Here is a 53,785-nt window from a genome sequence, read left to right on the forward strand (position 1 = left end):
CGGGCCATGGACCGACGCTTACAACCTCACCCGACCCCACGCCGGCATCGCCGGCCTCACGCCCTCGGCCAGGGTGAACAACCTTCTTGGAAACGACACCTAGGCCGCCGTCGCCTCGAAGCCGGCCCTTAGCGCCGCCTCATCCAGGTTGCGGCCGATGAACACGAGGCGCGAATAGCGGTCGGCGCCGTCGCGCCACGGGCCCTGGAAGTCGCCCTCCAGGATCATGTGCACCGCCTGGAACACCAGGCGGCGGTGCTCGCCGGCCACGTCCAATATGCCCTTGGCCCGCAGGATGTCGGGGCCCTGCGTCTGCAGCACCTCGTTCAGCCAGGCGGTGACCTTGTTGGCGTCGAGCGGCCTGTGGCTGGTCAGCGAGATGCCGCGGATGCCGCTCGCCTCGACATCGTGGCCCCCATGATCGTGATGATGGTGGTGGTGGCCCTCGTGGTCATGATCGTGGTCGCAGTCGTCGTCGTGGACGTGCCCCGGCTCGCCGTGCGCCGGGTTGAGGAAGTCCGGCTGGATCTCCTCGATCCGCGCCAGGTCGAAGGAGCCGCGGCCCAGCACCAGGTCCAGCGGCACATCGGAGCGCTCGGCCCGATGGATCGGCGCCAGAGGATTGAGCCTGCGGATCATCCGCTCGACCTCGGCCAGCTCCGCGGCGCTCACCAGGTCGGTCTTGTTGAGGATGATCTGGTCGGCGAAGGCCACCTGCTCGGCGGCTTCCCGGGAATCTGCGAGGCGCAGCGGCAGGTGCTTGGCGTCGACCACGGTGGTGACGCTGTCGAGCTGGGTCTTGGCGCGGACGTCCTCGTCGACGAAGAAGGTCTGGGCGACCGGGCCCGGATCGGCCAGGCCCGTGGTCTCCACGATGATGGCGTCAAAGCCGCCCTTTCCACTGGCGGATTGGCGCTTCATCAGGCCCGCGACCACCCGGATCAGGTCGCCGCGCACCGTGCAGCAGACGCAGCCGTTGTTCATCTCGAAGACCTCTTCGTCGGCGCCGACGATCAGGTCGTTGTCGATGCCGACCTCGCCGAACTCGTTGACGATCACGGCGTAGCGCTTGCCGTGGTCCTCGGAGAGGATGCGGTTCAGGAGGGTCGTCTTGCCCGCGCCCAGATAGCCAGTGAGCACGGTGACGGGGGTCTTGTCGGACGATTTGCGGAGCTGGGTGTCGGTCATGGCGCCTCATTTAGGGGCGGGGCGTGGATTTCTGAAGTGGTGTTCGTTCGGGTAAGTGTTATAGAGTAACATTAGATGACCGCCACCGACCCCACCTGCGCCCACGCCATGCTCGACGATCCGCGCAGTACGCGCAGCTATCTGGGCGCCGACCACCGGCGAAACGAGCGGCGGACCTGGATCGTCACCGTCATCTGCATCCTGACCCTGATCGCCCAGGTGGCGGGCGGGCTGGTGTTCCGCTCCATGGCCTTGACCGCCAGCGGCCTGCACATGGCGGCGCATGTGGCGGCGCTGGCGACAGCGGCGGCGGCCTATGCGCTCGCCCGCCGGCATGCGGCCAGCCCGCGCTTCGCCTTCGGCACCGGCAAGATCGGCTACCTAGCCGGGTTCGCCAACGCCATGGTGCTGGGCGTCACCGCCATACTGATCGCGGTGGAGAGCATCCAGCGGCTGTTCAAGCCGGAGACCGTCGACTACGCCTCAGCCCTGCCGCTGGCGGCGGCCGGCCTGGTGGTGACCCTGCTCTGCGTCTGGCTGCTGAAGCCCACCGAACACGGCCGCCACGACCTGAACATCTCCGCCGCCCACCTGCACCTCTCCGCCGACGCCATGGTGGGCGTGCTCGCGGTGGGCGGCCTCTTGGCCGGCCAGCGGCTCGGCTGGACCTGGGCGGACCCGGTGGCAGGCCTGGCGGGGGCGGCCCTGGTCGCCCAGTTCGCCGTCCGCCTCATCCGCCGCGCGGCGGCGACGCTGCTGGACATGAACCCCTCGCCGGAGCTCACCGCCGAGGTCCGCGCCCGGCTGGAGGCGGAGGGCGAGCAGGTGGTCGACCTGCATCTCTGGACGCTCGGCCCGGGCTGCCACGCCGCCGTGGCCATCGTGCGCGCGGCGCATCCCCAGCCGCCGCAGGCCTACCACGCCCGCCTGCAGGGCCTGGCCGGCCTCAGCCATGTGACGGTCGAGGTGCAGGGCGACGCGGCCGCCCAATCCGTCTAGTCTCCAGGCTGATGAGCAGCTTGCTTCCGCAGACATGGCGCTGGGTGCGTTCGCGGCCCCGCCTGACCCTGGCTCTGGCCGCGTTCCTGGCCGCCGGGACCTTTGCCGGCGGCTGGTGGGGCGCCGTGCGGATGACCCCGCAGCAGGTCGCCTACACCAGGGGTCCGCCCGCGCCGGCGGACCATCGCCCCGCGCCGCCCGCGCCCGCCGACCTGCAGGCGACGCTGGAACGCATCGCCGCCGGCTATGGCGAGCCGGTGGGCATCGCCGTCAGCGACGTCAGCGCCGGCTGGATGGCCGAGGTGGGGGGCGAGGAGACCTATCCGCAGCAGAGCGTCTCCAAGCTCTGGGTCGCGCTGGCGGTGCTGCAGGCGGTAGACGACCGGCGCCTGTCCCTCGACCAGACGGTGGTGATGCACCAGGAGGACCGCTCGGTCTTCTACCAGCCGCTCGCCTCGCGCATCCGCGGCGCGGGCCTGGAGATCAGCCTCGCCGACCTCATGCGCCACGCCCTGATCGAGAGCGACAACGCCGCCAACGACATGCTGATCCGCGAAGTGGGCGGCCCGGGCGTGGTGGCCCACGCGATCGCGCAGAAGCACCTGGCCGGCCTGGCGCTGGGCGGCACGGAGCGGGATGTCCAGACCAAGACCGCGGGCCTGGTGTGGCGGCCGGAGTACGGCCAGACCTGGATCTTCAAGCAGGCCCGCGCGCAGCTGCCGGACGACGTGCGCGACCAGGCGCTCGCCACCTACCTGGCCAATCCGCCGGACGGCGCGACGCCGGTGGGTATCGCGACAGCGCTCTCGGCCCTGAAGCGCGGCGAGCTGCTCAGCCGCTCGTCCACCGACTTCATGCTGGAGCTGATGGGCGAGGCGCGCACCGGGGTCCTGCGCCTGCACGCGGGCCTGGAGCCGGGCTGGAGCCTGGCGCACAAGACCGGCACCGGCCCCGACTGGCGCGGCGCCTCGGTGGGCATCAACGACGTGGGCCTGCTGACGGCGCCCGACGGGCGCACCTATGCAGTGGCGGTGATGGTCCGCCAGACCAAGCAGCCCCCTTCGGCGCGGCACCGGCTGATGGCCGGGGTGGCGCGGGCGGTGGAGAGCTACTGGGCGGTGTCAGCCCACGGCGGCGCGCTCGGCGGCGGCGAGGCCCCGCAGGTGGCCGGTTAGCCCGGCTCCTTCTCCACGTGGCCCTTCACCAGCTTCAGGTGGATGTGCTGGCCCGTGAGGTCCTTGGCGTCGATGCCCTTCATCGGATCTTCCGGGAAGGTCTGGCAGAAGCTCATCGGCAGGGTCGGCGGCTGGGACTGCTTGAGGCAGACCTTCTCGCCCTTGGTGGTCCAGGTGCCCGCCAGCGCATTGCCGCGGCGGCTGAGGCCGGTCCACTTGCCGTCCGGCGCCAGCCAGATCTTCTGGGAGCGGCCGTCCGGATAGACCGAGAACACCGTATTGCCGAAGGCGGCGGCGACGGGGCCGCTCGCGGACGGCGCGTCGGCGGCCTCGGCCGCGGAGGCCAACGGCGAGAGGATGAGGAGCAGGGGAAGCAGATGTGGAATGCGAGTCATGCGGGCCCTAACGCATAGGCCGTCATTCGGTCCCAACCTTCGGCGGCGGTCCATCTGACGGCGATCAGTGTGGCAGTGCGGGTTCGCGGATTCCGCCCTCGATGCGGGCGTCGTCCCCCCGCCAGGCGTGAACCTCGTGGCAGACCGGGCAGCGGAAGGACCGCGGCTCGACGACGGCGGCCAGGTCGAAATCCTGGGTGCGGTGACCGGTGGGGACGTCGGCCCCGGTTGACGGGCAGCTGATGATGATCCTGGGCATGTAAGCTCAACGGATTCAGCCTGCTAAGGTTGCTTCTCTGTTGAAACAGATCAAAAGCCCGGCGGCGGCCGGTAGCCGCCGAAGGCCTGGGCCACGAGGCCGGCGAAGGCGATGGTCGTGCGGTCCTCCAGATAGGGCCCGATCGCCTGGAGGCCGAAGGGCAGGCCGGCGCGGGTCTGTCCGACCGGCATCGCCGTGGACGGCAGGTTACCCAGGGTCGCCAGACCCGCCCAGGCGGCGGGTGCGAAATAGGGGGTTTCGACGCCGTTGATCGTCAGGACCCTTTTGCCCAGGTCCGGCTCGTCGTCGTGCGGGAACGCGGGCGTTCCATGGACCGGCGCCAGCACCACGTCGAAGTCCTCGAACAGCCGCGACCACTGACGGCGGTTCTGGGCCTGGGCGTCCAGCAGCGCCATCCACGCGTGCGCCGAGATGGTCTGGGCGCCCGGCTGGCCGCGGCTCATCGCCGGCATAAGTATCCCCATGTAGGTCTCCTGCACCTTGGCGAGATCGGGCAGCAGGCCGCTGGCGCGCGCGACCTTGGCGCCCAGGCCTTCCAAGCGGGTGGCGAGGCCTTCGAGGCCGGCGCGGATCTCGTCGTCAAGCGGGGTCAGCGGATGGTCGTCGACAAGCAGAATCCGATAGTCTGCGAGCGTGGCGTGGCGCGGCGGCGGCAAAGCCAGGCGATAGCCGACCGCCTCGCCCTCGTCCGGCCCTGCCAGGACATCCATCGCCAGCCCCAGGTCGGCGGCGCTGCGGGCCAGGGGGCCCATCACCAGCAGCGGCACGCCCGCGCCGTCGGGAACGTATGGCGGCCCATTCCCGCGCATGGGCACGAGATTGTAGCTCGGCTTGTGGCCGTAGACGCCGCAGAAGTGCGCCGGCATGCGGATCGAGCCGCCGATGTCCGAGCCGAACTCCATAGGGACCATGCCGGCCGCCAGCGCGGCCGCCGATCCGCCCGACGATCCGCCCGGCGTGCGCTCCAGGTCCCAGGGGTTGCGGGTGCGGCCATAGATCGGATTGCTGCTCTGATAGTCGGAGAGCCAAGGCGGAACGTTGGTCTTGCCCAGGATGATCGCGCCCGCGGTCTTCAGCCGGCTGATGCTCACGGAATCGGTCGGTGCGATGAAGCCCTTGAAGGGTTCGAACCCCCAGGTGGTCGGCAGGCCCGCGACGTGGTGGCTCTCCTTCACCGTCATCGGCAGGCCGAGCAGCGGGCGCCGCTCGCCGCGGGAGAGCGCCACATCGGCGGCCCGGGCGGCCTCGCGGGCGCGGTCGAAGTCGCGGACGACCACGGCGTTGATCTCGCCGTCGCGGGCCTCGATGCGGGCGATGGCGGCGTCGGCGAGCTCCAGCGCGCCGATTTCGCGGGCGGCCAGCGCCCGGACCAGTTCGCCAGCCGACGCGTCGAGGGCGTCGCGGCTCAGGATTTCGGACATGGGATCGGCTCCATGCAGTGGGAGCCAAGCTTCACCACCCGGATGGGCGGGTGTCTACCGCGCTCAGGTGCTGGAGATGCGGTGGGCGCTGTCCACCGACCAGATCTTCTCGATGTTGTAGAAGGTGCGCACTTCGGGCCGGAACAGGTGGACAATGACGTCACCGGTGTCGATCAGCACCCAGTCGCAGTGCGGCAGGCCCTCGACCCGGGCGCGGCCGTAGCCCTGCTCCTTCAGCGCGCGCAGCAGGTGGTCGGCCATGGCGCCTACGTGCCGGTGCGAGCGGCCGGACGCCACCACCAGACCGTCGGCGACGGCGGACTTGCCCTTGAGATCGATGAACACGACATCCTGCGCCTTGTCGTCGTCGAGACGGGCCAGGATCAGGTCCTCAAGCGCAGCGATGCGCGCCGAGGGGTCTTCGGAAGGCGCGAGGCCTTCCTGCGCACGGGGCGCAGCTTCACGGGACAGCGGGTTGCTCCTTCGATATCCGCAGCAGGAGGCACCCTAGCACGCCTGGGGCCTTCGGTCAGCCGGCCTCGCGCGGGGCGGCCTGGCGGGCGCGGGTGGTGCGTTCGCGCAGCGCCGTGGAGCTCTGGAAGTTGAGCGGCCCGCGCAGGAAGGTCCAGGCCGGGGGCTTGCGGTCCGGCAGGGTGGCGGCGGCCTGCGAGGGGATGCGGAAGCGGGCGAAGCGCCGCGCAGCGGGCGAGAAGCGGCTCTTGAGCGCGATCCAAGGCCGCGAGACCACGGCCACCGGCACCTCACGCATGATCTGGGTCCAGCCGCGCCAGCGGTGGAAGCTGGCCAGGCTGTCGGCGCCCATCACCCAGACGAATTTCACGCCGGGAAAGCGGGCCTTCAGGGCGCGCACCGTGTCGATGGTGTAGGCGCTGCCCAGCCGGTCCTCGACGTCGGTGACGATCATGTGCCGGCCGTGGGCCAGGTTCTGGGCGCCGGCGATCCGCTGGGCCAGGTCGGCGGTCTCGTGGCGGGCCTTCAGCGGGTTCTGCGGCGAGACCAGCCAGATCACCCGGTCGAGGTTCAGCCGCCGCCGCGCGGTCTCCGCCACATGGGCGTGGCCCTCGTGCGCCGGATTGAACGAGCCGCCGTAGAGGCCGACGCGCATGCCGGGCTCCAGATGGAATCCGGGCCTGAGCGCGGCGGGGCGGCCGCCCTCAGGGACGCGTCTGGCCGGTCCCGCGGACCACATACTTATAGGTCGTGAGCTGTTCGGCGCCGACCGGCCCGCGGGCGTGCAGGCGGTCGGTGGCGATGCCGATCTCGGCGCCGAAGCCGAACTCCGCGCCGTCGGCGAACTGGGTGGAGGCGTTGATCAGCACGATGGCGGAATCCACCAGGGCGGCGAACCGCTCGGCCGCCGCGCCGTCCTCGGCCACGATGGCGTCGGTGTGAGCCGAGCCGTGGGCGGCGATGTGGGCCGCCGCGCCATCGACGCCATCGACGATCGCCACCGAGATGATCGGCGCCAGGTATTCGGTGGACCAGTCCTCGTCCGTCGCCTCGGCCATGCCGGGGACGAGGCTGCGCGCCCTGGCGTCGCCCCGCAACGCGCAGCCGGCCTCGCGCAGGGCGTCGGCCACCGGCGGCAGCAGGCGCTGGGCGTCGGCGGAGTCGACCAGCAGGGTCTCGGCCGCCCCGCAGACCGAGACGCGGCGCATCTTGGCGTTGACGGCGATGGCGATGGCCTTCTCGAGGTCGGCGCTCGCGTGCAGGAAGACGTGGTTGATCCCCTCCAGGTGGCCCAGCACCGGAGCGCGGGCCTCGGCCTGGACGCGGGCCACCAGGCTCTTGCCGCCGCGCGGGATGATCAGGTCGACGGTCCCGTCCAGGCCGCCGAGGATCAGGCCCACAGCGGCGCGGTCGGTGGTCTTCACCGCCTGGACGCAGGCCTCCGGCAGGCCCGCCGCCGCCAGGCCCTCGGCCACCGCCGCCTGGATGGCGAGATTGGAGGCCAGGCACTCCGAGCCGCCGCGCAGGATGGCGGCGTTGCCGGAGCGGACGCACAGGGCCGCGGCGTCGGCGGTCACGTTGGGGCGGCTCTCGTAGATGATGGCGATCACCCCGATGGGCGTGCGCACGCGGGCGATGTCCAGGCCGTTGGGCCGGTCCCAGCGGTCCAGCTCCGCGCCCAGCGGATCGCGGATCGCGGCCACGGTCTCGACGCCCTCAGCCATCGCCTCGATGCGGGCGGCGTCCAGCCGCAGGCGGTCGATCATGGCCTCGGCCATTCCGGCGGCCTCGGCGCCGGCGACGTCGCGGGCGTTGGCGGCCAGGATGTCGGCGGCATGCGCGCGGATCGCGGCGGCCATGGCGGCGATGGCGCGGGTGCGCGTGGCGGCGTCGGCCAGGCGCAGGGCCACGGCGGCCGCCTTGCCGCTGCGTCCCATCGCGCTCATCTGCGCCGGCAAGCTCGCGCCCGCATCGTCCATCGCCCAAGGGCCCATATGCTCAATCTGAGCCTTACCTAGCCGGATTGTGACAGGAAGGGCTAGGACGGATCGTTCGTGGCGCCCAGCCTGCGGCTCCGCTATCCCTCGGCCATGGACGCCTTTCCCGCCTTCTTCCCGCTCTCCGGCAAGACCGTGGCCGTGGCGGGCGTGGGCGCGGGCGCCGAGGCCAAGGCGCGGCTGTTCGAAGGCTCGCCGGCCAAGGTGCGCCGGCTGGAGGGCCAGGCGGCCCTGATGCCGGAGTCCTACGCCGGCGCGATCCTGGCCTTCGTCGCCTCCGAGGACGCGGCGTTCGCCGAGGCCGCGGCGAGTGCGGCGCGGGCGGCGGGCGTGCCGGTGAACGCCGTCGACCGCCCAGCGCTCTGCGACTTCACCACGCCGGCGCTGATCGACCGGGGCGAGGTGGTGGCGGCCATCGGCACCGGCGGCGCCTCGCCCATGCTGGCGACCCTCCTGCGCCACGACATCGAGGCCCGCGTGCCGGAAGGCGCGGGCCAGGTCGCCGCCCTGTTCGCGTCCATGCAGGACGAGGTGCGCGCCGCCCTGCCGGAGCCGCACCGCCGGCGCGCCTTCCTGCGCGCGGCCCTGGGCGGTCCCGTGGCGGAGGCCGCCATGCGTGGCGACAAGGCGCTGGCGCAGCGGCTGCTGCGCGAGGCCCTGGCCCGGGACGAGCCGGGCGCGGGGCGGGTGCAGTTCATCGACGCGCGGGGGCCGGCGGACCTGCTCACCCTGCGCGCGGCCCGCGCGCTGGCGGCGGCGGACGTGCTGGTCTGCGACGAGGCCGCCCACGCCGACGTCCTGGCGCTGGCCCGCCGCGACGCCGAGCGCAGCGGCCCGCAGAGCGCCGATCATCTCGGCCAGCTCACCGCCCAGGGCCTGCGCGTGGCGCGCCTGGTCACGGGCACGGGCTGGCGCAGCGAACAGGCGGCGCTCGAGGCCGCGGGTATCGAGACCGACGTCCTGCCCATCGCGGGCTGACGCCAACCAAAGGGGGACGAGCATGCGGATCATCACCATCGCCGCCGTCGCAAGCGGCCTCGCGCTCGCCGCGTCCGGCGCGCTCGCCGCGCCGCAAAGCGACGCGGAGATCCAGGCCCGCGTGGCCCGGGTCCTGAAGGCCACGCCGCTGATCGACGGCCACAACGACTTCCCCTGGGAGGTGCGCGACCGCTTCGCCCAGAAGACCGGCGTCTTCGACATGAAGTCCGACCTCAGCCACCAGCCGCCCGTGCCCGGCGGCGAGGGCACAGGCGGGCTGATGACCGACATCCCGCGCCTGCACGCCGGCGGGGTCGGCGGCCAGTTCTGGTCGGTCTACATCCCGGTCGCCATCACCGGCCCGGCGGCGGTGCAGACCACCATCGAGCAGATCGACATCGTCAAGCGCCTGGCGGCCCGCTACCCGGCCGATCTCGGCATGGCCTACACCGCCGACGACATCGTGCGCCTGCACAAGGAGGGCCGCATCGCCTCGCTGATCGGCGTCGAGGGCGGCCACCAGATCGATGATTCCATGGCGGTGCTGCGCGCCTATTACGCCCTGGGCGCGCGCTACATGACGCTCGCCCACTTCACCGACAATCATTTCGCCGACAGCGCCACCGACGATCCGCTGCACCACGGGCTTTCGCCCTACGGCAAGGCGGTGGTGGGCGAGATGAACCGCCTGGGGATGCTGGTCGATCTCAGCCACGTTTCGGCCGAGACCATGCGCGATGCGCTGGCGGTCAGCCAGGCGCCGGTGATCTTCTCGCACTCCGGCGCCCGCGCGATCAGCGACCATCCGCGCAACGTGCCCGACGACGTCCTGGCCCTGGTGGCCAAGAACCACGGGGTGGTGATGGCCAACTTCGCCACCGGCTATGTCTCCGACGCGCGGCGGCGCTGGAACGCCGATCAGGCGGCGGAGACCGCGCGGGAGGCCAGCCTCTTCACCGGCCAGCCCGACCGGCGCAAGGCGGCCATGGCGGAGTGGGCGGCGGCGCATCCCAAGCCGCGCGTGACCCTGGCCCAGGTCGCCGACCACATCGAGCAGATCCGCAAGGCCTGCGGGATCGATTGCGTGGGGCTGGGCTCGGACTTCGACGGCATCCCCGACACGCCGGAGGGCCTGGAGGGCGTCGACAAGTACCCCGCCCTGTTGGCCGAACTCGCCCGCCGGGGCTGGTCGGACGAGGACCTCGGCAAGCTCGCCGGCGGCAACCTGCTGCGGGTGCTGCGCGACACCGAGTCGACGGCCAGGCGCCTGCAGGCGAGCGAGCAGCCGTCCGAGGCGACGATCGCGGAACTGGACGGACCGGCGAAGCCCTAGCGGTCCAGTGGGCGGCCCAGGGTCTCGGGGACCAGGAACAGGCAGGTCACCACCGAGGCCAGGGTGAAGGCGAAGGGGTACCAGAGGCCGGAATAGATGTTGCCCACCGAGGCGACGATGGCGAAGGCGGTGAAGGGCACGAAGCCGCCGACCCAGCCGGTGCCGATGTGGTAGGGCAAGGACAGCGCCGTATAGCGGATCCGCGTCGGGAACAGCTCCACCAGGAAGGCGGCGATCGGCCCGAAGAGGGCGGTGGACGCGATGGTGAAGACCAGCATCACCGCGAACGCCAGGGGCAGGTTCATGCGCTTGGGATCGGCCTTGGCGGGATAGCCGGAGCGGGCGAGGCCGTCCTTGATCTTCTCCTCGACGCTGGCCTTGATGGCCTTGGCCACGTCCTTGGGCAGGCCGCGCGCGTCGAGGGACGGGACGGTCGCCATGCCGACCCGCACGAGGGCCGGCGCGCCGGGCGCCGCCGCCTCGTTGACGTAGGAGACGCCGGCGTTGGCCAGCACGCTCTTGGCGATGTCGCAGGACGAGGTGAAGGACGCCTTGCCGACAGGGTCGAACTGCAGGGAGCAGTCGGCGGGATCGGCGATCACCGTGACCGGAGTCTTCGCTTGCGCCTCGGACAGGGCCGGGTTCAGCGCGTCGGCCAGGACGTGGAAGCCCGGGAAATAGGCCACCAGCATCAGGGTCATGCCGCTCAGCATCACCGCCTTGCGGCCCCACTTGTCGGAGAGCCAGCCGAACAGGACGTAGAGCGGCGCGCTGACCGCCACCACGACCATCATCAGGCCGTTGATGGTCGCCGGATCGACCTTCAGGAACTTCTCCATGAAGGTCTGGGCGTAGAAGAAGGTGGTGTACCAGACGGCCCCTTGGGCGAACATCACGGCCACCAGGGCCAGCAGCACCAGCTTCAGGTTCGGCCACTTGCCGAAGGCGTCGAGGAAGGGCGTCTTGGAGATCGAGCCTTCCTCCTTCACCGCCATGAAGGTCGGGCTCTCTTCCAGCCGCATGCGCATGAAGATCGAGACCGCCAGCAGGCCGGCGGAAAACAGGAAGGGGATGCGCCAACCCCAGGCGTCGAAGGCGGCGGGTCCGACGGCCTTGCCGAGCAGGGTGCGGGTGGTGAGGATCACCAGCAGCGCCGCGAAGAGGCCGATGGCCGCCGAGGTCTGCACCCAGCTGGTCGAACGCCCGCGGGCGTTCGACGGCGCGTGCTCGGCCACATAGATCGCCGCCCCACCGTACTCGCCGCCGAGGGCAAAGCCCTGGACGATGCGCATCAGCAGCAGGAGGATCGGCGCGGCGACCCCCGCCGTGGCGAAGCTGGGTAAGAGCCCGATGGCCACGGTCGAGCCGCCCATCAGGGTCACGGTGATCAGGAAGGCGCCCTTGCGGCCCACCCGGTCGCCGATGCGCCCGAACACCAGCGCCCCCAGCGGCCGGAAGGCGAAGCCCACGCCGAACAGGGCGAGGGCGGCGATGTAGCCGGCGGTCTCGTTCAGGCCCGAGAAGAAGGTCTTGGAGACCACCTGGGTCAGGCTGCCGAAGACGAAGAAGTCGTACCACTCGAAGGTGGCGCCGGTGGCCGAGGCGGCCACCACCGTGCGCAGGCTGGCCTTCTCCGCCGCCGTCGGCATGGCGTTCGCGGCGATCTCCGCCATCGTCTCGATATCCTTCCCCTCAGGTCTCGGCCGTCAGCCTAGCAGGTCTTGTGCTTGGGATTGCCTGCGACAGGGGGCAGCGCGTGGATGTAGGCGGCGATGGCCGCCACGTCGGCGTCGGGCAGCTTGCCGGTGGAGGCGATGACGTCCTTCATGCCTTCGGGCTCGTTGAAGCACTTGTCGGTGCCCGACTTCAGGAAGTCGGTCAGGTCCTGCTCGCTCCAATCGCCGAGGCCATCCTTGTGCGGGGTGATGTTGCTGGCGAAGCGGCCGCCGGCCTCCAGGTTGGGGGCGCCGGCGTAGAGCTGGGCGGTCTCCAGGCCGCCGAGCGCGTTGCGCGGGGTGTGGCACTCGGCGCAGTGGGCCGGGCCCTCGGCCAGGTATTCGCCGCGGTTCCAGGCGGCCGACTTGGCCGGATCGGGCTTGAACTCATGCGGGTGGAAATAGAGCAGCTTCCAGCCGCCGACGGCCAGGCGCTGGTTGAACGGGAACTTCAGCTCATGCGGCGCGGTCGGCTTGGCGATGGCCGGCAGGGTCTGCAGATAGGCGAAGAGGTCGCGGACGTCCGACGTCTTCATCAGGCTGTAGGACGGGTACGGGAAGGCCGGATAGAGGTGCTCGCCGTGGCGGCCCGTCCCGCGCTTCATGGCGTTGACGAACTGCGCCTCCGTCCAGCCGCCGAGGCCGTAGGTCTTGTCCGGCGAGATGTTGGGCGTGACGAAGGTCCCGAATGGCGACTTCAGCTTCAGCCCGCCGGCCAGCTGGGTGCGGTCGTCCTGGCCGGGCGTCATGTGGCAGGCCGAGCAGTTGCCGGCGATGAACATCACCTGCCCATTGGCCACGTCGGGATGGTAGCCGGCGGCGACCTCGGAGGCCGGCAGGGTCTTCGGCGCGGTGATGACGAGGCCCGCGGCCACGCCGACCGCGACCAGGACGATCAGGATGATCAGAACGCGCCGCATGATTGGCCCCCTAAGGTCTCCGCCGCCGAGACGGGCTCAGGACTTCTTCTTGCGGTAGAGGTCGTGGCAGGACTTGCAGGTCGCGCCCACTGCCGCATAGGCCGGCTTGAAGGCGTCGGCCGTGGTCGCCTTGCCGGCGGTCGAGGCCAGGGTGGCCATCTCTGTCAGGCGCTTGTCGAAGTCGGCCTTGTTGTCCCAGATCTTCGGGTCGGCGGCGGTCTTCGGGTCCTTGTCGCTGCCGGCCGGATAGAGGCCGTGCAGCTTCTTGGCGTCGGCGGCGACGCCGTCCATCAGGGTCTTGGCCTTGGCCGCGTCGAAGGTGGCGGGCGAGTTGATGCCGGCGCCTTCCTTCATGGCCTGGCCGACGGCCTTCATGGTCGCCTGGCGGTCTTCCACCGGGTTGCCGGCCGAGACGGCGGCGAAGGCGACGCTGAGCGCCAGGCAGGCGCCGCCGGCTGCGGCCCAAAGAACAGTCGAAGAACGCTTCATCCCAAGGCTCCCAGCCGCATGAGGTTTATTCCGTTATGTCAGCGACCTACCGCGACCGGGCGAGCGCGACAAGGGCCAAGGCCAGGCTCGCGGAAGCGTACCCGGTTTTCGAAAGCGCGCCTCAGGGCTTGAGGGTCATCAGGTAGTCGGCGATCTGCTTGGCGGTCGCCGGGTCGCCGCCCGAATAGTCCATCTTGTTGCCGGGGATGGTCTTGTTGGGATCGGTGATGAAGGCGGTCAGGGTGTCGGCGCTCCAGACGATGGTCGAGCCCTTCATGGCGTCCGAATAGTCGAAGCCCTCTGAGCTGCCGGCCTTGCGGCCGCCGACGCCGAACAGGTTCGGGCCCACCGAGGGGCCGGCGCCGGCGGTGCTCTCGTGGCAGGACTGGCAGACCGCGAACAGCGGCGGCGGCGCGGCCGCCGGCGCTTGGGCGAGGGCGGCGGTCGCGGTCAGGGCGGCGGCGAGCAGGCTGGCGGCGGCGGCGATGGAACGGGTCGGCATGGAAGCTCCTGCGGCAAAGCGGAGCGCAGCAGTAGCATCGCTTCCCGAGCCGTTGGAAGGCGGCTCGAACAGGTCTCAGGCGGCTTCCGTCGCCATCGTCGTTTCATCGGGCGCCGCTTCCACTGGCGCCGATAGCCGGGCGATCTCGCGCAGCAGCACGCCGGGCGAGATCGGCTTGCCGACCACGCCGTCCATGCCGGCGTCGAGGTAGGCGCGGCGCTGGTGGGCGAGCACGTTGGCGGTGAGCGCCACGATCGGCGTCTGCGCCGGGGCGCCGCCCAGGGCGCGGATACGGCGCGCGGCCTCCAGACCGTCGATGCCCGGCATCTGCACGTCCATCAGGATCAGGTGGAAATCGCCGGTCTCGGCCGCCTCGACGCCCAGGTAGCCGTCGGCGGCGGTGGAGACCTCCGCGCCCAGGCTTTCCAGGAGCTTGGTGGCGATCATCCGGTTGGTGGCGTTGTCTTCGACCACCAGCACCTTCAGGCCCTCCAGCACCGGCTCGAGGCTCTCGCGGGTCTCGGCGACGGCTTCGGAGGACTCCGCGGCGATCTCCAGCCAGAAGGTCGAGCCGAGGCTCGGCTCGGAGGAGAAGCCCACGTCGCCGCCCATCATGTCGGCCAGCTTCTTGGTGATGGCGAGCCCCAGGCCCGAGCCGCCGAACTTGCGGGTGGTCGAGGCGTCGCCCTGGTCGAAGCGCTGGAAGATGCGCCCCTGCGCCTCGGGCGGGATGCCGACCCCGGTGTCGATGATCTCGAAGCGCAGCACGCCGGGGCGCGGGGCTTCGCAGCGCACGGTGACCGAGCCGCGCTCGGTGAACTTCACGGCGTTGCCCACCAGGTTGAACAGGGCCTGGCGCAGGCGCACCGGGTCGGAGCGCACCCAGCCCAGGCCCGGCTCGGCGTCGAGGCGCAGCAGGAGGCCCTTGCTGTCGGCCTGCGGCCGCAGCAGGCGCACCACGCCCTCCACCAGGGCGCGCGGGTCGAGCGCCTCGCTGGTCAGCTCCAGCCGGCCGGCCTCAATCTTGGCGAAGTCGATGACATCGTTGAGCAACTCGGCCAGCATCTGACCGCAGGAGAGCGCCTCCTCCAGCATGTGGCGGCCCTCCTCGGTGAGCTTCTCGCCCTTCAGGAGGTGCAACACGCCCATGACCCCGTTCATCGGGGTGCGGATCTCGTGGCTCATGTTGGCCAGGAAGGCGGACTTGGCCTCGGCGGCGGCCTCGGCGGCGCGCTGCGCCTCGAGCAGGGCGATCTCCTGGCGCTTGCGCTCGTCGAAGTCCTGCAGCAGGCCCACGGCCTTCAGCCAGCGGCCGTTCCGGCCGACCTTCAGATGGTGCGAGACGCGGATCCAGCGGGTCTGGCCGTCGTCGCGCACGATCCGCGCGTCGAAGGCGCCCGCCCGGTTCGTGCCGGTGTGCAGGGAGCGGAAGGACTCGCGCACATGGTCCAGGTCGTCTGGGTGGAAGCCGGGGAAGCGCAGCTGGGTCGCCTGGGCGTAGGTCGCCTCGTCCTTGCCGGTCAGCCGCACGAACTCCGGCGAGGCCCAGAAGGTCTTGCCGACGTGGTCGATCTCGTAGACGCCCGCCTCGGCGGCCTCCAGGGCCACGGCCAGGCGCTGGGCGGCGGCCTGGGCCTCGCGCTCGGCTTTCTTCATCCGCAGCTCGCCGCGCCGGGCGGCGTCGCGGGCCTTGGCCAGTTCGGTGATGTTCTCGGAGATGCCGCGCAGGGCGTAGATCCCGTCCGCCCGCGGCTCGGTGCGGAAGGTGGCGCGCCAGGAGGTCCAGCGGCCGCCGACCTTCATCCGGTGCTCCAGGGTGGCCCCGACGCCGGTGGCGACGGCCGCGCCCATCAGCTCGCTGGTGCGCTTGCGGTCGGCGGGATGCACCAGGGCCTGGAACTGCTCCGGCGTGCGCACCTGCTCGGCGGCGTATCCGGTGAGCGAGAGCAGGTCGCGGGACCATTCGATGCGGCCCTCGACCGGCTCATAGGTCCAGGTGCCGATGCCGGCGCTTTCGCTCAGCAGCCGCCGCGTGCGCCGCGTCTCCTCCAGCTCCTCGGCCCGCGCCCGCTCCTCGGTGGCGTCGCGCATGGTGACGATGAGGTCGCCATTGCCGATCTTCTGGGTGCGCGAGGCGAACCAGGCCCAGGCGCCGTCCCTGCGCCGCACCCGCATGGGATGCTCGGCCACTTCGCCGAGCGCCAGCGCGCGGATGTGGTCGCGGACGGCGGCTATGTCCTCCGGATGCAGGAAGCCGGAGGCGCGTTCGCCCACCAGCTCGGCCTCATCCCAGCCGGCCAGGGTCTTCCAGGCGCCGTTGACAAGCTTGAAGCGGCCATCGGAGCCGATGACCTGCATGAGATCGCGGCTGTTCTCGAACAGCCAGCGGATCATCTCAGCCTTTTCGGCCGCGCCTGACGCGCTTTTACCGGCCATGGACGTGTCGCCCCCAGAGATCATGGGAGCATAGTGTCCATCCGTAAACGTAAGGTTCGCCGGCCGGGGCGGCCGGGTGTCGCAGCCTAAGTGTCTGTCCTAGAAGGCATTTTCTCCGGTGATGGCGCGCCCGAGGATGAGCGCGTGGACGTCATGGGCGCCTTCGTAGGTGTTCACGGTCTCCAGGTTCGCAGCGTGGCGCATCACATGGTACTCGCCGGAAATGCCGTTGCCGCCGTGGATGTCGCGGGCCTCGCGGGCGATGGCCAGCGCCTTGCCGCAATTGTTGCGCTTCATCATCGAGATGGCTTCCGGCACCCAGGCGCCCTCGTCGATCAGGCGGCCCAGCGCGAGCGCGCCCTCGAAGCCCAGCGCGATCTCGGTCTGCATGTCGGCCAGCTTCTTCTGCACCAGCTGGCGCGCGGCCAGGGGCTTGCCGAACACCTTGCGGGTCAGGGTGTATTCGCGGCAGGCGTGCAGGCAGAACTCGGCGGCGCCCATGGCGCCCCAGGCGATGCCGTAGCGGGCCTTGTTCAGGCAGGAGAACGGCCCGCGCAGTCCACTGACGTTCGGCAGCATCATGTCGTCCGGCACGAAGACGTCGGCGAGCGCGATCTCGCCGGTCACCGAGGCGCGCAGGGAGAGCTTGTTCATGATCTTCGGCGTGGCGAAGCCCTCGGAGCCGCGGTCCACCAGGAAGCCGCGGATTACCCCGTCCAGCTTGGCCCAGACCAGGGCCACGTCGCTGACCGGCGAGTTGGTGATCCACATCTTGGAGCCGTTCAGCACATAGCCGCCGTCGACCTTCTTGGCGACCGTGCGCATCGAGGCCGGGTCGGAGCCGCCGTCGGCCTCGGTCAGGCCGAAACAGCCAATGATCTCGCCCTTGGCCATGCCGGGCAGGTACTTCATCCGCTGCTCTTCCGAGCCGAAGGCGTAGATCGGGTACATCACCAGCGAGGACTGCACGCTCATCGCCGAGCGGTAGCCGCTGTCGACCGCCTCGATCTCGCGGGCGATCAGGCCGTAGGCCACGTGGTTGGTCTCCGCGCAGCCGTACTTCTCCGGCAGCGTCGGGCCGAGGAAGCCCAGCTCGCCCATCTCGGTCATGATCTCGCGGTCGAACCGCTCCTCGGCGAAGGCCGAGACCACCCGGGGCAGGAGCTTGTCGCGGGCGTAGGCGCGCGCGGCCTCCCAGATCATCCGCTCCTCCTCCGACAGGCGCGAGGCGAGGTCGAGCGGGTCTTCCCAACGGAAGGTCTTCTGGCCGGCGGCCGTATCGAGCGGCATGGAAATGTCTCCGAACTTGAATCCGCGCCTTATGGCGGCAAATCGGGGTCCTGAGTAGACGCCTTTGCGTGTCTCGAAGACGGCGTGGGGTCGCGGATCGCGGCAAATCTTGCATCTGCAAATCATTCGCACTACAGCGCCGCCATGCTCCTGCACCTGGAACAGGTCCTGTCGACCGAGGCGGTGGCGCAGTGCCGCCGGGTGCTCGAGGGCGAGGCCTGGGTGGACGGCCGGATCACCGCCGGCGCGCAGTCGGCGTTGGCGAAGCACAATCTGCAGGTCCCGCAGGACGCGCCGGCGGCGCGCGAGCTGGGCGAGCTGATCCTGACGGCCCTGGGGCGGCATCCGCAATTCGTCTCGGCGGCCCTGCCGCTCAAGGTCTATCCGCCGCTGTTCAACCGCTATGACGTGGGCATGGGCTTCGGCGCCCACGTGGACAACGCCATCCGCTTCGCCGGCGCCCAGCCCTACCGCACCGACGTCTCCGCGACCCTCTTCCTCAGCGACCCGGACGACTACGACGGTGGCGAGCTGGTGGTGGAGGACGCCTATGGCGAGCATGCGGTGAAGCTGCCGGCCGGCGACATGATCATCTATCCCGCCACCAGCCTGCACCGGGTTGAGGCGGTGACCCGCGGCTCGCGCTGGGCGGCCTTCTTCTGGGTCCAGTCGATGGTCCGCGCCGACGCCCAGCGCAGCCTGCTCTACGACCTGGACGGGGCGATCCAGGCGACGGCGGCGAAGCTTGGCCAGTCTGACCCGGCGGCGATCAGCCTGACCGGCGCCTACAACAACCTGCTCAGGATGTGGTCCGAGGTCTGATCAAGCCGCGCCGGCCGCGGTTTACGCCGTCCAGAAAAGCTCAGGAACTCAGCAACCAAGCGCGTCCGACGGTGTTCCTCATGCGTAGACTCCAAAGGGAGCTCCAGCATGACCGTCGCCGCCTTCCGCCCTACCGTCCCGACCGGCTCGCTGCTGGCGATCCTGCGCCCGTTGCTGCTCTTGGGGACGCTGGCCTTCTTCGCGGGCTTCGGCGGCTATCTGATCTTCGGCCCGGCCGATGTCATGGGCCGCCAGGCCACGCAGTCGCAACCGGCTCCTGTCGCGGTCTCGGCCACGCCGGCGGTCGCCGCCGCGCCGTCCTCGGACGCGTGGAACCTGCCCAAGCAGATCTAGGGCGGGCTTTTTTATTTCGAGCACGATTCAGCGGTCACGCCGTTTCGGCTGACCCCATCGTGCTCTAGCCGCCGCGCGCCACGAACCAGCCGTTCCGGAAGCCGTCCTGCGCCTTGCCGTAGACGAAGGGCTCGCCCTCCGGCGTCGTCACCCGTCCGCCCGCCGCCTCCAGCACCGCATGGCCCGCGGCCGTGTCCCATTCCATGGTCGGCCCGTGGCGCGGGTAGATGTCGCTCATTCCCTCGGCGATGCGGCAGAACTTTATGGAGCTGTCCATCGGCTCGCGCAGGTCGAAGCCGTACTCGGTGGCCAGCTTGTCGGCGGTCTCCGGCTTCATGGTGTGGCTGATCAGCGCGATGGCCGCGCCCTTCGGCCAGGGCCGCGCGCGCACCGGATGGGCCGCGCCCCCGGCCATGCGCTTTATCGCCTGACCGCCTTGCGTGAACCAGACCTCGCCGGAGGGCGGCGAGGCCACCGCGCCCGCCACCGGCCGGCCGTTCTCGATCAGGCCGATGTTGACCGTGAAGTGCGGGTCGCCGCGCACGAAGGCCTTTGTGCCGTCCAGCGGGTCGACCAGGAAGAAGCGCGGGCCGATGGCCTCGGGTGTTCCGAACTCGCTAGCGTCCTCCTCCGAGATCACCGGCACGTCGGGGAAGCGTTTGGCGAGCGCCTTCAGGATCAGCGCCTCGCCCTGCCGGTCGGCCTCGGTCACCGGGCTCTCGTCGGCCTTCCGGGCCACGGCCAGCCCGGTGCGCCAGAGCGGCAGGATCAGGCGCGCGGCCGCCTCGCAGATGTCGGCCAGCTCGGCCCCGATGTCGTTCATGTGGGTCTCTTAGGGTCGGCGCGCGGTTTTCCAAAGGTTCAAATCAAGCCAAGGTCCCCGCCATGACGGAAGACGCCGCAACCATCCCGATCCGCCCCGCCGAACTCGCCGCCTTTCTGGCGGCGCGCATGTGCCACGACTTCATCAGCCCGGCGAGCGCCATCGTCTCGGGCCTGGACCTGCTGGAGGATCCCACCGCCCAGGACATGCGCGAGGACGCCATGGGCCTGATCGCCGCCTCGGCGCGGAAGCTGGCGGACCTGCTGGCCTTCAGCCGGGTGGCCTTTGGCGCGTCGGCCTCGGCGGAGACCTTCGATGCGCGGGAGCTGGAGAAACTGGCCCGCGGCGTGTTCGGCCACATGCGCGCCGAGCTCGACTGGCAGGTCGAGCCGGCCGGGGTGAACAAGCCGGCGGCGCGCACCCTCCTGAACCTCGCCCAGATGGCCGGGGCGGCGCTGCCCACCGGCGGCTCGGCCAGGGTGCGCGCGGTGGAGGAAGCCGCCTCGATCGCCATCGCCGTGGAGGCGACCGGCCCGCGCGCCCGGCTGCGGCCCGAGGTGCTGGCCGGCCTGCGCGGCGAGGGGCCGGGCGAGGGCCTGCACGGCCACTGGGTGCAGGCGCGCTATGTGAACCTGTTCGTGGGCGACGCCGGTGGGCGGGTGTTCGCCGACGTGGCCGAGGAGAGGGTGACCCTGGCGGCGACAATCCCCGCCTGATCGGCCCGCCTAGTCGCGCATCCCGCGGCCCATCACGCAGGAGATGCGGCCGTCGCGCACGGTGACCCAGGCCGCGTGGCCGACCCCAGGCTCGAACAGCACATGGCGCGCGCCCAGCGTCACGGCGATCGCGCCCGGCGCATCGAAGTTGCAGACCGGGAAGGTCTGGCTGCTGAACACGGCCTCCACCGGCACGGCCGCGCAGAAGGCGTCGCCGATCTGGTAGGCGAAGCCCACGCCCTTGTAGACGAAAGGCGGCGGCGGCTTGGCCCCGCGGGCGGCCACGGAGAGCGTCGCCGAGACCGGGCAGGCCGGGCCCTTCACCACCCATTCTCGCAACATCGCCCGGTGGGTCGCCCAGGTGGAGAAGATCACCGCGCCCGGAATGCTGGCGATCCCCGCCAGCAGCAACAGCAGGCCCGCGATCTGCAGCCGCCCGAACATCCCGCGCCGCCCGCTGCTGACGGCCAGCGGCGCGACGATGGGCGCGGTCTTGGATGACGTCGGAGGAAAGTGGCCCTGCATGAACTACAGACGTAATATATTACATCTGTCTTGGCTAGGGACTTGAGCCGGCGCCGGGCCTCAGGGCGTCTTGTCGGCCTTGCGCATGGCGCTGGCGATGGAGGCGCGCTGCAGCATCCCCGCCTCGCGCGGGTCGATGGAGTAGAGGCCGCTCAGCAGGGCCAGATCGCTCGGCGTCGCCGCCTCCGGCCGGTCCTGCGCATCGCAGTCGTCGGCCATCAGGTTGAGGATGGTGGCCAGCCCGCTGCACCGCTCCAGCCCCTGCCAGCGCGACAGCGCCAGCACCGCGATGTAGTCGGCCACGGCGTCGATCTTCTCCCCGGCCACCTTGTTGGCGTCAGCGAGGATCAGGCTGTGGACCAGCTCCGAGCTCATGTCGTTGCTCAGCCGGCTGCCGAGCTTGCCCTTCACCGGCGGGGCCTTGAGGTCGCAGGGGAAGCTGCCGGGCGCGCCGGTGCCGATGCAGGGCGCGCCGGTGTTCAACTCCAGCATGTTCGCCCCGTCGGTCCCGACGGTGCGGGTCAGGTACCAGGACTGGATCGGCCGGCGAAAGGTGAAGACCTGTTTGTCCTCGGCCCGGAAGTGGAAGCCGAACAGGACGTCGCGCCGCTTGGCGATGTCGTCCAGCTGGGCCTGCGGCTTGGCCGAGAAGATCACATTGACGTTCGGCGTACAGCCGGCCGCGCTCACCGGGGCGTTCACCTGGCGGGCGACCTCGACCAGCCGCTTGGCGACGAAGGCGTCGAACGCCTCCGGCAGGCCCTGGACCTTGACGCAGATCGGATCGCGGAAGCGGGCGTACTGTTCGTTGCGGCTGGTCGGCAGCCGCCGGCGGACGAACTCGGTGGTCTTGTCGACCAGCGGGTCGGGCTTCTGCGGCGCGGTCACAGCGACGCCGCTCACCGTGTTCGCCGGCGCGGGGCTGGCGGCGGGCGTGGGATCGGTTTCCCGCGCCAGGGCGGACGACGCCGCCAGCAAAGCCAGGGCGGCGGCCAGGGTCGCATTCAGCTTCGCCATGCCGATCTCCGCCGCCGCATGCATCGCCGAAGAGCGACGATACGGTGCGGCGCAGCCGGACGCGACTGGAAAACCGGTTCGTTTAAAAGGCGGATCTGGGGAAAAGCCGATTTTGGCGCCCTTTGCCGCGGCGCTTTCCACGGGTCCTTAACCATCCCGGCGCGACAACGAAGGTCATGTCCGGGGAGTCCGCGCGCGTGAAGCTTTGCCTGGTCGTCGATGACAGCCGTGTGGTGCGCAAGGTCGCCCGCCGGATCCTCGAGGACCTGGGTTTCGGGGTGGCCGAGGCCGGCGACGGCGCCGAGGCGCTCGCCTGGTGCCGCACGGCCATGCCCGACGTCGTCCTGCTGGACTGGAACATGCCGGTGATGAATGGGCTGGAGTTCCTGCGCCGGCTGCGCCAGGAGCCCGCCGGAGCCGCGCCCCGGGTGCTGTTCTGCTCGGTGGAAAGCGATCTCGACCGCATCCGCGAGGCCCTGGAAGAGGGCGCCGACGAGTACATCATGAAGCCCTTCGACGGGGATATCGTGGCCTCGAAGCTGGCCCTGGCGGGCGCGCTGTGACCTCGCAGGACCGCGAGCTGATCGCCCGCCTGTGCGCCGAGCGCGCCGGCCTGCGGGTCGATCCCGACAAGGCCTATCTGCTGGAGAACCGCCTGGCCCCGGTGGCGCGGCGCGAGGGCTTCGCCTCGGTGCACGACCTGGTCTGCGCCATCCGCGACCGTGACGACGACCGCCTGGCCTGGCGCGCCGTGGAAGCCATGTCGCCCGCCGAGACCGCCTTCTTCCGCGAGCCCCAGACCTTCGAGCGCATCGTGGGCGAGGCCCTGCCGGACCTGGCCATGCGCCGCGAGGGCGGGACGCTCAGGCTATGGTCGGCGGCCTGCGGCGCGGGGCAGGAGGTCTATTCCCTGGCCATGGCCCTAGAGGAATCCGCCCCGGCCGGGGTGACCATTGAGGTCTTCGCCTCCGACCTCTGCGAGCGGCGGCTGGAGAAGGCCCAGGCCGGGCTCTACAGCCCTTTCGAGGTGCAGCGGGGCCTGTCGGCCCGGCGGCTGGTGCGCCACTTCGAGGGCCGCGACGAGGCCTTCGCGCTGTCGCCGCGGGTGCGCCAGATGGTGCGCTGGCGGCGTGTGAACCTGATGGAGGACCTAAGCCGCCTGGGCCAGTTCGACCTGGTGCTGTGCCGGGGCGTGCTGGGCGGCCTCTTGGAAGACGCCCGCGCCCGGGTGTTGGCCAATCTGGAGCGGACGCTGAAGCCCGGCGGCTGGCTGGTGCTGGGGGCGAACGAGGCGGCGCCGGGGCTGAGCGCCCTGGCCGGCCGCCCCGGTTTCCACACCCACGGGTCGGGCCGCGCGGCGGCTTAAAGAGCGCGCAAAGAAAAACCCCGCCGAAACCGGCGGGGCCTTCCTCAAGTCCAGTCTTATCGAAGCGTCGGCGACTAGTGCTTGGCGTCGTCGGCGGTGTTGGTCACGGCGTGACCCGCGTCGGTCACGTCGCGGCCGGCGCCGGCGACGGTGTTGCAAGCGGCGACCGCCATGCTGGCGGCCAGAACGGCAAACAGAACAATCTTACGCATCGGGGTTTCTCCAGGCTTGTAAACTCGTGCGCCTAACAACCCCTACGCTGCCGCTTGGTTCCCGCTTTGTGGGGCGCCCGACGATTCATCCGGCTGCGGCGCATCGGCCGCCGGCGTCGGGAAGATCAGCCGGGCGGTGACGCCGCCGGCGGCGTTGCGCACCAGTTCCGAGCGCCCACGCAGCTGGCGGGCGAAGGCGGTCATCAGGACGCGGCCCACGCCGGAGGCGCCAAGGGCGTCTTCGCCGGCCTGGCCGTCGTCGGAGATTTCCAGTTCCGCCTCCTCGCCCTTCACGCGGAAGGAGAGCGTCAGCACCCCGCCACGCGCGGCGAAGGCGTGCTTCTGGGCGTTGGTGATCGCCTCGACGGCGAAAAGGGCCAGGGGCGCCAGGCGGTCGGGGTCGATCACCAAGGCGTCGACCGACAGCTCCGTGCGCACCGCCGGCCCCTGAGCGATCTCCCCCGCCACCAGCTGGGCGGTGAGCTCCTCGAGGAACGGGCGCAGGTCGACGCGCTTCAGGTCCGGCCCCTGGTAGAGGGCGCGGTAGATCAGGGCCAGCGCAGTGATCCGCTGGCGCGTGTCGCTCATGGCCGCGCGGGCGGCGGGGTCGGTCAGGGCCCGCTGCTGCATGTTGAGCAGGCTGGAGATGACCTGCAGGTTGTTCTTCACCCGGTGGTGGATCTCGCGCATCAGCGCGTCCTTCTGGGCAAGGTTGTCGCGCAGGGAGGCGTCGCGGCCGACGATGGCGTCGGCCATGTCCTCCAGGGTCTCGGCCAGCTCGCGGATCTCCGGCGGCATCTGTTCGGCCTGCACCGGGCGCACGGAGAAGCGGCCGCGGGCGTAGAGGGCCGCGATCCGCTGCAGGTAGGCGATCCAGCGGATCACCACCCGGTCGGTCACCGCCAGCACCGCGGCCAGCGCCAGGCCGAAGCTCATGATCGGGAAGAGGATGCCGGAGAGCGGATTGAGCCGGGCCCAGGACAGGATGCCCGGCGACTGGGCCGAGAGCACCACATAGACCTCATCGCCGGCCACCGGGGCCGCGGAATAGACCCGCCGCTCGCCCCGCGCGTCGGAGCCGTACCAGATCAGCGCCCCGTTCAGCCGCACCTGGTCGCGCCAGCCGGCGGGCAAGGCCGGAAAGGCGCGCCCGTCGGTCTCGGAGATGTAGTGGCCGGCGGCGTCGGCCAGGGCGACGTCGGCGTGGGCCGGCAGGGTCGGGTCGGAAACCGAGGGCTGCAGGCTGGCGAGGGTGATCACCGCGGCGAACGCCCCGTCGAAGTCGCCGCTCGGGGTGATCGCCCGCACGGCGGTCAGCACCGAGGGCTGGGCGGCCGAGGTGGCGCCGGGGTCGCGGGTGATCACCAGCGGGTCGCCGTGCTGCAGGCGCTGGAACCACGGCTTCAGCGTCCGCTGCGGGTCATAGGGCACATCGCCGGCCGCGCAGGCCACCCGGCCGCGCCGGTCGAAGCGCACAAGGTTGGCGTAACCCGGGATCCGCTTGGCGACCTCCGCCAGGCGGTCGGCGCACTGGTAGCCAATGGAGCCGGGCGCGAGCGTCTGCAGCAGGATGCCCGCGCCTTCCATGCGCGACCGGGCCGTCGCCGCGCTGCGCTCTGCGGCGAAGCCCAGGTTCTCGCGCAGCGCCACGCGCTCACGGTTGAAGGCGATGGCGGATTGGGCGATGCCGAGCACCAGGACTGGCAGCAGGGCGGCGGCCAGCGCCGCCATGAGGCGGACCCGGATCGTGCTCAGAGATCCCCAAGCAAGGCCTGTCATGGGGGAAGGCCGGTCATGACCAGGCGGGGTCCGTCCTCAACGGACGGTGCTTAGCCGCTCCGCATCCGCGAGGATAGACCGCATGGCGTCTCCCGCCGAAGCGCCGTCGCGATCGTAGGCGCCATCTTCGAGGATGGCGTGCAGCGCCCGCCGCGCGCGGCTCACCCGGCTCTTCACCGTGCCCACCGCGCAGTCGCAAATCTCGGCCGCCTCCTCGTAGGCGAAGCCGCCGGCGCCGACCAGGATCAGCGCCTCGCGCTGTTCGGCCGGCAGCATGGCCAGGCCCTGGCGCAGCTCGTCCAGCGCCACCGGCGCCTCGGGGTCGTCCACCGCCACGAGGGTCCGCTCGGCGGCCTCCTGGTCGAGCTGGCTCTGGCGCCAGGAGCGGCGCTTCTCCGAATAGAATTGGTTGCGCAGGATCATGAAGGTCCAGGCCTTCATGTTCGTGCCCATCTGGAAACTGGCGCGGGCGTCCCAGGCCTTCATCATGGCGTCCTGCGCCAGGTCGTCGGCCGCGGCGGGGTCGCCGCAGAGGGTGCGGGCGAAGGCGCGCAGATGCGGGATGAGCTGCACAAGCTCGCGCTTGAAGCCCTCGTCGTCGGCCGCGCTGCGCGGCGGACGCGGTGTGCTGGCGTCGGTCATCAGCCTTCGCCCCCGGCCTTCTTCTCATCATGGCGCCGCAAGATGTCCAAGAACTCGTCCGGGACGTCCTCGTTCACCACCTCGTCGAACATCTGGCGCAGGCGCACGCCGATCGCCTGCTGGCGAAGGCGGGCTTCGTCCAGGGCGGCGGACGGCTTGCGCGGGTCGGGTGAAGGCATGTTTTCTATCATACTGTCGGCGCGCCGCTTGCGCGGTGGCAGCCCCCTCATGGCATCGTCGTCGCTCATCAACGCCCAGCCTCGCCGCAGGTTCCCTTCCTACGGCGCTCAAGATGCGCAGAACACCCGCTCGAGGGAACTAGTTCCCCATTGTAGCGTTTTTCCACCATGATGGGGTCCCCGGGGGGAGCGTCTCCGAACGCCCTGTCTTTGAGTAAGATTGAGGCCAACGCGTTCAATATCAACGGAGGGGTCATCCCTTGAGTCTGCTAGCACGTCTCGCGCCACACCTGCCCTACGTCCGCCGTTACGCCCGCGCCCTCACCGGCGACCAGACCACGGGCGACCACTACGTCCGCGTCGCGCTGGAAGCGCTGGCGGCCGGAGAGCGGACGCTGGAAGCCAATATGACGCCACGTGTGGCGCTCTACCATGTGTTCCACGCCATCTGGTGCAGCTCCGGCGCCCAGCTGGAAGCGCCGCAGGACGACGACTACCTGGGGGCCGACGACACCACGCGGCGGCTTATGCGCATCGCGCCCCGGTCGCGCCAGGCCTTCCTGCTCACCGCGCTCGAGGGTTTCACGCCCTCCGAAGCCGCGCAGATCCTCGACAGCGACTTCGCCGAGGTGGAGCAGCTGATCGCCGAGGCCCAGTCCGAGATCGACGCCGAGTTGGCCACCGATGTGTTGATCATCGAGGACGAGCCGGTGATCGCCGCCGACATCGAGGCCCTGGTGAAGGAGCTCGGCCACACGGTGGTCGACATCGCCGCCACCCGCACCGAGGCGGTGGACGCCGTGGCCCGCAAGACGCCGGGCCTGGTGCTGGCCGACATCCAGCTTGCCGACGGCTCCTCCGGCATCGATGCGGTGAAGGACATCCTGGCGCGCTTCAACGTGCCGGTGATCTTCATCACCGCCTTCCCCGAGCGCCTGCTGACCGGCGAGCGCCCGGAGCCCACCTTCCTGATCACCAAGCCCTTCCAGCCGGAGACGGTGAAGGCGGCCATCGGTCAGGCGCTGTTCTTCCATCCGCGCAAGGCCTCGAAACAGGCGGCCTGAGTTCACGGAACGGGCGCGCAAGCTCCACGTTAGGCAAGGGCGCCGCGGGCATCGCGGCGCCCTTTTTCTGTCGAGGAGAGAACCCCATGCTCGGTTGGGCGCTCGTGTTTCTGGTCCTGGCGGTCGTCGCCGGTTTCCTGGGCTTCGCCAGCCTGGCGGGCCTGGCGGCGACCATCGCCAAGGTGCTGTTCGTGGTCTTCCTGGTGCTGCTGGTCGCGAGCTTCGTGATCCGCGCCATCCGGGGGCAGTCGGTGGTCTAGCCGGCCCCGCCGGACGATCGTCACAAGGAAAAGGCCGCCCTCGCGAGGGCGGCCTTCTTCGTTGTGAAGATGCGTGGCGCGAGGCCTACTTCGGCGGGGGCGCCGCGATCGGCGCGGGCTCGGGGGCGGCGTAGCCGGGCGCCGACGCCGCGCGCGTGTCGCCGATCTTGCTGTCGTCGCGGGCCAGGCTGGGCGCTCTCCAGGTCCAGGCCAGCAGGAGGCCGATGGCGGCCAGGAGGGTGCTGAACACCAGCACCCAGAATACCGGCCGACCGAAACGGCCCTGGCGCGCGGCGGTCGCGGTTTCCACGGGCCGCCCCGTATCGGGTCTCGAGGTCTCGGACATGGCGGTTTCCTTATTCTGAGGGGAAATAGCTGAAGGGGCCGGTGGCGGCCTGGTCTGACGCGTGGGTCCGCGGATGGATGAGTGCGCCGATAAGGCCGCCGGCCAGCGCCAGGCCGAGCACGCCGCCGACCACCGCCATGCGCCGGCGGCCCGCTTGTTGGCGGTAGCTGGGCGTCTTCGTCAGTGTGGCGCCACGTCCTGTGGCGAAGCCCGTCCGCATGGCCGTGCTCCCTTCGCGATCGGGCGGTCCGGTCTCGGTCCGCCGCGCGAAATGAACGTCGGCCAAGGCCGCGCGTTCCCGCAAAGCTCTGCAAATGGGTGCGGATATGGGATGAATATCTTCTAGAAACAGTATCTTGTGGAATTCGTCAGAGCGCCGCGCAGAGCCTCGAAAAAAAGTTCAAAAAATTGGCGCAGGCTCCGGAACGTTATCTACCCAAACGTGTTTTTAGAGCTGCGGAGGCGGCGACGCCCCCCCCGACTTGAGACTGGCGACCATGCCAGTCTGCCGTCTCCGCACCCCTTTTCTCGATGATGCACACTGGGCGGGTCCGCAAAGGACCCGCCCCTTCCTTGTGCGATTGGTCCCGCGGGACGGGTTCGGCCGTACAGGGCCGCTTCGCGGTCAGGTGGGGGACAGGTGCAGCACGATGTCGGCGCGGCGGCGCAGGGGCCTCGCCCGTCCGTCGGCGGTGGTCGCGCCGGCCTCGCCGAGCGCGGTCAGCTTGAACTCGTCGACCGGTACGCCCGCCGCGGCCAGGGCCGCGGTCACCGACTGCGCCCGGCGCTTGGACAGTTCCAGGTTGGCGTCGGCGGCGCCCACGGCGTCGGTCAGGCCCAGCACCTCGACGCTGGCCACCTTGCAGGGCCGGGCCTGGGCGGCGGCGGCGGCGATCACGGCGCGGCCTTCCTTGGTGACCTCCGCCGACTGCGGCTCGAAATAGATCTGCACGGTCTGATCGGCGCAGCGCACCGGGGCCCTGACGATCCGTTCACGGCCGGCGGGCGTGGTGGCGCAACCGCTGAGCCCCAACGCCAGGCTCAGGCCGATCGCCGCGATGGCCGATCCGGCGGCCGGTCCGTTACGGGTCATGTGAAGCCCCTCCAGGTGAGACGACGGCCGATAGGAACACGGCGCGGCGGGACCGCTCCGGCCGTTCCGCTTGCATCTATAGCAGGCAGGCTTGGCCACCGCTGCCGTCTTCCGGAAATAGCGGTGGGCGGCATCGCGGTCATCGGCTCCGGCGCTTGTCGTGGCGCGGACGATGCCGCCGGACCGAAACGCCGGCGTGGCGAGGCCCGTTCCGGAACGGGCCTCGCCCTGGGCGGCGGCGATGCTCCGGAACCCTGTTCGCCGGCCCGCCGTTGAGGTGGCGCAGCATGACAATGGAGGACGCCGATGGTTGGCGCGCGCCTGGACCCCGATGATCCGACACCCACCCGGGCGGACACCTACGACCTGCGCGAGGTGCAAGCCGATGTCCGCGAAGCCTACGAGCGGGGCCGCAAGGACGAGCGGGCGAGCCGCCGACGTCATCCGATCCTGATGACCCTCACCTTCGTCGCGGCGATCTGCGGCGTGGCCCTGATCGCGCTGGCGGCGGTGAACGGCTCGTTCTCGAGCGGCGGCCAGGTGGCCGACGACGGCCTATCGGCGGCGGTCAACAAGACCGCGCCAGCGGCCCGTGACGCGGCCGGCCAGGCTGGACAGTCCTTGCACGACGCCGGCCAGGCTGCGAAGGCCAAGGCCACAGGCTCTTCCAGCTAGGCGGTTTCCTTGGGGGCGACGCACGGGATCAAGACCGTCGAGGTGGTGGCCAATGTCCACTCCGGAAGCGTGGGCCGCAGTGCGCCCGCCGAGGTGGAGAAGATCCTCTCCGATTTTGGCCTGACGCCGCACGTCTGGACGCCGGAGCCGCACGACATCGCCTCCTGCCTTCGCGCCGCCGTCGACAAGGCGCCGGACCTGCTGATCGTCCTGGCCGGCGACGGCACCGCCCGCGCCGCGGCCGAGCTCTGCGGCCCCGACGGGCCGATGATCGCGCCCCTTCCAGGGGGCACCATGAACATGCTGCCCCACGCCATCTACGGCCTGCGGACCTGGCAACCTGCGCTGACGTTGGCGCTTGAGAGCGGCTTCGAGCAACCGATCGGCGGCGGCGAGGTGGCCGGCGCGCGCTTCCTGGTGGCCGCTATCTTCGGATCGCCGGCGCTCTGGGCCCCCGCCCGCGAGGCGGCCCGCTATCATCAGCCGCGCCTGGCCTGGATGCGCGCGCGCCGCGCCATGCGCCGGGCCTTCCAGAGCCGGCTGCGCTACAGCCTCGACGGCGCCGAGCGGCAGAAGGCCGAGGCGATGATCTTCATGTGCCCGCTCACCTCGCGCGCGCTGGCCAGCGACGACGCGGCCCTGGAGGCCGCGGCCCTGGACGTCCATGGCGCCGCCGACCTCTTCCAGCTCGGCCTGCACGCGATCGCCGGCGACTGGCGGTCCGCCCCGGTGGTGGCCGCGGGGCGCTGCCAGCGCGCCGAGGTCTGGGCTTCGCAGGGCATCCCGGCCCTGCTGGACGGCGAATCGGTGCAACTGCGGTCTTTCACCCAGGTGCGCTACATCCCCAAGGTGGCGCGCATCCTGGCCGTGCCGAAGGACGCCTAAGGCATGGCTGTCCGCCTGGCGCACATCTCCGACATCCATTTCGGCGGCGAGAACGCCGCGGCCGTGGCGGCCGCGACGGAGTACGTGAACGATGGCCGCTTCGACCTGGTGGTGGTCACCGGCGACCTGACCCGGTTCGGCGAGATCGACGAGTTCAGGTGCGCCGCCGAGTGGTTGAAGAAGATCCGCGCGCCCAAGCTGGTGACGCCGGGCAACCACGACGCGCCCTACCTAGCCTGGGGCGAGCGGCTGGTCGCGCCCTTCCGCCGCTATGAGCAGATGATCGGCCCTGCGCCGGCCCAGGCCCATCTTGGCGGCGGCTTCGCCGTGCGCGGCCTCAACACCGCCCGCGGCGTCCAGCCTAGGGCCAACTGGTCCAAGGGCCAGATCTCGCGCCGCCAGGTCGCCGCCGCCATCGGCTGGTTCGGCGAGGCGCCCGGCGAATGCGTGCGGATCGTCGCTTGCCACCACCCGCTGACCGAGATGATCGGCGGGCCGATGACCGGCCGCGTCTGGGGCGGCGAGACGGCGGCCCGCCATTTCACCGAGGCCGGCGTGGACCTGGTGCTGACCGGCCACATCCATGCGCCCTTCGCCTGGACCTACCCGTTCGGCGACCGCAGGACCTATGGCGTGGGCGCGGGCACGCTATCCATTCGCGAGCGCGGCGTGCCGCCCAGTTTCAACGTGCTGGATATAGAAGGGGCGGCGATCCGCATCGCCGCCCTTGGGTGGACCGGCTCGCACTATGAGCCCTATCGCACCTGGTCCCTCGACCGCCGCCAAAAGGCGTGAGGCCGAGGGCTATCGAACTTCAGCCTGCTATATGGTCGGGCCGCGACGCACGAAGTTCATGATGAGCGAGACCACGAACAGGATCAGGAACACGTAGAAAGCGATCTTGGCGATACCGATCGCGGCGCCCGCGATGGTCGTGAAGCCAAGGACGCCGGCGATCAGGGCGACCACCAGGAATGTCAGAGCCCAGCCGAGCATGGTTCTTCTCTCCTTTTCGCGCCGGGGTGGCGCACCGGCCAAGCGAACGTCTGGAGAGAGGGGCCGTTCCGCCCGCTCGCGGAAGCTTTACCGCTTCGGCGTCTTCACCTCTTAGGCGGGGGCGGCGGCCGGGGCGCGAAGGCCGCGGCGATGATCGCGGTGAGGATGCGCGGGTTCTTGATCACCACCGCGGCGGCCGCGGCCACCGCGCCGGCGGCCACCAAGGGCCGCTCGCGGGCCAGTTCGACCAGCTTGGCGGTGAGGTTCTGGGCGTCGCCCTTGACGGGCTTGGGGCGGGCCTTGCGGGTCACCGCGAGGGCGACGATCAGGGCGACCAGGGCCATGGCGCCGGCCTCCGCGGCTGCGGCCCAGGCCGGGCCGACCACGTCGCGCAGGGCGGCGTAGACGGCGAAGGCCAGGGCCACCGTGCACATCACCGCCGCCGCGGCGATGGCGGCGAAGGCGGCGACGAGGCCGACGAACTTCCGGAAGATCATGGCCCCCAACAGCTCCGCTGGCCCCTTAACGGGACCGGCTTCTAGCCGATCAGCGGCGCGAAGACGAGGAGGCGGCCGAGAGCAGCAGGCCGATCAGCACGCCGACGCCCAGCGCCGCGCCGGTCGCGGCCAGGGGCCGTTCGCGCACCCGCTCGGTCATGTACTGCTGGGCCTCGTCGAACTGCTGGCCGGCGGTGTCGGTGTAGGCGCGCGTCTGAGCGCGCAGCTGCTCGATACCCTCGCTGATGACGCGTTCGAACCGCTTGGCGGCTTCGGCGAATGAGCGCTGGGCTTCGGCGGACATCTTCGTGGCGGATTCGGCGGCGGAGTTGACCGCGGCCTTGGTCTCGTCTGCGGCGTGGTCGACGCTGTTGGCGGGCATGGCGGGTCTCTCCGGAGGCTGGCCCTTGCAGGGCGGCGAATAATCTAAGCCTGAACGCCAGCCACCCTAGCCGGTTCCAGCCCGGGCCGCAAAGGCGCCGCTCTGCTCCAGAGCGGCGAAACGTCGGCTTTTCGACACAGGTTCCAGCAAGGCCGGACCGGGTCAGGCTCTACGGTTCCTGTCGCGATCTTGCGCCGCCCACCCTATGTTCGGCGCATGACGTCGGGTGAGCTTGGCCATAGCGAAGAGCATCGCCGCCTGGAACTGGCCCTCAAGGTGGCCGGCCTGGGCGAATTCGAATGGGACATGGCTCGCGGCCTGCTGATGGTCAGCGAGCGGATGTCGGCGATCACCGGCTTTCCGGTCGGGCCCATGGCGGCCGAGACCACGCGGGACCTGCAGCCCTTCATCCACGCCGACGACTGGGGCGGCTTCCGCGGGGAGCTGGAAAGCCAGCGCCCGGCCGGCCGGACCTATGAGGTCGAATACCGCCATATCCGCCCCGACGACGGCCGCACGGTCTGGGTGCGGGTGGCCGGCGTGGTGGCGCGCGACGCGGCGGGCAAGGCGCTGCGGGTCACCGGCATCGTCGAGGACATCACCCCGCGCAAGGTCGAGGAGACCCAGCGCCAGACCCTGATGGCCGAACTGGACCACCGGGTGAAGAACGTGCTGGCCACGGTCCAGGCCCTGGCCGTGCAGACCGCGCGGCGCACCACTTCGCTGGACGCCTTCCTGGCCAATTTCGGCGGCCGGCTGAAGGCCCTGGGCTCGGCCAACGAGCTGCTCACCGCCGCGCGCTGGCGTGGCGCGGCCATCGATCACCTGGCCGCCGCCGAGCTGGGCGCGCTGGCGCCCGGCCAGACGGCCTGGGAGGGTCCGGAGCTGTTCCTGACGGCGCGCGCCGCCAATGCGCTGGCGCTCGGCCTGCACGAGCTGGCGGCCAACGCGCTGAAGTTCGGCGCCCTGTCGGTGGAGACCGGCCGGGTCAACCTGCGTTGGGCGCGGCTGGCGGATGGCGGCTTCGAGCTGACCTGGACCGAGAGCGGCGGCCCCAGGGTGAACCCGCCGACCCGGCGCGGCTTCGGCTCGGCCCTCCTGGAACAGGTGACCAGCCGTGAGCTGAACGGCGAGACCAGCATCGACTTCCACCCGGCCGGCGTGGTGGCCCGCCTGCGCGCCGGCTCGGCCGCCGTCGCGCCCCGGCCGGCGGCCACGCCCGCCGCGCCGCCCGCCCGGATCGCCGAGACCGTCGTCACCGCCTCGGGCCCGGTCAACCTCAGGGGCGCGCGGGTGCTGATCGTCGAGGACGCGGTGCTGCTGGCCATGGAGCTGGAGACCGGGTTGTCCGACGCCGGCGCCCAGGTGATCGGCCCGGCCTATGAGCTGGAGGAGGCCATGGCCCTGCTCGACCAGCCCATCGACGCGGCCGTGCTCGACGCCAACCTCAACGGCCATTCGGTGCTTCCGGTGGCCGAGGTGCTGGCCAAGCGGCGCACGCCCTTCCTGTTCGCCACCGGCTATGGCGAGGCCAGCGGCGCGCCTGGCGGCTTCGACGCCCCGGTGATCCGCAAGCCCTATGACGTGACCCAGGTCGCCGCCGCCGTCGCCGAGCTCCTGGCGGGCGTCATGCCGCACCCCTAAGGGCCTGCCTGAGACAAGGCGCCGCCTCGGCCCCGGCCGGCGCAGGGCGTAGAGACACCGTCAGGGGGGCCTGCGGACCTACCGCAGGGGCCAGACCGGTGGCCCTCAGGATTCGCCCGAGTCAAGCGACCCGCCTTCCTCGTGCGGTCCGCGGCATAGGTCGCGGACCGGGCGCGCTTTCCTCAGATCACGCCTTTTGCCCGCAGCTCGGCGAGCCGCTCGGGCGAACAGCCGGCGCGCTCGGCCAGCACCGCGTCGGTGTGCGCCCCCAGCGGCGGTCCCGGCCAGCGGACTGAGCCTGGCGTGCGCGACAGCTTCGGGAAGGCGTTCTGCATCCGCACCGGGCCGAACACCGGATGGTCGGTGGTGACGATGGCCTCACGGGCGATGAACTGCGGATCCTCCAGCATGTCCGGGGCGCGGAACACCCGGCTGGCCGGCACACCTCTGGCTTCCAGCAGGGCCAGGAGGTCGGCGAGGGCGAAGGTCGCGGTCCATTCGGCGATGATGGCGTCCAGCTCATACTGGTTCACGCCGCGGCTGGCGTGGTCGACGAACTTCGGGTCGCTCTTCAGGTCCGGCCGGCCCATGGCCTCGGTCAGGCGGGCGTAGACCGTGTCGCCGTTGCCGCCGATCAGGATCATCTCGCCGCCGGCGCAAGGGTAGGCGTTGGACGGCGCGATGCCCGGCAGGACCGAGCCGGAGCGTTCGCGGACGTAGCCCGTCAGGTCGTATTCGGTGACCAGGTTCTCCATCACCGCCAGCACGCTCTCGTAGAGGGCCGCGTCGACCACCTGGCCGTGGCCGGTGCGCTCCCGTTCGTGCAGGGCCATGGTGATCCCCATCACCGCGTGCATGGCCGCCAGGCTGTCGCCGATGGAGATGCCGGCCCGGGCCGGCGGGCGGTCCGGCTCGCCGGTGACATGGCGCAGGCCGCCCATGGCCTCGCCGATCAGGCCGTAGCCGGCGCGCTCCGCATAGGGTCCGGTCTGGCCGAAGCCGGAGACGCGGGCCATCACCAGCTTGGGGTTGTCCGCCGACAGGGCCTCGTAGGAGAGGCCCCACTTCTCCATGGCGCCGGGCCGGAAGTTCTCGATGACCACGTCGGCCCGGCGGATCAGCTCACGGGCGATGGTCTGGCCTTCAGGCGTGCGCAGGTCGAGGCCCACGGACTTCTTGTTGCGGCCGATCACCGGCCACCAGGGCGAATGGCCCTTGGGGAGGCTGCGGCCCCACTGGCGCATGGGGTCGCCGACCCTGGGGTCCTCCAGCTTGATCACCTCGGCCCCGAAGTCGCCGAGGATCTGGCCGGCGAAGGGCCCGGCGATCAGCGAGCCCATCTCGATCACCACCAGGTCGGACAAGGGGCCTTGGTTGCGGGCGGTCATGCAGGCTCCGGGGGGCGGATCGTTGTCTGTGCGACCCAGAGCCGAGCGGGGCGGCGCTTGTCAATCGCGTGCGGAGCGGTCCATCTCGGCATAGCGACGCTTCTGGAGCCAGCCCTTGCGGACCCCCAAACTCATCGCCGCCCTTGTGTTGGCGTGCGGCCTCGCCGCCCAGCCGGCCGCCGCCGCCGCCGCCGCCGCCGCGTCACGGACGCTCTCGGCCGGCGCGGTCGCTGCGCCGGACCGCTACGGCGCGCTGGCGGCGCAGGAGATCCTGAAAGCCGGCGGCAATGCGGTGGATGCGGCGGTGGCCACCGCCTTCGCCCTGGCGGTGACCTATCCGGAGGCCGGCAACCTCGGCGGCGGCGGGTTCATGACCCTCTACGTCGACGGCAAACCCTACTTCCTCGACTACCGCGAGACCGCTCCGGCCAAGGCCTCCGCGAAGATGTACCTGGACGCCAACGGCGAGGTGATCCCCGACCTCAGCCTGGTCGGGCCGCTGGCCGCCGGCGTGCCCGGCACCGTGCGCGGAATGGAAGAGGTTCACCGCCGGTTCGGCAAGCTGCCCTGGGCCCGCGATCTTGCCCCCGCAATCCGTCTGGCGAGCCGGGGCTATCTGGTGTCGCCGCAGGCCATCGGCATCGACGATCCCAACCGCGCCCGCCTCAAGGGCAAGACCAACTTCGAGCGCTATTTCGGCGCCATGACGCCTGGCCGGACCTTCCGCCAACCGGACCTCGCCGCCACCCTCCAGAGGATCGCCAGGGACGGCGCCGAGGGCTTCTACGACGGCAAGACCGCCGACCTCATCGTCGCCCAGATGGACCGTGGCCCGGCCAAGGGCCTGATCAGCCGCGCCGACCTCGCCGGCTACAAGGCCGCCTGGCGCGAGCCGATCCAGGGCGACTGGCGCGGCATGCGCGTCATCACCGCGCCCCCGCCCAGCTCAGGCGGCGTCGCGCTCCTGCAGATGCTGGCGATGAAGGCGGACGACGCGGCCCTGTTCAAGGGCGTGGCCCTCAACACGCCCCAATATCTCCATCTGGTCTCGGAGATCGAAAAGCGGGTGTTCGCCGACCGCGCCAAGTACATGGGCGACCCGGACATCGTGAAGGTCCCCGTCGCGGCGCTTACCGACCCCGCCTACATCGCCCGCCGGGCCCGTGAGGTGGACCCGGTGAAGCCCTCGGCCCTGGCGTCGGTGAAGCCCGGTCTCGAGAAGCCGCAGACCACCCATTTTCGGTGATCGATCGCTGGGGCAATGCGGTCTCCAACACCTACACGCTGAACGGCTGGTACGGCTCGGGCGTGGTCGTGGAAGGCGCGGGCTTTCTGCTCAACGACGAGATGGACGATTTCTCGGCCAAGCCGGGGCAGCCGAACCAGTTCGGGGTGGTGGGCGGCGACGCCAACGCCATCGCGCCCGGCAAGCGGCCCCTGTCCTCGATGACGCCCACCATCATCACCAAGGATGGCCGGGTCGCGATGGTGATCGGCACGCCAGGCGGCTCGCGGATCTTCACCTGGGTGTTCCAGGTGCTGGCCAACGTCTACGATTTCGGCCTGCCGTTGCCCAAGGCACTGGCGGCGCCGCGCTTCCACCACCAGCTGCTGCCGGAGAACACCATCTTCGCCGAGCAGTTCGCGCCGCTGCCCGGGACGGTGACCGCCGCCCTGGTCAAGCGCGGCTACAGGATCGACGGCCAGGACTTCAGCGGCGACGTCGAGGCGATCCAGGTGATCGGCGGCGCACCCCGGCCCGGCTCCGATCCCCGCGCCCGCGGTGTCTCGCTGGTCGTGCCCTAGGCGCCTTCACTTCGGCGGGCGCGAGGCGTAAGCGGGCGTCATGAGCGCCTATCTGTTCGACCCGCCGCCCGTCGTGACCGTGCCCGTCGAGGGCCGCGCCGAGGCCTTTCCCGTCCGCCGCATCCTCTGCGTAGGCCGCAACTACGCCGCCCACCGGCGCGAGATGGGCGGCGACGATCGCGACCCACCATTCTTCTTCGCCAAGCCGGCCGACGCCATCGTCCCGCCGGGGGCGGACCCGGCCTACCCGTCCAAGACCGCCAACCTGCATCATGAGATCGAGCTGGTGGCAGCCCTGAAGGCGGGCGGGGCGGACGTTCCGGCCGACAAGGCCCTGGACCTGATCTTCGGCTATGCGGTGGGCGTCGACCTGACGCGCCGCGACCTGCAGAACGCCGCCAAGGACAAGGGCCAGCCCTGGGACGCGTCCAAGGGTTTCGACCAGTCCGCGCCGATCAGCGCCATCAAGCCCTGGACCGGCGCGCCGCCGCAGGGGCGCATCACGCTCTCGGTCAACGGCCAGGTGAAGCAGGACGCCACCGTCGCCGATATGATCTGGGCCCTGGCCGAGATCGTCTCGGAGGCCTCGAAGCTCTGGACGCTCGCGCCGGGCGACCTGATCTACACCGGCACGCCGGAGGGCGTCGGCCCGCTGGTGCGCGGCGACAAGGTCGAAGGCGCGGTCGAAGGCGTCGGCGCGCTGTCCTTCACGGTCGTCTAGGCGGGCCGGCGGTGAGCTTCACCCTCTATTCGGCCTGGCGCGCGACCGCGCCCTATCGGGTGCGCATCGGCCTGGCGCTGAAGGGCGTGGCCTACGACTACTCGGCGCTGGACCTGATCAAGGGCGAACAGCGCGAGCCGCCCTACACAGGCGTGAACCCCCAGAAGCTGACGCCGGCGCTGGACCTGGGCGGCGGGCGGGTGCTGACCCAGAGCCTGTCGATCCTGGAGTGGCTGGATGAGGAATATCCCGACCCGCCGCTGCTGCCGAAGACGCCGCTGGAGCGCCAGGTGGTGCGCGCCATGGCCCTGATCGTGGCCTGCGACATCCATCCGTTGAACAACACCCGCGTCGGCCGCAAGCTGCACAAGATGGGGATCGACCAGGCGGGCATCCTGGACTGGACGCAAGGCTGGATCCGCGACGGTTTCGACGCCCTGGAGCCGCTGATCGCCAGCTATGGCGCGGGCTTCGCCTTCGGCGAGACGCCGACGATGGCCGACTGCTGCCTGATCCCGCAGGTCTATTCCGCCAACCGCTATCAGGTGGACCTGAGCCCGTGGCCGGCGATCCAGGCGGTCAACGCGCGGGCGGCGGACCATCCGGCCTTCCAGGCCGCCCATCCCAACAACCAGCCTGACGCGGTCCCGCTCTAGCCATGCTCGACGACCTGAAAGACAACAACCGGCGCTGGGCGGCCCGCAAGGTCGCGGCCGATCCGGGCTTCTTCAAGCGGCTGGAGGGCCAGCAGGCGCCGGAATATCTGTGGATCGGCTGCTCCGACAGCCGGGTGCCGGCCAACGAGATCGTCGACCTGGATCCCGGCGAGCTGTTCGTCCACCGCAACGTCGCCAACCTGGCCCCGCCGCAGGACGCCAACTACCTGTCGGTGCTGCAGTTCGCGATCGACGTGATCAAGGTCAAGCACGTCATGGTGGTCGGCCACTACGGCTGCGGCGGCGTCGCGGCGGCGGTGGACGGCCAGCGGCGCGGCCTGGTCGACCACTGGCTGCATCCGATCCGCGAGGTCTGCCACGAGCACCGCCACGAGCTGGCGGCGATCCCCGAGGAGCGGGCGCGCCTCGACCGGCTGTGCGAGCTGAACGTGATCCGCCAGGTGCGCAACGTCGCCTCCGACGTCTTCGTGCAGGACGCCTGGGCGCGGGGCCAGCCGGTCTGCGTCCACGGCTGGGTCTATTCACTCTCCACCGGACTCGTAAACGACCTGGGCGTTACGGTCGGCGGGCCCGAAGACCTCGCGAACCTGGAAACCTCGCCCTCGGCCTAGAGTCTGGACCAGCGAGGCTGGATTCACCATATACGAGCTGAATCAAAGATTTACCCTGCTTCGTAACGAATTCCTTTACGCTGATGGGCGAGCCTGGACCCGTGGAAATCGGACCAGGGGTGACCCCGATGCGGACCCTATCGCGCAAGCTTCGGCTGCCTAGCTTCCTCTCTCGGCTGATCGGCGACGTTCGCGGCGTCAGCGCCGTGACCTTCGCCATCACCTTCGCGGTGCTGGCGCCCATGTCGCTGGGCATCGTCGATGTTTTCACCCAGAGCGAGCAGCAGGGGAAGCTGCAGGACGCCCTCGACGCGGCGGCGCTCTACGCCGCACGGTCCAACGCCTTCACCACCGCCGACATCAATACGGTCGGGGAGAAGGCGCTGGCCGCCAACCTGCAGCTGATCCCCGGCGCCGTCCTGCAGTCCTCCGGCTTCAGCCTGGTGAGCGTCAACGGCGACACCAAGGTGGTGGGCAACGCCTCCGTGCAGCTGCCGGCCTTCTCGCCCATGGCCTTCGCCAAGACCCCTGTACAGGTGACCTCCGAGGTGACCCGTCCCGGCAACAACCTGGAAGTGGCCCTGGTGCTGGACAACACCGGCTCCATGCTGGGCTCGCCGATGACGTCCCTGCAGTCGGCGGCCAACCAGCTGATCGACCTGGTCGTCTCCACCACCCAGACGCCCTACTACTCGAAGATGGCGATCGTGCCCTATTCGAACTCGGTCAACGCCGGCAGCTACGCCAACGCCGCGCGCGGCACGCCCACGACGGCGCCCAACCCCATCAAGGCGCCTTGCATCAACCAGACCGTGGGCTGCACCCAGATGCAGTTCACCAGCATCACCGGCCTGACCTCGACCTTCCCCAACAGCACCTGCGTCAGCGAACGGACCGGTGCGAACGCCTTCACCGACGCCGGGCCCTCGGGCTCGCCGGTCGGCTGGGTCTATACGCCGCCGGCGTCGGACGGGAACAACTGCATCACCGCGACGGTCCAGCCGCTTTCCAGCAACATCTCCGCCCTGCACAGCACCATCGCCTCGCTGACCGCCAACGGCTCGACGGCCGGCCACATCGGCATGGCGTGGGGCTGGTACATGGTCTCGCCGAACTGGGCGAACCTGTTCCCGGCGGCCAGCCAGCCGGCGGCTTATGGGACGCAGCATCTGATCAAGGCCGTCATCCTGATGACCGACGGCGACTTCAACACCACCTACTGCAAAGGGGTGATCTCCGGCGTGACCTCGGACACCGACGGCAGCGCCGGCGAGCCCAAGTACCACGCGTCCTGCGGCTCGCCGAACGGCAACTCCCTCACCCAGGGTCTGGCCCTGTGCAACGCCATGAAGGCCGCGCCGAACAACATCGTCGTCTACACGGTGGGCTTCCTGCACAGCGGCGCCGACCCCACGGCCGAGACCTTCCTCAACAGCTGCGCCACCGACGCCAACCACGTCTACTTCCCGTCGACCGGAAGCTCGCTGTCGACCGCCTTCCAGGCGATCGCCGCCGACCTGAACCGGCTCAGGATCTCGCACTAACGGACGGCGATCCGGAGCGCCCAGATGGGAACGCCTAGGCGAGCTTGATCTCGCGCAGGCGCTCCTGGAGGAAGGCGTCGGCTGTGATCGGCGTCGGATAGAGGTCCGGATGGGCCGCATCCACGCAGTTGGGCAGGGTGCGGATCAGATAGTCCGAGTTGAAGTGCAGGAAGAAGGGCGTGGAGTAGCGCGGCACGCCCCGGCGCTCCGGCGCTGGATTGACCACCCGGTGCGTGGTCGAGGGCAGGCGGTGGTTGGTCAGCCGCTGCAGCATATCGCCGATGTTGCAGACCAGCGAGCCGGGCGGCGGGTTGATCGGCAGCCACTGGCCGTCGCGGTCCTTGACCTCCAGCCCGGCCTCCTCGGCGCCCAGCAGGAGGGTGATGACATTGATGTCTTCGTGCGCTCCGGCGCGGATGTGCGGCCCGTCGCTGGGCGCCGGCGGATAGTGCAGCAGGCGCAGGATCGAGTTTCCGAAATCCACCGTCGGCTCGAAGAAGCGGCGCTCCAGGCCCAGATAGGCGGCGACCGCCTCCAGCACCTTCAACCCCATGGCGTCGAGGGCGCCGTAGAGCCAGCCGACCCGGGCGTGGAAGCCCGCGACGTCGGCGTCCGGCCAGACGTTGTCGGCCATGTGGCTGCGGTAGGGATGGCCGGGCGGCAGGTCACGGCCGACGTGCCAGAATTCCTTGAGGTCGAAGTGTTCGGCGCCCTTGGCGGTCTCGATGCCGAAGGGCGTGTAGCCTCGCTGGCCGCCGACCGGCAGCTTGTACTTCAACTTCACGTCCTCGGGCAGGGCGAAGAAGGCCTTGGCCGCCGCCAGCGCCGCATCGATACGCGCCTGCGGGATGCCGTGGTCGCCGATCACCGCGAAGCCGAAGCGGGCGAAGGACGCGCCCAGCTCATCCGAGAAGCCGTCGAAGTCGCTGTCGAAGGCGCGGAACGACACCGGGGCGATGCGGGACGGAAGGACGGAGGCCTGGCTCATGCGCCGCCTTCTACACCCGCTCTTTCCGGGCTTCCAACCGCGGGGCGTCGTCGTCGCGGCCGGCTTTCTGGTCGGCCTTGAGGGCGGCGCGCGCGGCCTTGGCCTCGCCGTCCTCCTCCGCCGCGATGCGCTCCATCTCGGCGCGCAGCACGCGTTCGGTGGTCTCGCGGCTGTCGCGCGAAGCCATGGCGTAGCGCTCCTCCTCGCCGGCCAGGGGCGCGAGCTGCTTCCAGAGCAGGGCGTCCTGCTCGCGGAACAGGTTAGCGGCCCGCGACGAGCGCCGCTCCGACAGGCCGAGCTTCAGGAGGGCGCGGCGGCCGAAGTTCAGCGCGCTCTCGAAGGTCTCGCGCTCCACCGAAACCCCCGGCGTCTTGATCAGCTCATAGGCGTGGCGGCGGTCGTAGGCGCGGGCGAAGATCGCCAGGTTCGGGAAGGCCTGGCGCGCGGCGGCCACCATTTCCACGGCCTTGTCGCGGTCGTCGATGGCCACCAGCAGCAGCTTGGCCTTGTCGGCGCCGGCGCCGCGCAGAAGGTCGATACGGCTGGCGTCGCCATAGTGCACCCGCCAGCCGAAGCGGCGCAGGATCTCGATCTGCTCGATGGAATTCTCCAGCAGCACGACCTTGAAGTTGTTGGCGAGCAAGAGGCGGGTGGCGATCTGGCCGAAGCGGCCGAAGCCCGCGACGATCACGTCCGGGTCGCCCTCGTCGAAGGGCAGGGCCTCCGGCTCCTCGCGCGCCTCGGTCCGGTCGAGGATCAGCCGTTCGTAGCCGGCGGTCACCAGGGGCGTGGCGGCCATGGAGACGGCGACCACGGCGGTGATCAGCCGCGCGGTGTCGGCGTCCATCACATGGGCGCCCACCACGAAGCCCAGGAGGACAAAGGCGAACTCGCCGCCCTGCGCCAGGCCGACGGCGGTGGTCAGCGCGATCCGGTGCGGCGAGCGGAACAGCCGGCCGGCGAGGTACATGGCGAGCGTCTTCATGACGATCAGCCCGCCGACCGCGGCCAGAATCTCCAGCGGGTGGCGGAACACCAGCTCCAGGTCCAGCTCGGCGCCGACGGTGATGAAGAAGAGGCCAAGCAGGAGGCCGCGGAACGGCTCGATGTCGGTCTCCAGCTCGCGGCGGAACTCGCTCTCCGCCAGCACCACCCCGGCCAGGAAGGCGCCCAGGGCCGGCGACAGGCCGACCTCCTCCATCAGCGCCGCCACGCCCACCACCAGCAGGAGGGCCGCGCCGGTGAAGATCTCGCGCAGGCGCGCGGCGGCGATGAAGCGGAATACCGGGCGGGTCAGGTAGCGGCCGCCGATCACCACCACGGCCACCGAGGCGAACTCTGCGGCGACCTTGGCCGCCATCGGCAGGCTGGCGAGCGCGCTGGCCTCATGGGCGGGCGGCGGCGCGGGCGACCCGGCCGGCGCCAGCAGCGGCAAGAGGGCGAAGAGCGGGATCACCGCCAGGTCCTGGAACAGGAGGACGCCGAACGAAGCCTCGCCCACCGGGCCCTGGCGGATGCCCTTCTCCTCCAGGCTCTGCAGGACGATGGCGGTGGAGGACAGCGCCAGGATCAGGCCGGTGGCGAACCCCAGCCGCCAGTCGAGTCCGAACGCCAGCGATCCGGCGCCCACCAGTGCCGCGGTGGCCAGGAGCTGGGCGGTTCCGACGCCGAAGATCGCCGTGCGCATACGCCACAAGAGCGCCGGGCGCACCTCCAGCCCGATCAGGAACAGGAGGATCACCACGCCGAACTCGGCGAAGCTGCGGACGTCGACCTCCGGGCCCACGAGGTTCAGCACGAAGGGTCCGATCAGCACGCCGGCGGTCAGGTAGCCCAGCACCGAGCCCAGTCCGAGCCGCTTGGCGATCGGCACGGAGACCACGCCCGCGGCCAGGTAGACCATCGCCTGGACCAGGAGGGAGTAGCCGTTCATTGCTGAGGTTCCATCCCGGCCATGTGGGTCATGGAGGCAGGCCGGGCCAGACTTGACCAGTCTTTTTCAGCGCCCATGGCGCTGTGACCCGTTCCCAGATGCTGCGCCGCGGCGTAAAGGGCGGCCATGGCCCAGAAGACAGTGAACTCCGCCAAGGACGCGCTGGCCGGCGTGCTCTTCGACGGCATGACCATCATGGCCGGCGGCTTCGGCCTTTGCGGCATTCCGGAGAACCTGATCGCGGCGATCCGCGAGAGCGGGGTGAAGGACCTGACGGTCGTCTCCAACAACTGCGGGGTCGACGACTTCGGCCTGGGCATCCTGCTGGCCGGCGGCCAGATCCGGAAGATGATCTCCAGCTATGTGGGCGAGAACAAGCTGTTCGCCGAGCTCTACCTCTCGGGCAAGCTGGAGCTGGAATTCAACCCGCAGGGCACGCTCGCCGAGCGCATCCGGGCCGGCGGGGCGGGCATTCCGGCCTTTTTCACCAAGACCGGCGTCGGCACCCTGGTTGCCGAAGGCAAGGAAGTCCGTGAGTTCGACGGCGAGCTCTACGTCATGGAGCGCGGCCTGACCGCCGACCTCGCCATCGTCAAGGCCTGGAAGGGCGACCGCGCCGGCAACCTCGTCTACCGGCTCACCGCGCGGAACTTCAATCCGATGATGGCGACCGCCGGCAAGGTGACCGTGGCCGAGGTGGAGGAGCTGGTCGAGACCGGGGCCCTGGAGAAGGACAACATCCACACGCCGGGCATCTACGTCGACCGCCTGTTTCAGGGCGCCCATTTCGAGAAGCGCATCGAGCAGCTGACCACCCGGGCCAAGGAGAGCGTCTGATCATGCCTTGGACCCGCGAACAGATCGCCGCCCGCGCCGCCACCGAGCTGCGCGACGGCTTCTATGTGAACCTGGGCATCGGCATCCCGACGCTGGTGGCCAACTACATCCCGACCGGCGTCGAGGTGACCCTGCAGAGCGAGAACGGCATGCTGGGCATGGGGCCGTTCCCCTACGAGGGCGAGGCCGACCCGGACCTGATCAACGCCGGCAAGCAGACGATCACCGAGCTGCCGAGCTCGTCCTATTTCTCCAGCGCCGACAGCTTCGCCATGATCCGCGGCGGCCACATCGACCTGTCGGTGCTGGGCGCGATGCAGGTGGCGGAGAACGGCGACCTCGCCAACTGGATGGTGCCCGGCAAGATGGTCAAGGGCATGGGCGGCGCCATGGACCTGGTGGCCGGCGTCAAGCGCGTGGTCGTGGTCATGGAGCACACCGAGAAGTCGGGCGCGCCCAAGCTGGTCAAGGCCTGCAGCCTGCCGCTCACCGGTCAGGGCGTGGTCGACCTGGTGATCACCGAGCTGGGCGTGTTCGACGTCAGCCGCGGCAAGTCGCCCCTGACCCTTGTGGAGCTGGCGCCGGGCGTCACCGTCGAAGAGGTCAAGGCCAAGACCGAGGCGGCGTTCCGGGTGGCCGAGGCGGCCGCGGCCTAGCCGGCTTCATCGGCGGCGGGGTTCGCCCTCGTCGCGACAAGATGATCCTGTACAAGCGCTAAGGCGTATCAGACGATTGGGGCCTGACTTGTAACCTGGCCAGGCGCCGCCACGTATTGTCGTCATGCTATCGCCCGGAGAGACCTCGATGACGTCCCGCAAACTTGCCCTCGTGGCCGCGGCCTGCGGCCTTCTGGCCCTGCCGCTCGCCGCCGGCGTTCTGCCGATCGCGCGAGCCGCCGCCGCGTCGCCGGCCCAGGCGCTGCCCGCGCCGAAGATCGACGTCGCCCTGACCGCGGCCGGCAAGACGGAGACCGCCGTGCTCTCCGGCGGCTGCTTCTGGGGCGTCCAGGGCGTGTTCGAGCACGTGAAGGGCGTGAAGAAGGTCTATTCCGGCTATTCCGGCGGTCCGGGCTCCATGGCCCAGTACGAACGGGTCAGCACCGGCATGACCGGCCACGCGGAGTCGGTGGAGATCACCTTCGACCCGCAACAGATCAGCTACGGCGAGATCCTGCGGATCTTCTTCACGGTCGCCACCGATCCGACCCAGCTCAACATGCAGTTCCCGGACGAGGGGACGCAGTATCGGAACGAGATCTTCTACGCGACCCCGGACCAGAAGCGGGTGGCCGAGGCCTATATCCAGCAGCTGAACGACGCCCATGTGTTCCGCAAGCCGATCGTCACGCGCGTCGACCCGCTGAAGGGGTTCTTCAAGGCCGAGGACTACCACCAGGACTACCTGACCCGGCACCCTGAGCAGCCCTATATCGCCACCTACGACATCCCGAAGGTGGCCATGCTGCGCCAGGTGTTCCCGGACCGCTACATCGCCACGCCGACGACCGTGTTCCCACTGGACGGGTCGAAGGCCCGGCCGATGAAGACCGCCGGGGTTTCCTAAGCGCCGATGGCGGCTAGAGCGGCCCGAGTTCCGGCGCGGCCTTCACGCTGACGGTGTTCCCGGGCTTCCATTCCGGCTTGGGATAGCCGGTGGCTGGATCGCGCGGCTGGGGGTGGAAACGCTCGCCCACGAACATATCGAGCCGGCGCTGGTGCTTGCGATCCAGCCAGACGTCGTCGATCTCCGGCCGGATCACTCGGGCGAAGTCGGCGGCCATCTCGGTGTTGAACCAGCTCTCGTAGGCCACGGCCAGGACGCGCTGGCCGCTGGCGGCGTCGAGCGGGGCGCTGGCCTCGGCCTGGTTGCCGGCGCGGGTCCCGCGGATCCACATCTTGAGCGGCGCGGCCAGCGGCTCACGGAAGTAGGCGCGGCCGTAGTAGGCCAGGGAATAGTAGAGGAAGCGGTTGTTGACCGCGATCGCCGAGAGGCCCGCCGGGCCCTCCGCGCGGGCCTTGCGCACGATGATGTCGGCGGTCTGGTCCCAGCCACGGGCGCGCTTGACCGCGTTGGCCTGGCCCAGGCTGTCCGCGAGCCGGGGCTGTAGAATGAAGGCCAGGAAGGCCACGGCGACCACGCCTTGGATGGCGAAGGTGGCGATCATCAGCCGGCGCGCCCGCCAGCGCACCAGCCAGCCGGCGACCAGCACCGCGCCGGCCAGGTAACTGGCGCCCGACCAGTTGGCGTTGGCGCGGCTGACGAAGGCCTGAGCCGCGACGATCGCGATCGGCGGCAGGGTAAAACACAGCAGCAATATATCGGCGGGCTCCAGCCGCCGGCGCCAGGCCAGGATTATGGCGCCGGCGAGAAGCACCGCGAACGGAATCGGCCCGAAGACGGCGAACTGGGCGCCCAGGAACTCGCCCAGGCCGCGCAGGTTGAACAGCCGCGCGGCGCTCCACTGGGCGTCGGCGGCGGTGTGCTGGAAGGTGGCGAATCCGTGCGCGGCGTTCCACGCCAGGTTGGGGGCCATCACCGCCAGGAACACGGCGAGCGCGACGCCGGCCGAGGCCGCCGACCAGTTGCGGCGCGCGGTTTGCGAGGCCGCAAGGTGCAGGCCGATGCCGATCAGGGCGTAGACCGCGGCGTACTTGCTCAGGAACGCCAGCCCGAGGCTCGAGCCCAGGGCCGCGGCGAGCTGCAGACGGCGGCGGCCGTCCGCGCCTTGCAGGGCCACATAGGCCATCAGTGAGAGGCCCAGGAAGAACAGCAGCGGCGCGTCGGTGGCCACCACCGTCGCCGAGAGCTGGATGGCCGGGGCGAGCGCATAGAGGGCCGCCGCCGCCAGGCCTGCGCGGGCGCCGTAGAGCCTTCGGCCGAGCCAGAATGCGGTCAGGGCCGCCCCGCCTTGGAACAGCGCCGCCGGCAGCCGCACCCAGGCCTCGGCGTCGCCGCCCAAGGCGGTGGACGCCCAGATCGCCCAGGCGATGACCGGGGGCTTGGAATAGTAGCCGAAGGCCAGGGTGCGCGACCAAAGCCAGTACTGGGCCTCGTCGGGATAGAGCTCCAGGGGTGTACGGAAGAGCGCGATCAGCCGCACCAGGGTCAGTCCGAGAATCAGCAGCCAGGCCGCCTGGGCGTCCTTGTTGTCGCCCGGTCGGTGCGTCTCAGACATCCGTGAACCTACCATTTTGTCTCGCGCCGCGCCTAAACGGACGGCCGTCTTTAAGGCGCCGGCGCCACAGTTGCGGACTTCTGGACGCCAATGTGGCCGCGAGGCGACGCCATCGTAGCAAAAGCGTCACCAACGGATGCCATCTGGGCCATATACGCCGTAAGAGTACGCCGTAAGATTACAACGTGAAGGTTACGGGGCCGTCCGGGGTGGCGTCTCCGCGGCTGTCCAAGAGGGGATACTATGAAACTCAAACTGAATCGCGCGCTCTGCGCGAGCACCGCCATGGCTACGGGGCTGCTGATGGCGTCCGCGGCCCTGGCGCAATCGACCGCCACCCAGGTGCAGGAGCTGGTCGTCACCGGCGCCCACGGGCAGCCCAACATCGCGGGTGTGATCACCCAGGTGCAAGAGGCCAAGGACGTCTCGATCGTCGGCCAGACCTTCATCGCCCACCAGGCCGCGGGCCAGAACTTCGCCCAGCTGATCAACCTGCTGCCGGGCGTGACCTACACGACGGAAGACGCCTATGGCAACCTGTCGAGCGACCTGCACATCCACGGCTTCGACAGCGCCCACATCGGCGTGACCATCGACGGCGTGCCGGTGAACGACACCGGCAACTACGCCCTCTATCCCGGCGAATATCTGACCCCGGAACTCACCGACCACGTCATCGTCAACCTGGGTGCGACCTCGGTGGACAGCCCGACGGCCTCGGCGGTGGGCGGCACGGTCGAGGTGGTGACCAAGCTGCCGACGAAGGACCCGGAGGTGATCAGCAACCTCAGCGCCGGCAGCTTCGACTACAGCCGCTACTATCTTGAAGCCGATTCCGGCGAGGTTGGCCCCTGGGGCACCCGCATGTTCCTCTCCGGCAACTACGACCACTACGACAAGTGGGTCGGCTCCGGCGACGAAATGAAGGAGGGCCTGGACGCCCGCATCTATCAACCGCTGAAGGGCAGCGACTTCCTCAGCCTATCGGCCAGCTACCTGGTGGAGCACGACTACTTCTACGAATCGTCCTCTCCGGCGCAGTTCGCCAACACGGCCGCCGGCGCCGGCAAGAACACCCTGGACTTCAACACCCAGTGGGCCGTCCCGACCGCGATCGATGGCAAGGCCGACACCACCGGCTCGGGCACCGGCCCGGGCTTCCTGCAGGGCTCGGCCGACAGCAACTTCTGGGCCCTGCATCCCAACCCGGTGATCTTCGGCACCATCCGCGGCGCCTCGAAGTTCTCGCTGACCGACAGCCTGACCTTCACCTTTGACCCGTCGTTCTTCTACACCCTGGCCAACGGCGGCGGCGTGACCGCGCTTTCGGAAACCGACCCGCGCCTGAAGGGCAATTGCCTGACCTGCCGGGGCGTGGACCTGAACGGCGACGGCGACGTCCTGGACACCGTCAACGTCTATTCGCCCAGCAACACCAATACCCGCCGCTACGGCCTGACGAGCTCGCTGCTCTGGGACCTGGACGAGCACAACCACTTCTCGCTGGGCTACACCCTCGACTACGGCATGCACCGTCAGACCGGCGAGATGGGCTACATCGATCAGGCGACCGGCATGCCGGGCTCGATCTTCGGCGGCAAGCAGGGCTGGGGCTCGACCGACATCGTGACGGACGACGGGTCGATCATGCGCTCGCGTGACCGCCACTCGATCGCCGAGCTGAACCAATTCGACCTGAACTACATCGGCAAGTTCATCGACGATAAGCTGCACGTGAACGTCGGCATCCGCGATCCCTACTTCAAGCGCGACCTCGAGCAGTTCTGCTACACGTACAACGGCACCAGCGCCTATTGCGACACCATCGCCCAGTCGTTGGTTCAGGCGGCCTACAACGCCGGGGTCGCGGCGGGGAACACCAACGCCCTCTCGACCCTCTTGTTCGGCAAGACCGGCTCGATCTCCTTCGACACCACCACCAAGACGCCGAACTTCCGGATGCCGTTCAGCCAGAGCTTCAACTACAACAAGGTGCTGCCGAACGCGGGCGCGACCTATCGGATCACCGACGATCAGATGGTCTACGCCACCTACGCCGAGGGCTTCTCGGCGCCGAAGACCGACGACCTCTATTCATCGACCACCGCGGTGGTGCAGCCGGAAACCTCGGACGCCTATGCGGTCGGCTGGCGCTACCAGAGTTCTGTGGTGACCAGCTCGTTCAGCCTGTGGGACACCGAGTACCACAACCGCATCGTGCAATCGTACGACCCGACCGACCCGACGCTGTCGATCGACCGCAACATCGGCGACGTGCGGCTCTACGGCGTCGATCTGGAAGCCGGGGCCCAGCCCTGGGAACACTTCACGATCTACGCCTCGGGCAACTACACCCAGTCGGACGTGCTCTCGAACGAGATCGTCGCCACCAGCGGCGCCCTGCCGCTGGCCCTGCCCACCAAGGGCAAGGAGCTGGTGCTGCAGCCGAAGTACAGCGCCGCCCTCAGCACGCGCTACGACTTCGGCTGGATCGATGTCGGCGCGAACGTGAAGTACCTGGGCAAGCGTTGGATCGACGACATGAACACCGCCCAGATGCCCGACGTCACCACGGTGGATCTCGACGGCCGTATGCCGATCACCTGGTGGGGCGCGCAGAACACCTATCTGCAGTTCAACATCATGAACTTCACCAACACGCGCCAGCCGATCCACGTCTCGTCGGTCTCGAACGCCAACGCGGTCGTCCTGACGCCGACCTATACGAAACCGGCGTCGACCTACTACTATTACTACAACCAGCCCCGCACCTTCATGATCACCCTGCACGCGCAGTTCTGATCGAGAACTCCCTGGCGGAGGTTTCTGAGGGGCGGCCCGGCGACGGGCCGCCCCTTTCGTTTGCGCGGCCGCAAGCTGCCGCCCTTTCGTGCGCCTCGGCAGTCAAAGCCTGGGGCCGTCGGTGATTTCGACTTGCGTGCAATCCAGCCTGCAACATAGGCGCTTGGGATACGTTTTTACATTGTAAGCATATAAGTATTTACGATGTAAGATTTGCGAAAACCTTAGAAAATATGGAATTCTACAGGGGGCGGTCCAGAGATTGACCATCCTCTTTCATTTGCTCGTCACAAACTGATGCCATTTGCCGGCTTCTCGGCAAATGGGTCCAATGTAGATGTCAATGAAGGCGGCGGAGTTGGATTCTTTACGAGATGAAATACATCTGGCGTCCGCATTTACACTGTAATTCTACAGGTTCTTACATCGTAAATGTTTGACCAGGAGCCGACGAATACAACTACGGGCCATATGGCCGAATCAAGGCAGCGCCGCCGTCTGGGGAGACGGCGCCGCAGGGCTTCAAGAGGGGAAAGAATGCAATTGAAACTGAACCGCGCGCTCTGCGCGTCCACCGCCCTGGTTACGGGTCTGCTGATGGCTTCCGCAGCCTCGGCGCAGTCGACCGCCACCCAGGTCCAGGAACTGGTCGTCACCGGCGCCCATGGCCAGCCGACCGTCGCGGGTGTGATCACCCAGGTGCAGGAGGCGAAGGACGTCTCGGTCGTCAACCACGAGTTCTTCGAGCACCAGACGGTAGGCGAGAACTTTGCCCAGCTGATCAACCTGCTGCCGGGCGTGACCTACACGTCGGAAGACGCCTACGGGAACCTCTCCGGCGACCTGCACATCCACGGCTTCGACGGCGCCCACATCGGCGTGACCATCGACGGCGTGCCGGTGAACGACACCGGCAACTACGCGATCTTCCCAGGTGAGTACCTGACGCCGGAGATCACCGACCATATCATCGTGAACCTGGGCGCGACCTCGGTGGACAGCCCGACGGCCTCGGCGGTGGGCGGCACGGTCGAGATCGTGACCAAGCTCCCGACCAAGGACCCGGAACTCATCTTCCAGCCCAGCGTCGGCAGCTACGACTACACCCGCTACTACGTCGAGGGCGACACCGGCGAGATCGGCCCGTGGGGCACCCGCATTTTCCTCGCCGGCAACTACGACCACTACGACAAGTTCGTCGGCTCCGGCGACGAGATGAAGGAAGGCTTCGACGCCCGCATCTATCAGCCGCTGAAGGGCAGCGACTTCCTCAGCCTGTCGGCCAGCTATCTGCTCGAGCACGACTACTTCTACGAGTCGTCCTCGCCGTCGCAGTTCGCCCAGACCGCGCTCGGAATCGGCAAGAACAACCTGGACTTCAACACCCAGTGGATCGCGCCGACCGCGGTCAACGGCAAGGCGGACACCCCCGCCGGCAGCGCTTCGGGCAGCCCGGCGATATTCCCGGGCCAGGAGCAGGGCAGCGCCGGGGCCAGCGGCTACGACGGCAATTTCTGGGCCCTGCACCCCAACCCGGTGATCTTCGGCACCATCCGCGGCGCCTCGAAGTTCTCGCTGACCGACAGCCTGACCTTCACCTTTGACCCGTCGTTTTTCTACACCCTGGCCAACGGCGGCGGCGTCACGGCCGTGTCCGAAAGCGATCCGCGGCTGAAGGGCAATTGCCTGACCTGTGCGGGCGTGGACCTGAACGGCGACCACGACTTCCTCGACACCGTCGATCTCTACTCACCCAGCAACACCAACACCCGCCGCTACGGCCTTTCGAGTTCGCTGCTCTGGGACCTGGACGAGCACAACCACTTCTCGCTGGGCTACACCCTCGACTACGGCATGCACCGCCAGACCGGCGAGCTGGGCTTCATCGATCCGGAGACGGGTCTGCCGGGCTCGATCTTCGGCGGCAAGGACGGGGCAGGCTCGACCAAGGTCATCACCGCCGACGGCAGCTTCCTGCGCTCGCGCGACCGCCACTCGGTCGCCGAGCTGAACCAGTTCGACCTGAACTACATCGGCAAGTTCCTGGACGACAGGCTGCACCTGAACGTCGGCATCCGCGATCCGTACTTCAAGCGCGACCTCGAGCAGTTCTGCTACACCTTCAACGGCACCAGCGCCTATTGCGACACCGTCAGCCCGGCCCTGGTGCAGGCGGCGTTCAACGCCGGGGTCGCGGCGGGGAACACCAATGCGCTGTCGACCCTCTTGTTCGGCAAGACCGGCTCGATCTCCTTCGACCCGGTGACCAAGGCCCCGAACTTCCGGATGCCGTTCAGCCAGACCTTCAACTTCAACAAGATACTGCCCAACGCCGGCGCGACCTATCGGATCACCGACGATCAGATGATCTACGCCACCTATGCTGAAGGCTATTCGGCGCCGAAGACCGACGACCTCTATTCATCGACCACCGCGGTGGTGCAGCCGGAAACCTCGGACGCCTATGTGGTCGGCTGGCGCTATCAGAGCCAGGCGGTGACCACCTCGTTCAGCCTGTGGGACACCGAGTACCACAACCGCATCGTGCAGTCGTTCGACCCAACCGACCCGACGCTGTCGATCGACCGCAACATCGGCGACGTTCGGCTCTATGGCCTCGACCTGGAAGCCGGCGCCCAGCCGTTCGAGCACTTCACGATCTACGCCTCGGGCGAGTACACCCAGTCCGACGTGCTCTCGAACGAGATCGTCGCCAGCGCTGGCGCCCTGCCGCTGGCCCTGCCCACCAAGGGCAAGGAGCTGGTGCTGCAGCCGAAGTACAGCGCCGCCCTCAACGCCCGCTATGATTTCGGCTGGATCAACATCGGCGGCAACGTGAAGTACCAGGGCAAGCGGTGGATCGACGACATGAACACCGCCCAGATGCCTGACGTCACCACGGTGGATTTCGACGCGCGTATGCCGATCTCCTGGTGGGGCGCGCAGAACACCTACCTGCAGCTCAACGTCCTGAACCTGACCAACACGCGCCAGCCGATCCGGGTGTCGTCGGTCTCCAACGCCAGCGCGGTCGTGGTCGACGGCAGCCCCATCTCGGCGAAGTCGTTCTTCTACTTCTACAACCAGCCCCGCACCTTCTCGATCACCCTGCACGCGCAGTTCTGATCGAGAACTCCATAGCGGAGGTTCTGGGGCGGCCCGCGTGCGGGCCGCCCCTTTCGTCTACGCGGGTCCTTGACGGCCCGGCCCCAGCGGACCATCTGCGCGCGTCTCCTAAAATTGGAGTCTGGGATGACCGTCACCGTACCGCCCGAATGGGCGCCGCACCGCGCCATGTGGCTGGGCTTCCCCAGCCATGCGGAGCTGTGGGAGGACGACCTGCCGGCCGCCCAGGCCGAGGTGGGGGCGCTGGCCCGCGCCCTGGCCGGCCCGGGCGGGGAACGGGTGCGGCTGATGACCGGCTCGGCGGAGGGCGA

At 69.7% G+C, this 53,785-nt stretch carries 55 protein-coding genes and 1 pseudogene (1 of these 56 cut by a window edge); 26 read left to right on the forward strand and 30 right to left on the reverse strand.

Features of this window, described 5'->3' with window-relative positions; genetic code table 11:
- Positions 1–99: 99 nt before the first annotated feature.
- Positions 100–1,188: a GTP-binding protein gene (locus E8A49_RS13200; RefSeq protein ID WP_293381835.1), complete on the reverse strand. Its 1,089-nt coding sequence runs from the start codon at positions 1,186–1,188 to the stop codon at positions 100–102.
- A gap of 75 nt (positions 1,189–1,263) precedes the next feature.
- Between E8A49_RS13200 and E8A49_RS13205 the strand changes: the two genes are divergently transcribed.
- Both E8A49_RS13205 and E8A49_RS13210 read left to right on the forward strand, forming a co-directional pair.
- Complete coding sequence (locus E8A49_RS13205) at positions 1,264–2,187, forward strand: cation diffusion facilitator family transporter (RefSeq protein ID WP_293381838.1); 924 nt, start codon at positions 1,264–1,266, stop codon at positions 2,185–2,187.
- 11 nt (positions 2,188–2,198) lie between these two features.
- A complete protein-coding gene (locus E8A49_RS13210; protein WP_293381841.1) occupies positions 2,199–3,362 on the forward strand; it encodes a serine hydrolase in 1,164 nt (387 codons plus the stop codon).
- On the opposite strand, the gene E8A49_RS13215 is transcribed toward E8A49_RS13210, so the two are convergent.
- The 6 genes from E8A49_RS13215 to E8A49_RS13240 all read right to left on the reverse strand — a co-directional run bounded on the left by E8A49_RS13215 (position 3,359) and on the right by E8A49_RS13240 (position 7,908).
- Entirely contained in the window at positions 3,359–3,757 is a 399-nt protein-coding gene (locus E8A49_RS13215) for a hypothetical protein (protein ID WP_293381844.1), read from the reverse strand. The two genes, E8A49_RS13210 and E8A49_RS13215, sit on opposite strands and share 4 nt — an antisense overlap.
- A 64-nt stretch (positions 3,758–3,821) precedes the next feature.
- The gene (locus E8A49_RS13220; protein WP_293381848.1) at positions 3,822–4,016 is read right to left on the reverse strand and encodes a hypothetical protein; all 195 of its coding nucleotides are present in this window, start codon (positions 4,014–4,016) and stop codon (positions 3,822–3,824) included.
- A 50-nt stretch (positions 4,017–4,066) separates the two neighbouring features.
- Entirely contained in the window at positions 4,067–5,458 is a 1,392-nt protein-coding gene (locus E8A49_RS13225; protein WP_293381851.1) for an amidase family protein, read from the reverse strand.
- A 63-nt stretch (positions 5,459–5,521) separates the two neighbouring features.
- Entirely contained in the window at positions 5,522–5,929 is a 408-nt protein-coding gene (rsfS, locus tag E8A49_RS13230; protein ID WP_293382613.1) for a ribosome silencing factor, read from the reverse strand.
- A gap of 58 nt (positions 5,930–5,987) precedes the next feature.
- Positions 5,988–6,668: a nicotinate-nucleotide adenylyltransferase gene (locus tag E8A49_RS13235; protein ID WP_293381854.1), complete on the reverse strand. Its 681-nt coding sequence runs from the start codon at positions 6,666–6,668 to the stop codon at positions 5,988–5,990.
- Entirely contained in the window at positions 6,634–7,908 is a 1,275-nt protein-coding gene (locus tag E8A49_RS13240; RefSeq protein ID WP_293382620.1) for a glutamate-5-semialdehyde dehydrogenase, read from the reverse strand. Before E8A49_RS13240 ends, E8A49_RS13235 begins: the two co-directional genes overlap by 35 nt.
- Before the next feature lie 111 nt (positions 7,909–8,019).
- On the opposite strand from E8A49_RS13240, the gene E8A49_RS13245 reads away from it, so the two are divergent.
- Together E8A49_RS13245 and E8A49_RS13250 are read left to right on the forward strand one after the other, a co-directional pair.
- Complete coding sequence (locus E8A49_RS13245) at positions 8,020–8,904, forward strand: NAD(P)-dependent oxidoreductase (RefSeq protein WP_293382623.1); 885 nt, start codon at positions 8,020–8,022, stop codon at positions 8,902–8,904.
- Between the two features lie 22 nt (positions 8,905–8,926).
- On the forward strand, positions 8,927–10,237 hold the full coding sequence (locus E8A49_RS13250) for a dipeptidase (protein WP_293381857.1): 1,311 nt from the start codon (positions 8,927–8,929) through the stop codon (positions 10,235–10,237).
- On the opposite strand, the gene E8A49_RS13255 is transcribed toward E8A49_RS13250, so the two are convergent.
- The 6 genes from E8A49_RS13255 to E8A49_RS13280 all read right to left on the reverse strand — a co-directional run bounded on the left by E8A49_RS13255 (position 10,234) and on the right by E8A49_RS13280 (position 17,589).
- Positions 10,234–11,910: an MFS transporter gene (locus E8A49_RS13255; RefSeq protein ID WP_293381860.1), complete on the reverse strand. Its 1,677-nt coding sequence runs from the start codon at positions 11,908–11,910 to the stop codon at positions 10,234–10,236. The genes E8A49_RS13250 and E8A49_RS13255 overlap by 4 nt on opposite strands.
- A gap of 38 nt (positions 11,911–11,948) precedes the next feature.
- On the reverse strand, positions 11,949–12,872 hold the full coding sequence (locus tag E8A49_RS13260; RefSeq protein WP_293381863.1) for a cytochrome c: 924 nt from the start codon (positions 12,870–12,872) through the stop codon (positions 11,949–11,951).
- Between the two features lie 36 nt (positions 12,873–12,908).
- The gene (locus E8A49_RS13265) at positions 12,909–13,361 is read right to left on the reverse strand and encodes a cytochrome c (RefSeq protein WP_293381866.1); all 453 of its coding nucleotides are present in this window, start codon (positions 13,359–13,361) and stop codon (positions 12,909–12,911) included.
- Between the two features lie 121 nt (positions 13,362–13,482).
- Positions 13,483–13,863 (reverse strand): c-type cytochrome, encoded by a 381-nt coding sequence (locus tag E8A49_RS13270; protein ID WP_293381869.1) that lies wholly within the window; start codon positions 13,861–13,863, stop codon positions 13,483–13,485.
- Positions 13,864–13,938: 75 nt separating this feature from the next.
- Complete coding sequence (locus tag E8A49_RS13275) at positions 13,939–16,299, reverse strand: ATP-binding protein (RefSeq protein ID WP_293381872.1); 2,361 nt, start codon at positions 16,297–16,299, stop codon at positions 13,939–13,941.
- 99 nt (positions 16,300–16,398) lie between these two features.
- Entirely contained in the window at positions 16,399–17,589 is a 1,191-nt protein-coding gene (locus E8A49_RS13280) for an acyl-CoA dehydrogenase (protein ID WP_293381875.1), read from the reverse strand.
- A 144-nt stretch (positions 17,590–17,733) separates the two neighbouring features.
- Between E8A49_RS13280 and E8A49_RS13285 the strand changes: the two genes are divergently transcribed.
- Together E8A49_RS13285 and E8A49_RS13290 are read left to right on the forward strand one after the other, a co-directional pair.
- Complete coding sequence (locus tag E8A49_RS13285) at positions 17,734–18,411, forward strand: Fe2+-dependent dioxygenase (RefSeq protein WP_293381878.1); 678 nt, start codon at positions 17,734–17,736, stop codon at positions 18,409–18,411.
- Positions 18,412–18,519: 108 nt separating this feature from the next.
- On the forward strand, positions 18,520–18,765 hold the full coding sequence (locus E8A49_RS13290; RefSeq protein ID WP_293381880.1) for a hypothetical protein: 246 nt from the start codon (positions 18,520–18,522) through the stop codon (positions 18,763–18,765).
- A 64-nt stretch (positions 18,766–18,829) separates the two neighbouring features.
- Here the strand turns inward: E8A49_RS13290 and cysQ are convergent, their stop codons facing one another.
- Positions 18,830–19,588 (reverse strand): 3'(2'),5'-bisphosphate nucleotidase CysQ, encoded by a 759-nt coding sequence (gene cysQ / locus E8A49_RS13295; protein WP_293381883.1) that lies wholly within the window; start codon positions 19,586–19,588, stop codon positions 18,830–18,832.
- A gap of 62 nt (positions 19,589–19,650) precedes the next feature.
- On the opposite strand from cysQ, the gene chpT reads away from it, so the two are divergent.
- Positions 19,651–20,304, forward strand: coding sequence for a histidine phosphotransferase ChpT (chpT, locus tag E8A49_RS13300; RefSeq protein ID WP_293381886.1), 654 nt, complete (start codon positions 19,651–19,653; stop codon positions 20,302–20,304).
- Positions 20,305–20,313: 9 nt separating this feature from the next.
- On the opposite strand, the gene E8A49_RS13305 is transcribed toward chpT, so the two are convergent.
- Positions 20,314–20,829, reverse strand: a complete 516-nt coding sequence (locus E8A49_RS13305) for a hypothetical protein (protein WP_293381889.1) — start codon at positions 20,827–20,829, stop codon at positions 20,314–20,316.
- A gap of 60 nt (positions 20,830–20,889) precedes the next feature.
- Complete coding sequence (locus E8A49_RS13310) at positions 20,890–21,846, reverse strand: hypothetical protein (RefSeq protein ID WP_293381892.1); 957 nt, start codon at positions 21,844–21,846, stop codon at positions 20,890–20,892.
- Between the two features lie 197 nt (positions 21,847–22,043).
- Here E8A49_RS13310 and E8A49_RS13315 point away from each other — a divergent pair, with 197 nt between their 5' ends.
- Together E8A49_RS13315 and E8A49_RS13320 are read left to right on the forward strand one after the other, a co-directional pair.
- Positions 22,044–22,409, forward strand: a complete 366-nt coding sequence (locus E8A49_RS13315) for a response regulator (RefSeq protein ID WP_293381895.1) — start codon at positions 22,044–22,046, stop codon at positions 22,407–22,409.
- Complete coding sequence (locus E8A49_RS13320; RefSeq protein ID WP_293381898.1) at positions 22,406–23,212, forward strand: protein-glutamate O-methyltransferase CheR; 807 nt, start codon at positions 22,406–22,408, stop codon at positions 23,210–23,212. Before E8A49_RS13315 ends, E8A49_RS13320 begins: the two co-directional genes overlap by 4 nt.
- A gap of 74 nt (positions 23,213–23,286) precedes the next feature.
- On the opposite strand, the gene E8A49_RS13325 is transcribed toward E8A49_RS13320, so the two are convergent.
- The 4 genes from E8A49_RS13325 to E8A49_RS13340 form a co-directional block, all read right to left on the reverse strand.
- Complete coding sequence (locus E8A49_RS13325; protein ID WP_293381901.1) at positions 23,287–23,424, reverse strand: entericidin A/B family lipoprotein; 138 nt, start codon at positions 23,422–23,424, stop codon at positions 23,287–23,289.
- A 42-nt stretch (positions 23,425–23,466) separates the two neighbouring features.
- Positions 23,467–25,155 carry a sensor histidine kinase gene (locus tag E8A49_RS13330; RefSeq protein WP_293381904.1) on the reverse strand — a complete coding sequence of 563 codons (1,689 nt, stop codon included), beginning with the start codon at positions 25,153–25,155 and terminating at the stop codon, positions 23,467–23,469.
- A gap of 84 nt (positions 25,156–25,239) precedes the next feature.
- Positions 25,240–25,845: a sigma-70 family RNA polymerase sigma factor gene (locus E8A49_RS13335; protein WP_293381907.1), complete on the reverse strand. Its 606-nt coding sequence runs from the start codon at positions 25,843–25,845 to the stop codon at positions 25,240–25,242.
- Positions 25,845–26,036: a NepR family anti-sigma factor gene (locus tag E8A49_RS13340; protein ID WP_293382626.1), complete on the reverse strand. Its 192-nt coding sequence runs from the start codon at positions 26,034–26,036 to the stop codon at positions 25,845–25,847. Before E8A49_RS13340 ends, E8A49_RS13335 begins: the two co-directional genes overlap by 1 nt.
- Before the next feature lie 248 nt (positions 26,037–26,284).
- On the opposite strand from E8A49_RS13340, the gene E8A49_RS13345 reads away from it, so the two are divergent.
- Both E8A49_RS13345 and E8A49_RS13350 read left to right on the forward strand, forming a co-directional pair.
- Positions 26,285–27,088, forward strand: a complete 804-nt coding sequence (locus E8A49_RS13345; protein ID WP_293381910.1) for a response regulator — start codon at positions 26,285–26,287, stop codon at positions 27,086–27,088.
- An 86-nt stretch (positions 27,089–27,174) separates the two neighbouring features.
- Complete coding sequence (locus tag E8A49_RS13350) at positions 27,175–27,348, forward strand: DUF1328 domain-containing protein (protein ID WP_293381913.1); 174 nt, start codon at positions 27,175–27,177, stop codon at positions 27,346–27,348.
- A gap of 85 nt (positions 27,349–27,433) precedes the next feature.
- On the opposite strand, the gene E8A49_RS13355 is transcribed toward E8A49_RS13350, so the two are convergent.
- From E8A49_RS13355 to E8A49_RS13365, 3 genes are all read right to left on the reverse strand, one after another.
- A complete protein-coding gene (locus E8A49_RS13355; RefSeq protein WP_293381916.1) occupies positions 27,434–27,694 on the reverse strand; it encodes a hypothetical protein in 261 nt (86 codons plus the stop codon).
- Positions 27,695–27,704: 10 nt separating this feature from the next.
- A complete protein-coding gene (locus tag E8A49_RS13360) occupies positions 27,705–27,914 on the reverse strand; it encodes a hypothetical protein (RefSeq protein WP_293381919.1) in 210 nt (69 codons plus the stop codon).
- 405 nt (positions 27,915–28,319) lie between these two features.
- Entirely contained in the window at positions 28,320–28,787 is a 468-nt protein-coding gene (locus E8A49_RS13365) for an OmpA family protein (protein ID WP_293381922.1), read from the reverse strand.
- A 306-nt stretch (positions 28,788–29,093) separates the two neighbouring features.
- Here E8A49_RS13365 and E8A49_RS13370 point away from each other — a divergent pair, with 306 nt between their 5' ends.
- Genes E8A49_RS13370 through E8A49_RS13380 form a run of 3 tightly spaced genes read left to right on the forward strand, consistent with a single transcriptional unit; the run spans position 29,094 to position 31,142 of the window.
- Positions 29,094–29,462, forward strand: coding sequence for a hypothetical protein (locus tag E8A49_RS13370; protein ID WP_293381925.1), 369 nt, complete (start codon positions 29,094–29,096; stop codon positions 29,460–29,462).
- Between the two features lie 9 nt (positions 29,463–29,471).
- Entirely contained in the window at positions 29,472–30,347 is an 876-nt protein-coding gene (locus tag E8A49_RS13375; protein WP_293381928.1) for a diacylglycerol kinase family protein, read from the forward strand.
- A 3-nt stretch (positions 30,348–30,350) separates the two neighbouring features.
- A complete protein-coding gene (locus E8A49_RS13380; protein WP_293381931.1) occupies positions 30,351–31,142 on the forward strand; it encodes a metallophosphoesterase in 792 nt (263 codons plus the stop codon).
- A 27-nt stretch (positions 31,143–31,169) separates the two neighbouring features.
- Here the strand turns inward: E8A49_RS13380 and E8A49_RS13385 are convergent, their stop codons facing one another.
- From E8A49_RS13385 to E8A49_RS13395, 3 genes are all read right to left on the reverse strand, one after another.
- Positions 31,170–31,343: a DUF1328 domain-containing protein gene (locus tag E8A49_RS13385; RefSeq protein ID WP_293381934.1), complete on the reverse strand. Its 174-nt coding sequence runs from the start codon at positions 31,341–31,343 to the stop codon at positions 31,170–31,172.
- Between the two features lie 104 nt (positions 31,344–31,447).
- A complete protein-coding gene (locus tag E8A49_RS13390; RefSeq protein ID WP_293381936.1) occupies positions 31,448–31,840 on the reverse strand; it encodes a hypothetical protein in 393 nt (130 codons plus the stop codon).
- A 49-nt stretch (positions 31,841–31,889) separates the two neighbouring features.
- Complete coding sequence (locus E8A49_RS13395; protein WP_293381940.1) at positions 31,890–32,222, reverse strand: hypothetical protein; 333 nt, start codon at positions 32,220–32,222, stop codon at positions 31,890–31,892.
- A 216-nt stretch (positions 32,223–32,438) separates the two neighbouring features.
- Between E8A49_RS13395 and E8A49_RS13400 the strand changes: the two genes are divergently transcribed.
- Positions 32,439–33,866 carry an HWE histidine kinase domain-containing protein gene (locus E8A49_RS13400; RefSeq protein WP_293381943.1) on the forward strand — a complete coding sequence of 476 codons (1,428 nt, stop codon included), beginning with the start codon at positions 32,439–32,441 and terminating at the stop codon, positions 33,864–33,866.
- A gap of 182 nt (positions 33,867–34,048) precedes the next feature.
- Here the strand turns inward: E8A49_RS13400 and E8A49_RS13405 are convergent, their stop codons facing one another.
- Positions 34,049–35,254, reverse strand: a complete 1,206-nt coding sequence (locus E8A49_RS13405; RefSeq protein WP_293381946.1) for a CaiB/BaiF CoA-transferase family protein — start codon at positions 35,252–35,254, stop codon at positions 34,049–34,051.
- A gap of 304 nt (positions 35,255–35,558) precedes the next feature.
- Here E8A49_RS13405 and ggt point away from each other — a divergent pair.
- From ggt to E8A49_RS13430, 5 genes and pseudogenes are all read left to right on the forward strand, one after another.
- A pseudogene (ggt, locus tag E8A49_RS13410) lies at positions 35,559–37,060 on the forward strand (gamma-glutamyltransferase).
- Between the two features lie 40 nt (positions 37,061–37,100).
- On the forward strand, positions 37,101–37,781 hold the full coding sequence (locus tag E8A49_RS13415; RefSeq protein ID WP_293381949.1) for a fumarylacetoacetate hydrolase family protein: 681 nt from the start codon (positions 37,101–37,103) through the stop codon (positions 37,779–37,781).
- A gap of 11 nt (positions 37,782–37,792) precedes the next feature.
- The gene (gene maiA, locus E8A49_RS13420) at positions 37,793–38,437 is read left to right on the forward strand and encodes a maleylacetoacetate isomerase (protein WP_293381952.1); all 645 of its coding nucleotides are present in this window, start codon (positions 37,793–37,795) and stop codon (positions 38,435–38,437) included.
- 2 nt (positions 38,438–38,439) lie between these two features.
- On the forward strand, positions 38,440–39,069 hold the full coding sequence (locus E8A49_RS13425; RefSeq protein ID WP_293381955.1) for a carbonic anhydrase: 630 nt from the start codon (positions 38,440–38,442) through the stop codon (positions 39,067–39,069).
- A gap of 128 nt (positions 39,070–39,197) precedes the next feature.
- The gene (locus E8A49_RS13430; protein WP_293381958.1) at positions 39,198–40,613 is read left to right on the forward strand and encodes a pilus assembly protein; all 1,416 of its coding nucleotides are present in this window, start codon (positions 39,198–39,200) and stop codon (positions 40,611–40,613) included.
- A 34-nt stretch (positions 40,614–40,647) separates the two neighbouring features.
- On the opposite strand, the gene E8A49_RS13435 is transcribed toward E8A49_RS13430, so the two are convergent.
- Both E8A49_RS13435 and E8A49_RS13440 read right to left on the reverse strand, forming a co-directional pair.
- Positions 40,648–41,601 carry a 2-oxoglutarate and iron-dependent oxygenase domain-containing protein gene (locus E8A49_RS13435; protein WP_293381961.1) on the reverse strand — a complete coding sequence of 318 codons (954 nt, stop codon included), beginning with the start codon at positions 41,599–41,601 and terminating at the stop codon, positions 40,648–40,650.
- Between the two features lie 10 nt (positions 41,602–41,611).
- A complete protein-coding gene (locus E8A49_RS13440; RefSeq protein WP_293381964.1) occupies positions 41,612–43,534 on the reverse strand; it encodes a monovalent cation:proton antiporter-2 (CPA2) family protein in 1,923 nt (640 codons plus the stop codon).
- Positions 43,535–43,660: 126 nt separating this feature from the next.
- Here E8A49_RS13440 and E8A49_RS13445 point away from each other — a divergent pair, with 126 nt between their 5' ends.
- The 3 genes from E8A49_RS13445 to msrA all read left to right on the forward strand — a co-directional run bounded on the left by E8A49_RS13445 (position 43,661) and on the right by msrA (position 45,934).
- Positions 43,661–44,371 carry a CoA transferase subunit A gene (locus E8A49_RS13445; RefSeq protein WP_293381967.1) on the forward strand — a complete coding sequence of 237 codons (711 nt, stop codon included), beginning with the start codon at positions 43,661–43,663 and terminating at the stop codon, positions 44,369–44,371.
- A 2-nt stretch (positions 44,372–44,373) separates the two neighbouring features.
- On the forward strand, positions 44,374–45,027 hold the full coding sequence (locus E8A49_RS13450) for a 3-oxoacid CoA-transferase subunit B (RefSeq protein WP_293381970.1): 654 nt from the start codon (positions 44,374–44,376) through the stop codon (positions 45,025–45,027).
- A 148-nt stretch (positions 45,028–45,175) separates the two neighbouring features.
- On the forward strand, positions 45,176–45,934 hold the full coding sequence (gene msrA / locus E8A49_RS13455) for a peptide-methionine (S)-S-oxide reductase MsrA (RefSeq protein ID WP_293381973.1): 759 nt from the start codon (positions 45,176–45,178) through the stop codon (positions 45,932–45,934).
- Between the two features lie 13 nt (positions 45,935–45,947).
- Here msrA and E8A49_RS13460 read toward each other — a convergent pair whose 3' ends face one another.
- Entirely contained in the window at positions 45,948–47,546 is a 1,599-nt protein-coding gene (locus tag E8A49_RS13460) for a glycosyltransferase family 39 protein (RefSeq protein WP_293381977.1), read from the reverse strand.
- Between the two features lie 243 nt (positions 47,547–47,789).
- Here E8A49_RS13460 and E8A49_RS13465 point away from each other — a divergent pair, with 243 nt between their 5' ends.
- From E8A49_RS13465 to E8A49_RS13475, 3 genes are all read left to right on the forward strand, one after another.
- A complete protein-coding gene (locus tag E8A49_RS13465; protein WP_293381979.1) occupies positions 47,790–50,348 on the forward strand; it encodes a TonB-dependent receptor in 2,559 nt (852 codons plus the stop codon).
- A 537-nt stretch (positions 50,349–50,885) separates the two neighbouring features.
- Entirely contained in the window at positions 50,886–53,474 is a 2,589-nt protein-coding gene (locus tag E8A49_RS13470; RefSeq protein ID WP_293381982.1) for a TonB-dependent receptor, read from the forward strand.
- A 126-nt stretch (positions 53,475–53,600) separates the two neighbouring features.
- On the forward strand, positions 53,601–53,785 hold the beginning of the coding sequence (locus tag E8A49_RS13475; RefSeq protein WP_293381985.1) for an agmatine deiminase family protein. The gene runs 820 nt beyond the window's last position; only the first 185 of its 1,005 coding nucleotides appear in the window; it begins with the start codon at positions 53,601–53,603; its stop codon lies beyond the right edge, outside the window.

The sequence above is a fragment of the Phenylobacterium sp. genome (assembly GCF_004799515.1).
In the GTDB taxonomy this organism is placed as follows: domain Bacteria; phylum Pseudomonadota; class Alphaproteobacteria; order Caulobacterales; family Caulobacteraceae; genus Phenylobacterium.

Excerpts from the sequence above, each read along its gene's own strand:
- E8A49_RS13200 (WP_293381835.1), bottom strand. The coding sequence starts at position 1,188 with ATGACCGACACCCAGCTCCGCAAATCGTCCGACAAGACCCCCGTCACC.
- E8A49_RS13205 (WP_293381838.1), top strand. The coding sequence starts at position 1,264 with ATGACCGCCACCGACCCCACCTGCGCCCACGCCATGCTCGACGATCCG.
- E8A49_RS13210 (WP_293381841.1), top strand. The coding sequence starts at position 2,199 with ATGAGCAGCTTGCTTCCGCAGACATGGCGCTGGGTGCGTTCGCGGCCC.
- E8A49_RS13215 (WP_293381844.1), bottom strand. The coding sequence starts at position 3,757 with ATGACTCGCATTCCACATCTGCTTCCCCTGCTCCTCATCCTCTCGCCG.
- E8A49_RS13220 (WP_293381848.1), bottom strand. The coding sequence starts at position 4,016 with ATGCCCAGGATCATCATCAGCTGCCCGTCAACCGGGGCCGACGTCCCC.
- E8A49_RS13225 (WP_293381851.1), bottom strand. The coding sequence starts at position 5,458 with ATGTCCGAAATCCTGAGCCGCGACGCCCTCGACGCGTCGGCTGGCGAA.
- E8A49_RS13235 (WP_293381854.1), bottom strand. The coding sequence starts at position 6,668 with ATGTGGTCCGCGGGACCGGCCAGACGCGTCCCTGAGGGCGGCCGCCCC.
- E8A49_RS13240 (WP_293382620.1), bottom strand. The coding sequence starts at position 7,908 with ATGGACGATGCGGGCGCGAGCTTGCCGGCGCAGATGAGCGCGATGGGA.
- E8A49_RS13245 (WP_293382623.1), top strand. The coding sequence starts at position 8,020 with ATGGACGCCTTTCCCGCCTTCTTCCCGCTCTCCGGCAAGACCGTGGCC.
- E8A49_RS13250 (WP_293381857.1), top strand. The coding sequence starts at position 8,927 with ATGCGGATCATCACCATCGCCGCCGTCGCAAGCGGCCTCGCGCTCGCC.
- E8A49_RS13255 (WP_293381860.1), bottom strand. The coding sequence starts at position 11,910 with ATGGCGGAGATCGCCGCGAACGCCATGCCGACGGCGGCGGAGAAGGCC.
- E8A49_RS13260 (WP_293381863.1), bottom strand. The coding sequence starts at position 12,872 with ATGCGGCGCGTTCTGATCATCCTGATCGTCCTGGTCGCGGTCGGCGTG.
- E8A49_RS13265 (WP_293381866.1), bottom strand. The coding sequence starts at position 13,361 with ATGAAGCGTTCTTCGACTGTTCTTTGGGCCGCAGCCGGCGGCGCCTGC.
- E8A49_RS13270 (WP_293381869.1), bottom strand. The coding sequence starts at position 13,863 with ATGCCGACCCGTTCCATCGCCGCCGCCGCCAGCCTGCTCGCCGCCGCC.
- E8A49_RS13275 (WP_293381872.1), bottom strand. The coding sequence starts at position 16,299 with ATGGCCGGTAAAAGCGCGTCAGGCGCGGCCGAAAAGGCTGAGATGATC.
- E8A49_RS13280 (WP_293381875.1), bottom strand. The coding sequence starts at position 17,589 with ATGCCGCTCGATACGGCCGCCGGCCAGAAGACCTTCCGTTGGGAAGAC.
- E8A49_RS13285 (WP_293381878.1), top strand. The coding sequence starts at position 17,734 with ATGCTCCTGCACCTGGAACAGGTCCTGTCGACCGAGGCGGTGGCGCAG.
- E8A49_RS13290 (WP_293381880.1), top strand. The coding sequence starts at position 18,520 with ATGACCGTCGCCGCCTTCCGCCCTACCGTCCCGACCGGCTCGCTGCTG.
- cysQ (WP_293381883.1), bottom strand. The coding sequence starts at position 19,588 with ATGAACGACATCGGGGCCGAGCTGGCCGACATCTGCGAGGCGGCCGCG.
- chpT (WP_293381886.1), top strand. The coding sequence starts at position 19,651 with ATGACGGAAGACGCCGCAACCATCCCGATCCGCCCCGCCGAACTCGCC.
- E8A49_RS13305 (WP_293381889.1), bottom strand. The coding sequence starts at position 20,829 with ATGCAGGGCCACTTTCCTCCGACGTCATCCAAGACCGCGCCCATCGTC.
- E8A49_RS13310 (WP_293381892.1), bottom strand. The coding sequence starts at position 21,846 with ATGGCGAAGCTGAATGCGACCCTGGCCGCCGCCCTGGCTTTGCTGGCG.
- E8A49_RS13325 (WP_293381901.1), bottom strand. The coding sequence starts at position 23,424 with ATGCGTAAGATTGTTCTGTTTGCCGTTCTGGCCGCCAGCATGGCGGTC.
- E8A49_RS13330 (WP_293381904.1), bottom strand. The coding sequence starts at position 25,155 with ATGGCGGCGCTGGCCGCCGCCCTGCTGCCAGTCCTGGTGCTCGGCATC.
- E8A49_RS13335 (WP_293381907.1), bottom strand. The coding sequence starts at position 25,845 with ATGACCGACGCCAGCACACCGCGTCCGCCGCGCAGCGCGGCCGACGAC.
- E8A49_RS13340 (WP_293382626.1), bottom strand. The coding sequence starts at position 26,036 with ATGATAGAAAACATGCCTTCACCCGACCCGCGCAAGCCGTCCGCCGCC.
- E8A49_RS13350 (WP_293381913.1), top strand. The coding sequence starts at position 27,175 with ATGCTCGGTTGGGCGCTCGTGTTTCTGGTCCTGGCGGTCGTCGCCGGT.
- E8A49_RS13355 (WP_293381916.1), bottom strand. The coding sequence starts at position 27,694 with ATGTCCGAGACCTCGAGACCCGATACGGGGCGGCCCGTGGAAACCGCG.
- E8A49_RS13360 (WP_293381919.1), bottom strand. The coding sequence starts at position 27,914 with ATGCGGACGGGCTTCGCCACAGGACGTGGCGCCACACTGACGAAGACG.
- E8A49_RS13365 (WP_293381922.1), bottom strand. The coding sequence starts at position 28,787 with ATGACCCGTAACGGACCGGCCGCCGGATCGGCCATCGCGGCGATCGGC.
- E8A49_RS13370 (WP_293381925.1), top strand. The coding sequence starts at position 29,094 with ATGGTTGGCGCGCGCCTGGACCCCGATGATCCGACACCCACCCGGGCG.
- E8A49_RS13380 (WP_293381931.1), top strand. The coding sequence starts at position 30,351 with ATGGCTGTCCGCCTGGCGCACATCTCCGACATCCATTTCGGCGGCGAG.
- E8A49_RS13385 (WP_293381934.1), bottom strand. The coding sequence starts at position 31,343 with ATGCTCGGCTGGGCTCTGACATTCCTGGTGGTCGCCCTGATCGCCGGC.
- E8A49_RS13390 (WP_293381936.1), bottom strand. The coding sequence starts at position 31,840 with ATGATCTTCCGGAAGTTCGTCGGCCTCGTCGCCGCCTTCGCCGCCATC.
- E8A49_RS13395 (WP_293381940.1), bottom strand. The coding sequence starts at position 32,222 with ATGCCCGCCAACAGCGTCGACCACGCCGCAGACGAGACCAAGGCCGCG.
- E8A49_RS13400 (WP_293381943.1), top strand. The coding sequence starts at position 32,439 with ATGACGTCGGGTGAGCTTGGCCATAGCGAAGAGCATCGCCGCCTGGAA.
- E8A49_RS13405 (WP_293381946.1), bottom strand. The coding sequence starts at position 35,254 with ATGACCGCCCGCAACCAAGGCCCCTTGTCCGACCTGGTGGTGATCGAG.
- E8A49_RS13415 (WP_293381949.1), top strand. The coding sequence starts at position 37,101 with ATGAGCGCCTATCTGTTCGACCCGCCGCCCGTCGTGACCGTGCCCGTC.
- E8A49_RS13425 (WP_293381955.1), top strand. The coding sequence starts at position 38,440 with ATGCTCGACGACCTGAAAGACAACAACCGGCGCTGGGCGGCCCGCAAG.
- E8A49_RS13430 (WP_293381958.1), top strand. The coding sequence starts at position 39,198 with ATGCGGACCCTATCGCGCAAGCTTCGGCTGCCTAGCTTCCTCTCTCGG.
- E8A49_RS13435 (WP_293381961.1), bottom strand. The coding sequence starts at position 41,601 with ATGAGCCAGGCCTCCGTCCTTCCGTCCCGCATCGCCCCGGTGTCGTTC.
- E8A49_RS13440 (WP_293381964.1), bottom strand. The coding sequence starts at position 43,534 with ATGAACGGCTACTCCCTCCTGGTCCAGGCGATGGTCTACCTGGCCGCG.
- E8A49_RS13445 (WP_293381967.1), top strand. The coding sequence starts at position 43,661 with ATGGCCCAGAAGACAGTGAACTCCGCCAAGGACGCGCTGGCCGGCGTG.
- E8A49_RS13450 (WP_293381970.1), top strand. The coding sequence starts at position 44,374 with ATGCCTTGGACCCGCGAACAGATCGCCGCCCGCGCCGCCACCGAGCTG.
- msrA (WP_293381973.1), top strand. The coding sequence starts at position 45,176 with ATGACGTCCCGCAAACTTGCCCTCGTGGCCGCGGCCTGCGGCCTTCTG.
- E8A49_RS13460 (WP_293381977.1), bottom strand. The coding sequence starts at position 47,546 with ATGTCTGAGACGCACCGACCGGGCGACAACAAGGACGCCCAGGCGGCC.
- E8A49_RS13465 (WP_293381979.1), top strand. The coding sequence starts at position 47,790 with ATGAAACTCAAACTGAATCGCGCGCTCTGCGCGAGCACCGCCATGGCT.
- E8A49_RS13470 (WP_293381982.1), top strand. The coding sequence starts at position 50,886 with ATGCAATTGAAACTGAACCGCGCGCTCTGCGCGTCCACCGCCCTGGTT.